54 protein-coding genes (2 of these 54 running past the window's edge) are annotated in these 55924 nt (G+C 66.5%); 22 read left to right on the top strand and 32 right to left on the bottom strand.

All coding sequences use genetic code 11. The features are described 5' to 3' along the window. From KXV01_RS02620 to grxD, 9 genes are all read right to left on the bottom strand, one after another. A protein-coding gene (locus KXV01_RS02620) for a PilC/PilY family type IV pilus protein (RefSeq protein ID WP_111096504.1) crosses the window boundary here: on the bottom strand, window positions 1-2136 show its 5' portion. 1611 nt of this gene lie to the left of the window's left edge; only the first 2136 of its 3747 coding nucleotides appear in the window; the start codon lies at window positions 2134-2136; its stop codon lies beyond the left edge, outside the window. Between the two features lie 11 nt (window positions 2137-2147). Next, the gene (locus tag KXV01_RS02615; protein WP_049416375.1) at window positions 2148-2663 is read right to left on the bottom strand and encodes a PilX N-terminal domain-containing pilus assembly protein; all 516 of its coding nucleotides are present in this window, start codon (window positions 2661-2663) and stop codon (window positions 2148-2150) included. 2 nt (window positions 2664-2665) lie between these two features. Then, the gene (locus KXV01_RS02610; RefSeq protein WP_049416378.1) at window positions 2666-3826 is read right to left on the bottom strand and encodes a PilW family protein; all 1161 of its coding nucleotides are present in this window, start codon (window positions 3824-3826) and stop codon (window positions 2666-2668) included. A gap of 2 nt (window positions 3827-3828) precedes the next feature. After that, entirely contained in the window at window positions 3829-4302 is a 474-nt protein-coding gene (gene pilV / locus KXV01_RS02605; RefSeq protein ID WP_049416379.1) for a type IV pilus modification protein PilV, read from the bottom strand. Then, window positions 4299-4814 carry a GspH/FimT family pseudopilin gene (locus KXV01_RS02600; RefSeq protein WP_100477851.1) on the bottom strand — a complete coding sequence of 172 codons (516 nt, stop codon included), beginning with the start codon at window positions 4812-4814 and terminating at the stop codon, window positions 4299-4301. Before KXV01_RS02600 ends, pilV begins: the two co-directional genes overlap by 4 nt. A 161-nt stretch (window positions 4815-4975) precedes the next feature. Then, complete coding sequence (ppnN, locus tag KXV01_RS02595) at window positions 4976-6364, bottom strand: nucleotide 5'-monophosphate nucleosidase PpnN (protein WP_049416387.1); 1389 nt, start codon at window positions 6362-6364, stop codon at window positions 4976-4978. 253 nt (window positions 6365-6617) lie between these two features. Beyond that, a complete protein-coding gene (locus tag KXV01_RS02590; RefSeq protein ID WP_263467495.1) occupies window positions 6618-9821 on the bottom strand; it encodes a carboxypeptidase regulatory-like domain-containing protein in 3204 nt (1067 codons plus the stop codon). A gap of 232 nt (window positions 9822-10053) precedes the next feature. Beyond that, on the bottom strand, window positions 10054-10830 hold the full coding sequence (locus KXV01_RS02585; RefSeq protein ID WP_049440423.1) for an SDR family NAD(P)-dependent oxidoreductase: 777 nt from the start codon (window positions 10828-10830) through the stop codon (window positions 10054-10056). Beyond that, the gene (grxD, locus tag KXV01_RS02580; RefSeq protein ID WP_005415957.1) at window positions 10827-11147 is read right to left on the bottom strand and encodes a Grx4 family monothiol glutaredoxin; all 321 of its coding nucleotides are present in this window, start codon (window positions 11145-11147) and stop codon (window positions 10827-10829) included. Before grxD ends, KXV01_RS02585 begins: the two co-directional genes overlap by 4 nt. Window positions 11148-11268: 121 nt before the next feature. Here grxD and KXV01_RS02575 point away from each other — a divergent pair, with 121 nt between their 5' ends. Continuing rightward, entirely contained in the window at window positions 11269-11847 is a 579-nt protein-coding gene (locus tag KXV01_RS02575; protein ID WP_049435954.1) for a superoxide dismutase, read from the top strand. A 114-nt stretch (window positions 11848-11961) separates the two neighbouring features. Here KXV01_RS02575 and KXV01_RS02570 read toward each other — a convergent pair whose 3' ends face one another. The 3 genes from KXV01_RS02570 to purE form a co-directional block, all read right to left on the bottom strand. Further along, window positions 11962-12303, bottom strand: a complete 342-nt coding sequence (locus KXV01_RS02570) for a carboxymuconolactone decarboxylase family protein (RefSeq protein ID WP_019659022.1) — start codon at window positions 12301-12303, stop codon at window positions 11962-11964. Window positions 12304-12428: 125 nt separating this feature from the next. Beyond that, window positions 12429-13577 carry a 5-(carboxyamino)imidazole ribonucleotide synthase gene (locus KXV01_RS02565; RefSeq protein WP_111096502.1) on the bottom strand — a complete coding sequence of 383 codons (1149 nt, stop codon included), beginning with the start codon at window positions 13575-13577 and terminating at the stop codon, window positions 12429-12431. Beyond that, window positions 13574-14077, bottom strand: a complete 504-nt coding sequence (gene purE / locus KXV01_RS02560) for a 5-(carboxyamino)imidazole ribonucleotide mutase (RefSeq protein WP_005412808.1) — start codon at window positions 14075-14077, stop codon at window positions 13574-13576. The genes KXV01_RS02565 and purE overlap by 4 nt, the downstream gene beginning before the upstream one ends. A 58-nt stretch (window positions 14078-14135) precedes the next feature. Between purE and KXV01_RS02555 the strand changes: the two genes are divergently transcribed. The 4 genes from KXV01_RS02555 to KXV01_RS02540 all read left to right on the top strand — a co-directional run bounded on the left by KXV01_RS02555 (window position 14136) and on the right by KXV01_RS02540 (window position 16842). Further along, window positions 14136-14405, top strand: coding sequence for a Trm112 family protein (locus tag KXV01_RS02555; protein WP_005415953.1), 270 nt, complete (start codon window positions 14136-14138; stop codon window positions 14403-14405). Next, window positions 14402-15253, top strand: coding sequence for a carboxylating nicotinate-nucleotide diphosphorylase (gene nadC / locus KXV01_RS02550; RefSeq protein WP_049414903.1), 852 nt, complete (start codon window positions 14402-14404; stop codon window positions 15251-15253). The genes KXV01_RS02555 and nadC overlap by 4 nt, the downstream gene beginning before the upstream one ends. A 181-nt stretch (window positions 15254-15434) precedes the next feature. Continuing rightward, complete coding sequence (locus tag KXV01_RS02545) at window positions 15435-16424, top strand: DUF2272 domain-containing protein (RefSeq protein WP_099495030.1); 990 nt, start codon at window positions 15435-15437, stop codon at window positions 16422-16424. A gap of 67 nt (window positions 16425-16491) precedes the next feature. Continuing rightward, a complete protein-coding gene (locus KXV01_RS02540; protein ID WP_049414899.1) occupies window positions 16492-16842 on the top strand; it encodes a DUF3301 domain-containing protein in 351 nt (116 codons plus the stop codon). An 86-nt stretch (window positions 16843-16928) separates the two neighbouring features. Here the strand turns inward: KXV01_RS02540 and KXV01_RS02535 are convergent, their stop codons facing one another. From KXV01_RS02535 to KXV01_RS02505, 7 genes are all read right to left on the bottom strand, one after another. Next, window positions 16929-17381 (bottom strand): ClpXP protease specificity-enhancing factor, encoded by a 453-nt coding sequence (locus tag KXV01_RS02535; protein ID WP_019659028.1) that lies wholly within the window; start codon window positions 17379-17381, stop codon window positions 16929-16931. A gap of 84 nt (window positions 17382-17465) precedes the next feature. Next, on the bottom strand, window positions 17466-18101 hold the full coding sequence (locus KXV01_RS02530; protein ID WP_005415948.1) for a glutathione S-transferase N-terminal domain-containing protein: 636 nt from the start codon (window positions 18099-18101) through the stop codon (window positions 17466-17468). A 134-nt stretch (window positions 18102-18235) separates the two neighbouring features. Next, window positions 18236-18985: a cytochrome c1 gene (locus KXV01_RS02525; protein ID WP_049414892.1), complete on the bottom strand. Its 750-nt coding sequence runs from the start codon at window positions 18983-18985 to the stop codon at window positions 18236-18238. After that, window positions 18978-20237 (bottom strand): cytochrome bc complex cytochrome b subunit, encoded by a 1260-nt coding sequence (locus KXV01_RS02520; RefSeq protein ID WP_049414887.1) that lies wholly within the window; start codon window positions 20235-20237, stop codon window positions 18978-18980. Before KXV01_RS02520 ends, KXV01_RS02525 begins: the two co-directional genes overlap by 8 nt. After that, window positions 20237-20857 carry a ubiquinol-cytochrome c reductase iron-sulfur subunit gene (gene petA / locus KXV01_RS02515; RefSeq protein ID WP_004151998.1) on the bottom strand — a complete coding sequence of 207 codons (621 nt, stop codon included), beginning with the start codon at window positions 20855-20857 and terminating at the stop codon, window positions 20237-20239. Before petA ends, KXV01_RS02520 begins: the two co-directional genes overlap by 1 nt. A gap of 200 nt (window positions 20858-21057) precedes the next feature. Next, a complete protein-coding gene (locus KXV01_RS02510) occupies window positions 21058-21978 on the bottom strand; it encodes a lytic transglycosylase domain-containing protein (protein ID WP_099495031.1) in 921 nt (306 codons plus the stop codon). Between the two features lie 45 nt (window positions 21979-22023). Then, the gene (locus KXV01_RS02505) at window positions 22024-22992 is read right to left on the bottom strand and encodes a WYL domain-containing protein (RefSeq protein WP_099488541.1); all 969 of its coding nucleotides are present in this window, start codon (window positions 22990-22992) and stop codon (window positions 22024-22026) included. An 80-nt stretch (window positions 22993-23072) separates the two neighbouring features. Here KXV01_RS02505 and KXV01_RS02500 point away from each other — a divergent pair, with 80 nt between their 5' ends. Beyond that, window positions 23073-23693, top strand: coding sequence for a glutathione S-transferase (locus KXV01_RS02500; protein WP_049414878.1), 621 nt, complete (start codon window positions 23073-23075; stop codon window positions 23691-23693). 198 nt (window positions 23694-23891) lie between these two features. After that, window positions 23892-25310, top strand: a complete 1419-nt coding sequence (gene miaB, locus KXV01_RS02495) for a tRNA (N6-isopentenyl adenosine(37)-C2)-methylthiotransferase MiaB (protein ID WP_049435924.1) — start codon at window positions 23892-23894, stop codon at window positions 25308-25310. 79 nt (window positions 25311-25389) lie between these two features. Here miaB and KXV01_RS02490 read toward each other — a convergent pair whose 3' ends face one another. Genes KXV01_RS02490 through KXV01_RS02480 form a run of 3 tightly spaced genes read right to left on the bottom strand, consistent with a single transcriptional unit; the run spans window position 25390 to window position 28399 of the window. Next, complete coding sequence (locus KXV01_RS02490) at window positions 25390-26502, bottom strand: ABC transporter permease (protein WP_099495033.1); 1113 nt, start codon at window positions 26500-26502, stop codon at window positions 25390-25392. After that, window positions 26499-27422 carry an ABC transporter ATP-binding protein gene (locus KXV01_RS02485; protein ID WP_099495034.1) on the bottom strand — a complete coding sequence of 308 codons (924 nt, stop codon included), beginning with the start codon at window positions 27420-27422 and terminating at the stop codon, window positions 26499-26501. The genes KXV01_RS02490 and KXV01_RS02485 overlap by 4 nt, the downstream gene beginning before the upstream one ends. 20 nt (window positions 27423-27442) lie before the next feature. After that, complete coding sequence (locus tag KXV01_RS02480; protein ID WP_099495035.1) at window positions 27443-28399, bottom strand: HlyD family efflux transporter periplasmic adaptor subunit; 957 nt, start codon at window positions 28397-28399, stop codon at window positions 27443-27445. A gap of 441 nt (window positions 28400-28840) precedes the next feature. On the opposite strand from KXV01_RS02480, the gene KXV01_RS02475 reads away from it, so the two are divergent. The 8 genes from KXV01_RS02475 to KXV01_RS02440 all read left to right on the top strand — a co-directional run bounded on the left by KXV01_RS02475 (window position 28841) and on the right by KXV01_RS02440 (window position 35466). Then, window positions 28841-29827, top strand: a complete 987-nt coding sequence (locus KXV01_RS02475) for a PhoH family protein (RefSeq protein ID WP_005415936.1) — start codon at window positions 28841-28843, stop codon at window positions 29825-29827. Continuing rightward, window positions 29824-30309: an rRNA maturation RNase YbeY gene (gene ybeY, locus KXV01_RS02470; protein ID WP_061478510.1), complete on the top strand. Its 486-nt coding sequence runs from the start codon at window positions 29824-29826 to the stop codon at window positions 30307-30309. The genes KXV01_RS02475 and ybeY overlap by 4 nt, the downstream gene beginning before the upstream one ends. 48 nt (window positions 30310-30357) lie before the next feature. Continuing rightward, entirely contained in the window at window positions 30358-30966 is a 609-nt protein-coding gene (locus tag KXV01_RS02465; protein WP_111096501.1) for a hypothetical protein, read from the top strand. Window positions 30967-31041: 75 nt separating this feature from the next. Further along, on the top strand, window positions 31042-31653 hold the full coding sequence (locus tag KXV01_RS02460; protein ID WP_111096500.1) for a hypothetical protein: 612 nt from the start codon (window positions 31042-31044) through the stop codon (window positions 31651-31653). A gap of 54 nt (window positions 31654-31707) precedes the next feature. Further along, window positions 31708-32238, top strand: coding sequence for a hypothetical protein (locus KXV01_RS02455; protein WP_111096499.1), 531 nt, complete (start codon window positions 31708-31710; stop codon window positions 32236-32238). A 64-nt stretch (window positions 32239-32302) separates the two neighbouring features. Continuing rightward, on the top strand, window positions 32303-33184 hold the full coding sequence (locus KXV01_RS02450; RefSeq protein ID WP_005408827.1) for a transporter associated domain-containing protein: 882 nt from the start codon (window positions 32303-32305) through the stop codon (window positions 33182-33184). Further along, window positions 33181-34437 carry a DUF4105 domain-containing protein gene (locus KXV01_RS02445; protein WP_049412058.1) on the top strand — a complete coding sequence of 419 codons (1257 nt, stop codon included), beginning with the start codon at window positions 33181-33183 and terminating at the stop codon, window positions 34435-34437. The genes KXV01_RS02450 and KXV01_RS02445 overlap by 4 nt, the downstream gene beginning before the upstream one ends. 6 nt (window positions 34438-34443) lie before the next feature. Beyond that, entirely contained in the window at window positions 34444-35466 is a 1023-nt protein-coding gene (locus KXV01_RS02440) for a magnesium and cobalt transport protein CorA (RefSeq protein ID WP_049412061.1), read from the top strand. A gap of 75 nt (window positions 35467-35541) precedes the next feature. On the opposite strand, the gene KXV01_RS02435 is transcribed toward KXV01_RS02440, so the two are convergent. From KXV01_RS02435 to potA, 4 genes are all read right to left on the bottom strand, one after another. Then, window positions 35542-36906, bottom strand: coding sequence for an NAD-dependent succinate-semialdehyde dehydrogenase (locus KXV01_RS02435; RefSeq protein WP_049412065.1), 1365 nt, complete (start codon window positions 36904-36906; stop codon window positions 35542-35544). An 83-nt stretch (window positions 36907-36989) separates the two neighbouring features. Next, window positions 36990-37832 (bottom strand): ABC transporter permease subunit, encoded by an 843-nt coding sequence (locus KXV01_RS02430; protein ID WP_019659047.1) that lies wholly within the window; start codon window positions 37830-37832, stop codon window positions 36990-36992. Beyond that, window positions 37829-38761: an ABC transporter permease subunit gene (locus KXV01_RS02425; RefSeq protein WP_049412069.1), complete on the bottom strand. Its 933-nt coding sequence runs from the start codon at window positions 38759-38761 to the stop codon at window positions 37829-37831. Before KXV01_RS02425 ends, KXV01_RS02430 begins: the two co-directional genes overlap by 4 nt. Further along, window positions 38758-39894, bottom strand: a complete 1137-nt coding sequence (gene potA / locus KXV01_RS02420; RefSeq protein ID WP_049412072.1) for a polyamine ABC transporter ATP-binding protein — start codon at window positions 39892-39894, stop codon at window positions 38758-38760. Before potA ends, KXV01_RS02425 begins: the two co-directional genes overlap by 4 nt. Window positions 39895-40185: 291 nt before the next feature. Between potA and KXV01_RS02415 the strand changes: the two genes are divergently transcribed. Beyond that, a complete protein-coding gene (locus KXV01_RS02415) occupies window positions 40186-41568 on the top strand; it encodes an NAD(P)-binding domain-containing protein (RefSeq protein ID WP_263467494.1) in 1383 nt (460 codons plus the stop codon). A 38-nt stretch (window positions 41569-41606) separates the two neighbouring features. Here KXV01_RS02415 and KXV01_RS02410 read toward each other — a convergent pair whose 3' ends face one another. The 3 genes from KXV01_RS02410 to KXV01_RS02400 all read right to left on the bottom strand — a co-directional run bounded on the left by KXV01_RS02410 (window position 41607) and on the right by KXV01_RS02400 (window position 44963). Then, window positions 41607-42716, bottom strand: a complete 1110-nt coding sequence (locus KXV01_RS02410; protein ID WP_019659050.1) for a polyamine ABC transporter substrate-binding protein — start codon at window positions 42714-42716, stop codon at window positions 41607-41609. Between the two features lie 91 nt (window positions 42717-42807). After that, a complete protein-coding gene (locus tag KXV01_RS02405) occupies window positions 42808-44205 on the bottom strand; it encodes a glutamine synthetase family protein (protein ID WP_049416306.1) in 1398 nt (465 codons plus the stop codon). After that, window positions 44202-44963: a gamma-glutamyl-gamma-aminobutyrate hydrolase family protein gene (locus KXV01_RS02400; RefSeq protein ID WP_049416308.1), complete on the bottom strand. Its 762-nt coding sequence runs from the start codon at window positions 44961-44963 to the stop codon at window positions 44202-44204. Before KXV01_RS02400 ends, KXV01_RS02405 begins: the two co-directional genes overlap by 4 nt. 161 nt (window positions 44964-45124) lie before the next feature. Between KXV01_RS02400 and KXV01_RS02395 the strand changes: the two genes are divergently transcribed. The 3 genes from KXV01_RS02395 (at window position 45125) to KXV01_RS02385 (ending at window position 49858) form a co-directional block, all read left to right on the top strand. Then, window positions 45125-46402, top strand: coding sequence for an FAD-binding oxidoreductase (locus tag KXV01_RS02395; RefSeq protein ID WP_049416311.1), 1278 nt, complete (start codon window positions 45125-45127; stop codon window positions 46400-46402). 81 nt (window positions 46403-46483) lie between these two features. Further along, window positions 46484-48088: an MASE1 domain-containing protein gene (locus KXV01_RS02390; RefSeq protein ID WP_049416316.1), complete on the top strand. Its 1605-nt coding sequence runs from the start codon at window positions 46484-46486 to the stop codon at window positions 48086-48088. Between the two features lie 189 nt (window positions 48089-48277). Further along, window positions 48278-49858, top strand: a complete 1581-nt coding sequence (locus KXV01_RS02385; protein WP_053091789.1) for an MASE1 domain-containing protein — start codon at window positions 48278-48280, stop codon at window positions 49856-49858. A gap of 112 nt (window positions 49859-49970) precedes the next feature. Here KXV01_RS02385 and KXV01_RS02380 read toward each other — a convergent pair whose 3' ends face one another. Next, window positions 49971-50396 carry a hypothetical protein gene (locus tag KXV01_RS02380; protein WP_240458977.1) on the bottom strand — a complete coding sequence of 142 codons (426 nt, stop codon included), beginning with the start codon at window positions 50394-50396 and terminating at the stop codon, window positions 49971-49973. 355 nt (window positions 50397-50751) lie between these two features. Here KXV01_RS02380 and KXV01_RS02375 point away from each other — a divergent pair, with 355 nt between their 5' ends. Together KXV01_RS02375 and KXV01_RS02370 are read left to right on the top strand one after the other, a co-directional pair. After that, window positions 50752-52095, top strand: coding sequence for a diguanylate cyclase (locus KXV01_RS02375; protein ID WP_049416322.1), 1344 nt, complete (start codon window positions 50752-50754; stop codon window positions 52093-52095). A gap of 85 nt (window positions 52096-52180) precedes the next feature. After that, entirely contained in the window at window positions 52181-52642 is a 462-nt protein-coding gene (locus tag KXV01_RS02370) for a bacteriohemerythrin (RefSeq protein ID WP_049416324.1), read from the top strand. Here KXV01_RS02370 and KXV01_RS02365 read toward each other — a convergent pair. Next, on the bottom strand, window positions 52623-53924 hold the full coding sequence (locus KXV01_RS02365) for an MFS transporter (RefSeq protein ID WP_049416327.1): 1302 nt from the start codon (window positions 53922-53924) through the stop codon (window positions 52623-52625). The two genes, KXV01_RS02370 and KXV01_RS02365, sit on opposite strands and share 20 nt — an antisense overlap. 200 nt (window positions 53925-54124) lie before the next feature. Beyond that, window positions 54125-55621, bottom strand: a complete 1497-nt coding sequence (locus KXV01_RS02360) for an aldehyde dehydrogenase (RefSeq protein WP_263467493.1) — start codon at window positions 55619-55621, stop codon at window positions 54125-54127. 104 nt (window positions 55622-55725) lie between these two features. On the opposite strand from KXV01_RS02360, the gene KXV01_RS02355 reads away from it, so the two are divergent. Continuing rightward, window positions 55726-55924: the beginning of an aspartate aminotransferase family protein gene (locus tag KXV01_RS02355; protein WP_263467492.1), read on the top strand. 1154 nt of this gene lie beyond the right edge of the window; only the first 199 of its 1353 coding nucleotides appear in the window; its start codon is at window positions 55726-55728; its stop codon lies beyond the right edge, outside the window.

Below are 55924 nucleotides of genomic sequence, written 5' to 3'. Positions count from 1 at the left end.
GATGTCGCCCAGTACCGTGCTGCGATCACGCAGCTTGCCGCCGTTGCGCTTCTCGCCGGAGGTTTCACCACGCAGGTAGGCCACGGCCGTGGTGGAATCCGTTGTCAGGCCGGCCAGCTCGGACGCGCTGCAGATCAGGATGCCCGGATACAGCGTCGACGACTTGGTGCACAGATTGGCCAGGCTGACATTGCTGCCGGTGAAGTCTTCCAGCGCGCCGTTGCGCCAGAACCGGATGCGGCGTGATGCAGGCGCCGGCATCTTCGCAGATGCTTCCCAGGCCTCTTCCGAAACGATCTTGCGGGTGGACGGCTCGACGCTCAGCTTGAAGGCGCGCAACTTGCTGTACCAGTCGGTGCCGTTGTTGGTGGCCTCGTAGAACGGCTCCACCGACAACGAGCCGACGCCGATGCGTGCGCCGGTCAGCGAACGCGAGCCGGACGGCGTGGCGCCCTGGGCGACGTTGCTGATGATGCGGCGCATGGCTGCAGTGATTTCGGCCGGGCGCGTGGCGTTGACCATTTCACCGCGGGTGTCATAGACCGCGTTCCACAGCTCATCAACGGCCTCAGGCTTGAGGTCCTGCGTCGTCGTCGGGAAGTTGGGCTTGACGACGTACGGGTCGGGGCTGAGCACCCACGGGCGCAGCGGATCCGGCAGGTACCGGACGCCGAACTCCTTGCCCTGCGTGCCCAGCGTCACGCCGTAGAAATTCATGTGCAGGTGGGTCTTGCAATCCAGCGACGGATTTGGATTCGGCCCCTTGCACTCGGCCGGCACCGGCACGGAATTGGTCTCCTTGCCCGGCACGAGAGAACTGTTGTAGTACGGCGCTACGAGATCCTTCATCAGCGTCGTGTTGCCGGACTCATTGATATAGCCATCGGTGAACAGCATGCCCGCGTTCTTCTGGCATGACAGGAGTACCGGCGCGTTCTGATCCGTGCGCTGGAATTGTTCGCCAAGGTACTGTGCGGCGGAACGATTGGGCGTACTGCTGCTGGCCCGCATTTCGCCGATGATCTGGCTGAGCAGCTGCTGCTTCTCCGGCTCGTTGGTCATGTTGAACATGGTCACCGCGCGGCGGCCATTGATACGGAACCAGCCCACGCGCAGATTGGTAGTGTCGTACAGCGCATTCGTGGCCGCACCGATCAGCGCTTCGCGTCGCGTCCGGTACAGGCTGAACCAGTTGGCGAAGCTCTGCATGGCAGCGTTGTACTTCGCTTGATTGTTGCCGAAGTTCGCAAGCTTGATTTCGTACTTGTATAACGTACCCGGACGGCCGCCCGGAGGATTTGCAACGGCAACAGGAGCCGCGGTGTACCCATATTCCGCCGGCAGCGTGGACGGATCTGCCAGGAAGAACGTAGCCGGATAGAAGGCGACGGCAGCATCGCAGCTTGAGCTGCTGATGGTAGTCTGGCGCGTCACGTTGTCGAACGAGCCTTCCTGCCGGACAGCCCCCCCGCTCAGGTTGCATCGCCCACGCTCAATACGGGTTCCGACCGGCAGCGTCATGCCGGAACGGAAGCGGAAGCGCCAGTTCGCGCCGGTCCGCCCGCCGGTGTCCATGCTGGTCAACAGCGAGTCCACAGTCAGGTCCAGCGCGCCGGCGATCTTGTTCGGTGCATTGCCCGGACGCGGGTCCAGCGGCGCGCTGGACGCCCTGATGTCCAGATAGTTGGCAAGGGCTGTATCGGACAAGCCGGTCTTCCAGCCAGGATAGATCTCACGCGGGTCGTAGTAGGACGGGTTGACGTCCGGCGATCGGGCGAAACCGAAGCTGTCGAGCGGCGGGATGGCTACCTGGTCGTCGCGTCCATAGCTGGGGAAGACGTACAGGTAGCGCTGCCCAGACCCATCGTAGCCGTTGACGGCACCCTGGTTGTAGAAGCCACTGCCATCCCAGCGGTACACGCCATCGCGCGTGTTGTTCAACGTTTCCCACAGCATCGAGCCGGAATCATCCAGCGCCATCAGGAAGGCCGGCGGCGTCTGCACCTGGATGTTCAGCGGCGCCTGCGCCAGCGTGCCCTGGGCCTGGGCCGCCATCAGGCTGTAGAAGACATAGCCCCCCCCGAGCGCCAGTGCGGCGCCGCCTGCGGCCATGAAACGGAATTTGCGCGAAGCCATGGCCTGCGTCCTCAGAGTTTGAATACGGTATCGATGACAACCGACGACGAGCTCGCATCGGCGTCGTCGGTCGCGAAGCCGGTGATCTGGTAGATCGGCGTGACGTCTTCCAGCGGACGGCCCATGTCGAGCGACGATTCGCCCATCACACAGCTGTCAATCTGGCGGACATTGACCGCAGGACGCATCTGGTTGCGGTGGCTTTCAGCCCAGATGGCCGGATCGAAGCCGTCATCGCAGACCCGCGACAGAGTGCTGGACTGCACCAGGCTGTCGTTCCCCACATCCTGACGGTTGGCGATTTTCTCCACCGAGCGTTCGGCCGCACGCACCACGCCCTCCGAGTTCTGGAAGGCCCGGTTGGCGGCGCGGTAGTTCGCTGCCATTTTCTCCTGCATGCCGGCCACCTGCATGCCCGCAATGCCGAGCAGCGCCAGCAGGATGAGCATGATCAACGCGACATAGAGCACGGCGCCGCGCTGGGCGCGAGCGGAGGCGGGCCTGAACGAACGTGAGAAGGTCGTCATGATCAGTTCCCGAACAGGCGATTGCGCAGTGCAATCGAGACTTCATAGCTAGAGCGGTAGCGGCCGTCAGGCCTGTCACTGCTGGCAAAGCCCACGCCGAGTACCGACAGCGGGTTGGCCGGCGTGCTCGAAGACGACGGCGTCGGGCTGCGTGCCAGCAGCCCCACCTGCACCTGCCCCACCCGCAGCCACTGCGCGGCACCGGCAGCGTTAGCGTTGCTGCTGACGCCAGTCGCGGCGGCCAGGCGGGTGATGTTGCCGGCCGGCGGCGTGCCCAGGCTGATGTTGGCGGTACTGTCCAGGCCATACAGCAGCTGCAGGCTTTCGATGCCTTCCACGAGTTCTTCATTGACCGCATAGGCGCCAGCACTGTTGGCGCGCGCACGGCGCAGGCCCGGCTGACCGGTTTCCGGATTGATGCCGACGTAATAGACCATCGACTCGGCGCGATAGAGCATCGTCTGCCCGGTCGGCTGCGCGGCATAGCGCGACAGGTCCAGCGAGGGCGCGGTCACACGTGCCGCACTCAACGTACCGGCGAAGATGTCCGCATGGGCACAGTCGGCGATGCCGAACAAGGTCGGTGCCGCCACGCCCCCCGAAGTGAGCCTGGCCACCCGGGTGCTGTCCATGTCCAGCAGCGCATTGCCGCCACTGGACGAAATGCCGGTCACCGGCACCCCCTCAGGGGCCAGGTAGCGCAGCACCAGCACATCGCTTCCGCCTGCCGGCGCAGGGCTGAGCCGGGTGATCGCTGCCGGCAGCGCTGACGGTGCGGACCATGTCGCCCCGAGTGCGAGCCTCCCGCCCGGTGCGGTTCCCGGTGCATCGAAGCCCTGGATGGAAACGCTGAAATCAAGCGGGCTGCCATCGCCCGAGGATGCACCCAGATGCGATACCGGATCGCCCTGGTTCTTCACCACGTGGGCCTGGTCGTTCACGCAGCCCATGTGCCCGGCCATGCGGATGTCGCGCTCAAGGAAATCCAGCGCGAAACGGGCGTTCTCCTGCACGCGCGAGGCCCCCTCGGACAGGCGCGAGGCAGCCTGCGAGGCCATGAAGACCTGCACCACCCCCAGCATCAGCACCAGGCTGATTACCAGGGCGATCATCAGTTCCACCAGCGACAGGCCGGCCATGGTGGCACGTCGGTTCAGGCGCATGCTCACAGCTCCGTAGCCAATGCAAAGGTGGTGGCCTTGTCCGGGTCATCCGGATCCCAGCGCTGGTCGCCCCAGGTGATGGCCACATTGACCACGCCGCCATTGAAGGTGACATCGGCGCCTGCATCGTCGCCCAGCGCCTTCACCACCTGGCATTGCCAGCGCGCGATCTTCTTTTCAATGGAGACGTCGCCGGTATCGCTGGTGCACGCGGTGGCGGCGGTCTTGCTGCCTGCCGCGAACGACGCGCCGGTGTACCAGGCCGCCTGGAAGCGGTTGCTGCGCATCTGCTCGGTCAGGTCGTACGCAAGGTTGGTGGCCTGGGTTCGATAATTGGCGCTCTGCACGAAGCGGACATTCATGGTCTGCAAGAGAGCAAAACCCAGCAGGCCGAACGCCAACACGATGATGGCGATCAGTACTTCCAGCAGGGTGAAGCCCCCGGCCTGGCGCGCGCGGAAGGTACGGGTGGTCATGGACAGGCTTCCTTAGTGCTGCGGATCTGCCCGGAGGCGTTCACCGTCAGTGTGCGCTTGTGCAGTGCGCCCTTGCTGCAGACGTCCGGCTCCAGCCGTACATCCTGCTCGGCGCTGGCGCGGCGACGGCCGCGCCCGTCGAAGGCGATCTCCGTGGCCGGCCCAGTGATCTTCAGCTTGGGATTGCCACTGACGAAGCGCAGGACGGTTTCACCTGCCGACAGCGCACCGTCGCCATTGGCATCGGCAAAGGCCAGCATGCCGCCCGACCAGCCACCATCACAGCTGGCACCGTCGCTGCTTCCACAGACGCCGCCACCGCGGTTGCTGCGGATCGCCTCGCTGCGGGCAAGACTGAGCAGGCCCAGGACCTCGTTGTTGGTCGAGCTCACCCGGCTCGAACGGATCGTGCTCTGGAAACTTGGAAAGGCGATCGCAGCCAGGATCGCCACCACGGCGATGGTGACCATCAGTTCAACCAGCGTGAAGCCGTTTTGCCGGCGCAAAGACATTGGACGCTCCCCAGCGTGTTGGTGGCCACGATGGGCCATCGCCCCGCCACCGGCAAGCGGCGGCAGGATGAACGGTCAATCCGGGGCGACGGGCGTCAAAGGCTTGACGACCCGCCCTCCCCTGCCAGTGCCGGCGCGATCCCCATCGCGCCGGCCCGGGTTCAGGCCAGCACCTGGTAGCAGGGCTGGTATTCGCCGGAGATCTTCATCCGGCGCTGCTCGACGAAGGCGCGCAGCAGCGCATCCAGCGCCTGCATCATGTCCGGGTCGCCGTGGATCTGGAACGGCCCGAACTGCTCGATGCGGCGCATGCCGTCTTCCTTCACGTTGCCGGCGACGATGCCCGAGAACGCGCGGCGCAGGTCGGCCGCCAGCGCATGCGGGGCACGCCCGTGGTGCAGGTCCAGCGCTGCCATCGCTTCGTGGGTGGGTACGAAAGGCTGCTGGTACTCCCACGGAATCTCGATCGACCAGTTGAAGAAGAACGAGTCCTTCTGCGCCAGGCGGTGCTCGCGCACGCGCTTGATGCCGCTGGCCATCTTCTTCGCAACCGCGACCGGGTCGCCGATGATGATCTCGTAGCGCTCGGCCGCCGCATCGCCCAGGGTCAGGCGGATGAAGCGATCGATCTGCTCGAAATACGGTGCCGCTACCGTCGGGCCGGTCAGGATCAGCGGGAACGGCAGGTCCCTGTTCTCCTCGCGCAGCAGGATGCCGAGCAGGTACAGGATCTCTTCGGCGGTGCCGACGCCACCGGCGAACACGATGATGCCGTGGCCGATGCGGACGAAGGCCTCAAGGCGCTTCTCGATGTCCGGCATGATCACCAGGTGGTTGACGATCGGGTTCGGCGACTCGGCGGCGATGATGCCCGGCTCGGTCAGGCCGATGTAACGCGTCACGGTACGGCGCTGCTTGGCATGGGCGATGGTGGCACCCTTCATCGGGCCCTTCATCGCACCGGGGCCGCAACCGGTGCAGATGTCCAGGCCGCGCAGACCCAGCTCGTAGCCTACCTGTTTGGTGTACAGGTATTCGTCGCGCGAGATCGAATGGCCACCCCAGCAGACGACCAGATTCGGGTCGCCCGGATTGAGGATGCGCGCGTTGCGCAGCAGGCCGAACACCGCATTGGTGATGCCCTCGGACGACTCCAGCTCGGCCGCATAGGCCGGGCCCATCTCGATGGCCATGTAGGCCAGGTCACGCACCACGGCGAACAGCAGTTCGGCGACGCCGCGGATGATCTCGCCGTCGACGAAGGCCATCGCCGGCGCGTTGACCAGATCGATCCGCACGCCGCGATCCTGCTGCGCCACCTGGATGTCGAAATCAGGGTAGAGATCGCGCGCGGCGCGCGGATCGTCAGAGGCGCTGCCGCTGGTCAGCACGGCCAGCGCGCAGCGGCGCAGCAGCTCGTGCATGCCACCGGCGGAGGCATCGCGCAGACGGGCCACCTCGGCCCGCGACAGCACATCCAGCCCACCGCGCGGGTAGATCCGCGCATCCTGCACCGGCAGTGCACGGGCCGATTTTTCGTTCGTGGTCATATCCAATTTTTCGCTTCCTTCAAGGTTTCCGACTGTACTGCCGCCCCCTTAAAAAGCAAAACGGCCGGGAAGACCGACCGTTGGATGAGTGCTGCCCGCGTCCGCCTTTCCGGGACCGCATCGGCGGCGTTGGCACCGCGCACATTTCTGGATGCTACGCCGTTGCCAGGCGACCTGCAAGGACTTTCGCCTGAACGGAAAACGGCCGGGTTTCCCCGGCCGTTTCCTTTTACAACAGCGTTACATCAGTGCGTCAGAACTGGTAGCGGAAGCCCAGCTGCAGCGACCACTGCGAGACACCGACGTCGAAGCCGTCTGCGTCGTTGTTGGCCACCGTCGGCAGGTCAGCGCCGCGGAAGTTGTACACGTACTTGCCGTCCTTCATGCCCTGCAGGGTAGCCACACGCGCATCGGCGAAGAAGCCGTAGTCGTAGATGTTGCCCCACTTCTTGTTGAGCATGTTGCCGACGTTCTGGATGTCCAGCCACACTTCCGACTTGTGACCCTTCATGAAGCCCGGCAGCTGCTGGCTGATACGGATATCGAAGGTGTTGATCCAGCCGGTACGGAACTGGTTCGCCGGAGCGTAGCCACCTGCGTACTTGGCCAGCTGCGGGTTGGCCGCCAGCCATTCGTAGAACGACTTCTCCATTGCCGCATCCGGGGTGAAGTTGCTGCCCACCAGATTGCCGAACAGAACCTCGCCCGGGTTCGGCACGTAGAACAGGTCGTTCGCGGAGCGGCCGTCGCCGTTGGCATCGTTCACGTACACGTAGCTGTACGGACGGCCGCTGCGGCCCTCATACACCAGACCGACCTTGGTTTCGTAGTCGCCGAAGAACTTGTGCTTCCAGTTCAGCGAGCCCGACAGGCGGTCACGGATCTGGTAGCGCGAGGTGTTCTCGGTTTCGCTGTTGGCGTTGAAGGCGTACTGGTAGTTCCAACCCGAGCTTGCGGTGGAGCTGGTCAGCGAACCCACTTCGGTAGCGTCGGTGTAGGTGTAACCGATGTTCCAGGACCAGTCACTGGCGTCCGACCACGGCTTGCTCAGCGACACGGTGAACTGCGAGGTGCGGCCCTTGTCGGTGTTGGCGATTTCGTAGACGGCGTCGTAGTTGCGGTTCCGCCCGAAGCGGGCATCGTTATTGGTCCACAGGTTGCCGTTGCGCGACGCAGCGTAATAGAGCTCACGACCGTCCGGACCCAACTGCTGCACCGGGCCCAGGTTCAGGTTCCTGTAGTACAGGGCATCCTTGACCTTGGTGACCAGCAGCTCGGCCGAAGCCACGATGCCGTACCACGGCGTTTCATGGTCGAAGGCCAGGTTGGCCTTGTACACCGACGGCATCTTGAAGTCGCTGCCGACGAAGTTGACGTTCTGACGGTTCGAGCCTGGGGTGGTCGGGACCGGCTGGCCGTCCTTGTTCGGGCTGAACCGCAGCGTGGGATCGTAGGCAGTGTAGGCGTACACCGAATTGTTGAAGCCGGTGGCCGAGTAGCTGTTGCTCAGCCACACCTGCGGCGCATCACCCTGGAACAGGCCCACGCCACCGCGCAGCTGGGTCTGACGCTCGCTGTCGAAGGTGTAGTTGAAACCGACGCGCGGCTGGATCAGGAACTTGTTGCTCAGCACCTCGCTGTTGTCGCGACCGAAGAAGGTCGAGGCTGCAGCGTTGTAGGTCGGGGCCGGGCTGGTGTCGGCACGGTCGGCACGCACACCCAGGGTCAGGGTCAGGTTGTTGTTGACATACCAGGTGTCCTGCACGAACAGGGCCAGGTTGCTGTACTTGTAGTCAGCCGGAATCGAGCCCGGGGTGCGCTCCGGGTTGTAGTTGTAGCTGCTCCAGCGGCCAGCGGCGAAGTTGTCCAGGCCGTAGAAGGTGTAGGCACCCCACGAGTTGGCGCCGAAGTAGTTGTAGATGTCGTTGGTGTCGTACGACGCACCGAACTTGACGTCGTGGTCACCCAGGGTCCAGGTGGCGGCGGCGTAGTAGTTCCATGCCTTGGTCTGGAGGATGTTGTCCTGGGAGTTGACTTCGGTACCCAGGTACAGCGAGTCGCCCGTCGGCGCAGCCTCGTTGCCGCCGAAGAAGATGCGGATGCTCGGCGCGTCGGTGGACACGTTGCGGATCGCCGAGTACTCGCGGTACGACGCCTTCAATTCGGTCGAGAAGTTCGGGGTCCAGTCGCTGAACAGCTGGGCGACGTAGCTCTCGTTGGTCTTGTCATGCTGGTACCAGTACGAGCTCAACGAGGCCGAGCTGGTGGCCATGCCGTTGATGCGCAGCTTGCTCTGGTCGATCTTGCTGTAACGGATGTTGGCGCGATGGTTCTCGCTGATGTTCCAGTCCAGCTTCAGCGCGTACTCTTCCATCTCCGTGTCGCCGTTGCTTTCCAGGCCACCGGCGTTGATGCCATAGCTCTGCGCGATCTGCTGCGCGCGGGTCACGTCAGCCAGGGTGAACTGCGGATTGGCTTTGCCCAGCGCGGTGCCGCTCAGGTCGGCGCCCGGGGCGGCCTGCTTGAACTTTTCGTAGTTGGCGAAGAAGAACAGCTTGTCCTTGACGATCGGGCCGCCCAGGGTCATGCCGTAGGTTTCTTCCTTGGTGAAGCCCTTGAACGGCTGGCCTTCCGGGTTGTCGCCGAACCAGTCGCCATCACGGTAGGTGCCGTACACCGAACCGTGGAATTCATTGGTACCCGACTTGGTCACCGCGTTGACGGTGGCACCGGCGGCAGCAGCGATGCTGACGTCGTAGTTGGACAGGTTGATGTCCAGGGCTTCAATGGCTTCCATCGCGACCGGCTGGCGGCGGGTCGGCATGTTGTTGCCTTCCAGGCCAAAGGTGTCGCTGGCCGAGACGCCGTCGATGTTGATCGAGTTGAAGCGCGGGTTCTGGCCGCCGGCCGAGATCGAGCCCGAGGCGCGATCGATGAAGGTGACGCGCGGATCCAGGCGCATCAGATCCTGGATGTTGCCGCCGACGGACGGCGCAACTTCGATCTGCTGCTGGCTGATGTTGGTGCCCGAGCCCATCTTGGTGGCGCTGAACACTTCCGAGCCACCGCCGACAGCGGTGACCTGCACGGTGTCCAGGTTGGTCGCGGCAAGGTCGCCGGCCAGGGTGGCATTGATTGTGCCGGTCTGGTTCACGCCCAGGTAGACGCCATCTTCGGTCTTGGTACCTTCACCCGGCTTGGTGATGGTGATCGAGTACGGACCGCCCACGCGCAGGCCGCGCGCATTGTAGCGGCCGGCCGCATCGGTGGTCGCGCGCGAAACGGTGCCCGACTCGGTGTGGGTGATGGTGACTTCAGCGCCGGCAACGGGCTGGCCGCTGCGGGACACGACCTGGCCGCCGACACCGGCAGAGGTGCTCTGGGCGAAGGCGGGAGCGGCAGCAAGTGCAGCCACGAGACCAAGGGTGAGCTTGGACATCCGGAGTGGGTGGGTCATTTTTCGGTAGCCTCGATGCGAGTTGGCGATGGCGGAAAAAAAGCGCATCCAAGCAGCCCTGCGGGTGGCTGATCGGAGAGTTATCTGGGGTTCCCTACCGCTCGGCTGAAGGCAGCCCTAACGGTTAACACTAGATTAACACGCTACGCCATCAATGTGACGGTTGTGCGACAAACGGCACCGGTTCGCAACGCAATCGTGACGGGTTCTTCACTCCGCCTTTCCACGGGACTCACTTTTCCCGGGGCATCCCACTGGCGTCGAGAATCTGCCCGCGCCAGGTGCTCCCAGCGGCGGACAGCAGGGTCACCGCCGCGGCCGCCGCGGCTTCCGGGCCTTGCGCAGCCGGGTCCTGGTCGATGGAATAGGCACGTGCCCGCAGCGCCGTGCGCAGGGGGCCGGGGTACAGGCCGCTGACCCGGACGGGACTGCGGCCCAGTTCATCGTGCAGGCTGGCGATCAGGCCACGCAGGCCGTGCTGGGCCACGCCGTACCCGCCCCAATAGGCCTGCCCCACCCGGTCGGGGGCATCGACCGCGAACACCAGGGCGGCATCCTCGCGCTGCCGCAGCAGCGGCAGGCAGGCCTGGGCCAGCCAGGCCGGGGCCGTCAGGGTGACATGGACCGCGCGGGCGAAACTGGCCGGGTCAGCCAGTTCAAACGGAGTCAGCCCGGGGAAATGCGCGGCGCAGACCAGTAGTCCATCCAGCCGCCCCAGCTCGCGCTGCAGGGCCTGGGCCAGTTCGGCATAGTCATCGGGGCCGGCGCCTTCCAGGTCCAGCGGGTACAGAAGAGGTTCCGGACCGACCGCCTGGACCTGGGCATAGACCCGGTCCAGCCGGCGCGGCTTGCGTCCCAGCAGTACCACGGTGGCCCCGGCTGCCGCTGCGGCGACCGCCGCGGCACTGCCCAGCCCGCCCCCGGCGCCGGCGACCAGTACGACGCGATCCTGCAACGGACGGCCATCAATCGCCCCGTCAGTCGGTGACGTCGACGGCCAGGCACTCATCCCTGGGTCGCCTCTTCGACGATGCGCTTGAGCTCGCCGGATTCAAACAGTTCCATGACGATGTCGCAGCCGCCGATCAACTCACCGTTGATGAACAGCTGCGGGAAGGTCGGCAGATTGGAAAAGCGCGGCAGGTTGGCGCGGATCTCCGGCTCTTCGAGCACGTTGACTGTGCGCAGGGTGACGGCGCCGGCTGCCATCAACGCCTGCACGGCGCGACTGGAAAAGCCGCACATCGGGTATTGCGGGGTGCCCTTCATGAACAGCACGAGCGGGTAACGATCGACCTCGGCCTGGATTTGCTGCATTACCGCCACAACCACACTCCTTGCTTCGCCGGACAAACCGACCGTGATGGTCGGCTAGACTGCCCACGGTAGCCGCCATTGTAAGCGGATGGAACAGGCTGCCGCCGTCCCCCTGGCCACGAACCTGTCCATGCCCGTCGAATTGCCTGCCCTGCCCTACCTCCCCGGCTCCCTGCAGCCTCACCTGTCCGCGCAGACCGTTGAGTTGCATCACGGCCGCCACCACCGCGCCTACGTCGACGCGGTCAACGCCGGCACTCTCGGCACCGAGTGGGAGGAGGCGTCACTGGAAGAGATCGTGCGCCATGCCCAGGGCACGCTGTTCGATGCGGCCGCCCAGGCCTGGAACCACGGGTTCTACTGGCAGTGCCTGCGCCCGCGCGGCGGCGGCGAGCCGCAGGGCCGGCTGGGCGAGCTGGTCAAGCGCCAGTTCGGTGACGCGCAGCGCCTGCGCGAGGAATTCAACCGCACTGCGCTGGGCCTGTTCGGCTCGGGCTGGGTGTGGCTGGTGCAGCACCCCGGTGGCCAGCTGGGCATCCAGGCCACCCGCAACGCCGGCACGCCACTGACCGGCGAAAGCACCCCGCTGCTGTGCTGCGATGTCTGGGAGCACGCCTACTACACCGACTACCAGAATGATCGCGCGCGTTACCTGGATGCCTTCTGGCAGATGGTCAACTGGGATTTCGCCGAGAGCCAGCTGCGCTGAGGCAGCGGCTCGGCCCCGGGGTAGTGCCGGTCGCTGGCCGGCATCCCACTGGGCATACAAAGATGCAGGAATTGCCGGCCAGCGGCCGGCACTACCGGGAAACAGAGCGTGGCTTCACGCGTTTTCGTGCGCGGCCACCGCGTCCATCACCCGTGCCGAATACACCAGCGCCGCGCCGGCGTTGAGCGACACCGCCACGCCCAGTGCTTCGGCGATTTCCTCGCGGCTGGCGCCATGCTTCAGCGCAGCGTCCACGTGCACGGTGATGCAGCCGTCGCAGCGGGTGGTCACCGCCACCGCCAGTGCGATCAGCTCACGGGTCTTGGCATCCAGGTGGTTGGTCTGGGCACCGGCATTGGCCAGGGTGGCGTAGCCCTTGACCGTGTCCGGCGAGAGCTTGCCGATCTCGCCGATGCGGCCCTTCAGTTCCTTGCGGTAGGCATTCCAGTCCAGCATGGTCGTGACTCCTGTGAAAGGAGCTCCACGCTACCACCGGCAATGGTGCGCCGATGCCTGCACCGGCGCGCCACACCGTTGCAGGCATGCAGGGTTGTGCCGGCCATTGGCCGGCACGCCCGGGCTCAGCGGTTGCGCAGCGCGTGCACTGCCGGCGCCACCTGGGCCTGGCGGTCCAGCTCCAGCCCGACCTGGTCCAGCGCATCGGCCAGCGCATCGGCCTCGTCGTCGCGCAGGGTGGCATGGCCGACCTTGCGGCCCTCACGCGGCAGCTTGCCGTAGTCGTGCCAGTGGCCGCCGGCCTGGGCCAGCACCGGCAACGGATCGGGCATCTCGCCCAGCCAGTTCAGCATGCAGGCGTGGCCGAGCATGCGGGTGCTGCCCAGTGGCAGGCCCAGCACGGCACGCAGATGGTTCTCGAACTGCGAGGTCTCGCTGCCTTCGATGGTCCAGTGGCCGGAGTTGTGCACGCGCGGCGCCATCTCGTTGGCCAGCAGCTCACCATCACGGCAGAACAGTTCCAGCGCGAACACGCCGACGTACTGCAGGTGTTCGGCGACACGGCGCGCATAGCCGATCGCTGCCTGCTGCTCGGCGTCGGACAACACCGCCGGTGCCACGCTGGCCGACAGCACGCCGTCGACATGCCAGTTGCCGGTGACCGGCCACGCTTCGAAGCTGCCATCGCGGCCACGCGCGGCCACCACGCTGACCTCGCGCTGGAAGGCCACGAAGCCTTCCAGGATCAGTCCGGTGCGCTCCACCTGGGCACCCAGCGCATCCCATGCGGCGTCGATGTCGGCTTCGCTGCGCAGGCGGAACTGACCCTTGCCGTCGTAGCCGAGGCGGCGGGTCTTGAGGATGCACGGCAGGCCGAACTCAGCCGCCTTCGCCGCCAGCTCGTCGCGGTTACGGATGTCGGCGAAGGCCGGCAGCGGAATACCCAGCTGCTGGAACAGGGTCTTCTCGCTCAACCGGTCCTGGGCCACCGCCAGCGCGGCCGGCGGCGGATAGACCGGCACGCGGTCGGCCAGGAACCGTGCACTGTCGGCCGGCACATTCTCGAAATCGAAGGTGACCACATCGACCTTGGCAGCGAAGTCCGCCAGGGCCTGGCGGTCATCGAAGGCGCCCACGGTAAGCGGCGCCAGCGGGCCGCTGCACGCGTCGGCCGCCGGGTCATACAGTTCGAAGCGCAGCCCCAGCGGCGCACCGGCCAGGACCATCATGCGGGCGAGCTGGCCGCCGCCCAGGATGCCGACGGTCAGGCTCATTGGCGCGGATCGTCGTGAGCCATCACGTCTTCGGTCTGGCGTGCACGGAAGGCGTCCAGCGCCTGGCCGATCGCCGGCTGGTCGCTGGCCAGCATCGCCGCCGCGAACAGCGCGGCGTTGGAGGCGCCGGCGTTGCCGATGGCGAAGGTGGCGACCGGGATGCCGGCCGGCATCTGCACGATCGACAGCAGTGAATCCATTCCGTTGAGGGCCTTGGACTGCACCGGCACGCCCAGCACCGGCACGGCGGTCTTGGCCGCGATCATGCCCGGCAGGTGCGCGGCCCCGCCGGCACCGGCGATGATCGCGCGCAGGCCACGCGGGCCCGCCTGCTCGGCGTAACTGAACAACACATCCGGCGTCCGATGCGCGGACACCACCTTCACTTCGAACGGAACACCCAGGGCTTCAAGCTTCTGGGCGGCGTGCTGCATGGTTTCCCAGTCGGAACGGGAACCCATGACGATGCCGACAAGCGGCGCGATCGGGTTGGGGGTCATTGGCCGTCACCTGCCTTAAAGACGTATTCTAGCCATCTTCCACGCAAGACGAAGAACCATGGATCGCAAGCTGCTCGACCTGCTGGTGTCGCCGGACACCCGCCAGCCCCTGTCCCTGCTGGATGGCAAGGGCCTGGAAGCCCTCAACAAGGCCATTTCCGCCGGCACGGTGACCAAGGCCGATGGCAACCCGCTGGCGCAGCCGCTGCGCGAGGCGCTGGTCACCCGTGACCGCAAGCAGGTGTTCCGCGTCGACGACGGCATCCCGGTGCTGCTGGCCGAGGAAGCCATTCCGACCGCCCAGATCGCCGACTTCCCGGCCGCATGAGCACGCTGCCGACGCCGGATGCGGCCGTTGTCGCCGCCGATGTCGCGCGCGCGCTGGCCGAGGACCTGGGCAGCGGTGACGTCACCGCCGCCCTGCTCCCCGACCAGGTCGACAGCGCCTACCTGCTGTGCAAGCAGGATGCAGTGATCGCCGGGCGCCCCTGGTTCGACGCCACCCACCGCGCGCTCGACCCTGACGTGCGCATTGAATGGCGCATCGCCGAAGGCGATGCCGTCACCGCCGGCACCGTGCTGGCCCTGCTGCACGGGCGCAGCCGCAGCCTGGTCAGTGCCGAGCGCACTTCGCTGAACTTCCTGCAGACGCTGTCCGGCACCGCCACCACCACTGCCCGCTACGTGGCCGCGGTGGCCGGTACCGGTACCCGTATCCTCGACACCCGCAAGACCCTGCCCGGCCTGCGCCTGGCGCAGAAGTACGCGGTGCGCTGCGGCGGCGGCGAGAACCACCGCTTCGGCCTGTACGACACGGTGATGCTGAAGGAGAACCACATCCGTGCCGCCGGTTCGCTGGCCGCGGCGGTAGCCGCCGCACGCCGGCAGTGGCCTGCGCTGCCACTGGTGGTCGAGGTCGAAGACCTGGCACAGCTGCGCCAGGCGCTCGAAGCCGGTTGCGAGCGCATCCTGCTGGATGACTTCAGTCCCGACCTGCGCCGCGAGGCGGTGCGCATCACGGCCGGGCGCATTCCGCTGGAAGTCTCCGGCAGCGTCGGCCTGGGCGGCCTGCGCTCAATCGCCGAGGATGGCGTCGACTGCATCTCCATCGGCGGACTGACCAAGCATGTGCAGGCCATCGATCTGTCGTTGAAGCTGGGCCCGCCACCGGCTTGAGGCCTACGGGACCTTGTGGAGCCAAGCCCACGCTTGGCGGCTTCTCGATCTGCGGCGCGCCTTGCACCCGCCTTGCGCGATGAGCCGAGCGCAGGCTCGGCTCTACACGACCTGGGGCGCCTTCACGGCTCGGCTACGCCAGCCTCTGCGACGCTGCGGGCATCCCCCACAGGAGCCGCGCATGCGCCGGATGCTCTTGCCTGCCTGCCTGCTGCTCGCGACAGCCCCCTTGTCCGCCGCAGCCGCTGAAGCCTGCGATGTCCCTCCCCGCTTCGGCCTGAGCCCCTTGGCGGTGGCCATCCGCAATACCGCCTGCAACGAGCACCGGTTGTGGTTTCGTCCCTTCATCGATCGCGATGGCCGCGCCGCCAGCCTCAGCGTCACCGAAGCCGAAAGCGATCACCTGGCCGACAACGGCCTGATCGCCTGGCAGCGCGTGGCCGGCTACTGGCGCAACAGCGGCACGCTCAACGCAATGGGCAGCATCGCCGGTGCCAGCAGCTGCGTGGCACCGCTGGGTACGCGCTACACCGACAGCGACTGCCGCGCGTTCCTGATCGACAACCCGTGGTCGGCCGCTTTCATTTCCTGGGTGATGGTGCAGGCCGGCGTTCCCGGCTTCAACACGTCGCCACGCCACATCGACTACATCCGTGCCGCGTACCAGGGCGGTCCCTCGGGCGTGCCCTACCGGCTGGTCGACCCGGCCACGGCCAAGCCCGCGCCGGGCGATCTGCTGTGCTTCCTGCGCGACCGCAGCAGCACGCTCAGCTACAGCGGACTGGTACAGGCGCTGGGCAACGGTTCGGTGGGCCACTGGAAATCGCATTGCGAAGTGGTGGTGGCCGCCAATCTCGGCGGCGACCAGACCCTGTATCTGGTGGGCGGCAACGTGATGAACACCGTGGCGATGCGCCTGCTGCCGCTGGACCGTACCGGATTGATCAAGCTGCCACCGGCGCGCGAACGCAACAGCACCGGCATCGACCCCAGCTGCACGCCAGGCCGCGAGGACGAATGCAGTTTCAACCGCCAGGACTGGGCGGCCCTGCTGCAGTTGACGGCGACCGCGCCATTGGTGATGCCATCACCCTCCGCAGCGCCGATGCAGGCAGTACCGGCCAACGCGACCGCATCGCTGATGACGGGCCAGCCGCCGCCGAGGCGGTGATACCCGTGCTTGATCCAGCGCGCGTTCGCCGCCATCTTTGCGGGATCGACCTCTGACGGCTGACGCCATGCCTACCCTGCTGCTGTTGCTGATTGCCGGCGGAATCATCTACTTCTTCTGGAACGCCGCACGCTCGGCCGCCGAGCGCGCGGTCGAGCTGGGACGCAATGCCTGCCGCGCCGCCGACGTGCAGTGGCTGGACCAGGCGGTGCACGCCACCGGCCTGCGGCTGTCGCGTGGCGAGGATGGCCGGCTCGGTTTCGAGCGCACCTTCAAGTTCGAGTATTCCTACGATGGCATCGATCGCCACGTGGGCCGCATGGTGCTGCGTGGCGACCAGCTGATCTCGTTCACCGGCCCCGGTGCCGCGCGGATCAGCCAGATCCGGCCGGATGTGGAGGATGCCGAGGATGCCTAGGGTTTGAAGATGTGCCGACCAACGGTCGGCACCCACCGCCAGACGGGCCAAGAAAAACGCCGCCCATCGGGGCGGCGTCGGAATGGTTACTTGACCACGCGCAGGTTCGGGCGGCCCTTCGGCGGCGGGCTGGCCGGCGGCGTGTCGTCCGGCGGCGTGCCTTCCTCGTGCAGCAGCTCATCGCTGGTCGGTGCGGTTTCGCTGCCCGGAATGTCATCCGGCAATGCCATGCCCTGCCCGGTCTCGCGGGCATAGACCGCCAGCACGGCGCTGATCGGCACCTGCACCGGGTAGCTGGTTCCGGAGAAGCGGGCCGAGAAGCTCACCATTTCGTTGTCGATCATCAGCCGCACCACGGCACGTTCGGCGATGTTGAGCACGACCCGGCCATCCTTGACCGCCGAAGGCGGGACCTGCACGCCGGGGACGCCGGCGTCGACCAGGATGTGCGGGGTCAGCTGGTTGTCGTTGATCCATTCCACCAGCGCCCGCAGCAGGTACGGGCGGTGGCTGGTCATGTGGAAGAAGTCTTCGGTCATGCGTGAAGTGTACGCGCCCGGCGCCCCGCCGGGGCGGATCGTCTGCACGCCGGTCGGCCTGCAGACGGGTAACGCGGGGCCGGATCAGACCGGCAGATCGCGCAGTTTCTTTTCCTGCTCGGTCAGGCTGCGGACAAATCCCGGATGGCGGAAGATGCGGTTGCCGTAGTCCTCGATCGCCTTGCCATCCTTCGGCAGCGGCACATCCAGCGACTGCAGGCGCCAGATGATCGGCGCCATCGCGCAGTCGGCCAGGCTCATTTCCGGATTGAGGAAGAACTTGCTGGCCTTGAACAGCGGCAGCGAGGCGGTCAGCAGTTCCTTCAGGCGCTTGCGCCCGGCCTCGGCCTGGGTCTTGTTGCCCAGCTGGATGGCCTGCACCTGCGGCACCCAGTCGTGCTCGATGCGCAGCATGGCCAGGCGGATGCGCGCACGCGACAGCGGGTCGACCGGCATCAGTGGCGGATGCGGGTAGCGCTCGTCCAGGTACTCGCTGACCACCGACGCGGCGTACAGCACCAGCTCGCGTTCGACCAGGGTCGGCACCGAGTGGTACGGATTGAGGTCGATCAGGTCTTCAGGCGGGTTCTGCGGATCGACCGGAACGAAGTCGAAGGTGACGCCCTTGGCCGCCAGGACCAGGCGTACACGGTGGCACAGTACGTCGTCGTTCGAGGAAAACAGCGTCAGTGTATTGCGCATGCGTACGCTCGCCGCCATCAAAGGCTCTCCCACGACAGGAGACCGCCTGCCGCATCGGCGCCGCCGGCACCGTGCCAGCGGTCGACTCCTCCCCGAGTGTGCAACCGACCATCACAAAAGCCAATAGGCCCACGCGATGGCCGGCGGCAGAATCAGTGAACGTCCTTCCAGTATTCCTTCTTCAGCAGGTACAGCAGGAAGGTCAGCAGGGCCAGGAACAGGATCACCCACACGCCCAGCTGCTGGCGCTTGAGTGCGGCCGGTTCGCCGGCGTATTCGAGGAAGTTGGTGATGTCCCGCACGGCCTGGTCGTACTGCCCGGCATCCACCGATCCCGGCGTTTCAATCTTCAGGCCGGTCACCGGCGGGTCCATGCCGGGCGCTTCCGCCTTGCCGTGCACCGCATGCTGCAGCCCCTGCATCTCCCACAGCGGGTTGGGCATGGAGGCGTTGGCGAACAGCGCGTTGTTCCAGCCCAGCGGGCGGCTGCTGTCCAGATAGAACGACTTGAGATAGGTATAGACCCAGTCGCTGCCACGCACACGCGCGATCAGGCTGAGATCGGGCGGCATCTTGCCGAACCACTTCTCCGCGTTCTCCTTGGGCATCGCCACCGGGATCGGGTCGCCGATCGCCGAGCCGGTGAAGTTGAGGTTGTTCATCACCTCTTCTTCGGTCAGGCCCAGGTCCTGCGCCATCCGCGAGTAGCGCAGGTACTTCAGCGCATGGCAGCCGGAGCAGTAGTTCATGTACAGCTGCGCACCCCGCTGCAGCGAGGCGCGGTCACCGAGGTCGTTGCCGGCCTGCAGCAGTTTGGTGCCACCCTCGGCGGCGGAGGCCAGGAAACTGCCCAGCATCAGGGTGGCCGTCAGGGCCAGCCGGACCATCCAGCGCTCAGTCATGCGTGGTCACCCTCTCCGGTACCGGCTTGGTCTTGTCCAACCTTGTCCATAGCGGCATGGTGATGAAGAACGCGAAGTACAGGAAGGTCAGCACCCGCCCGATGTAGGTCTCGTGCACGTCGGTACCCGGGCCGGAACCAATCACGCCCAGCCACACGAAGCACACGGCCAGCACGCCCAGCATCACCTTCGAGATCCAGCCGCGGTAGCGCACCGATTTCACCTTCGCCTTGTCCAGCCACGGCACCAGGAACAGGATCGCGATGGCCGAGAACATCACCAGCACGCCGCCCAGCTTGTTCGGCACCACGCGCAACATCGCGTAGTACGGCGTGTAGTACCAGACCGGCTTGATGTGTTCCGGGGTCACCAGGCGGTTGGCCTCGGTGAAGTTGTCGTGCTCCAGGAACAGGCCGCCGAAACCCGGGGCGAAGAAGATGATGAAGGCAGCGATGATCAGCAGGAAGCCGGCGCCTACACCATCCTTGAGCGTGTAGTACGGGTGGAACGGAATTCCGTCGGCCGGAGCATTCGGCGACCAGCGGTTGCCCTTGGGCCCCTTCTTGATCTCCACGCCATCGGGGTTGTTCGACCCCACTTCGTGCAGCGCGCCCAGGTGCAGCACCACCAGCAGCAGCAGCACCAGCGGCAATGCGATGACGTGCAGCGCGAAGAAGCGGTTGAGCGTGGCGTCACTGGGCAGGTAGTCGCCCATGATCCATTCGGTCAGGCCGTTGCCGATCACCGGTATCGCGCCGAACAGCGAGATGATCACCTTGGCGCCCCAGAACGACATCTGGCCCCACGGCAGCACGTAGCCCATGAAGGCTTCGGCCATCAGCACCAGGTAGATCAGCATGCCCAGGATCCACACCAGCTCGCGCGGCTTCTGGTAACTGCCGTACAGCAGGCCGCGGAACATGTGCAGGTAGACCACGATGAAGAACAGCGACGCACCGGTGGAATGCATGTAGCGGATCAGCCAGCCCCACTCCACATCACGCATGATGTATTCGATGGAGCCGAACGCCTCCGCGGCGCTGGTCTTGTAGTGCATCGTCAGGAAGATGCCGGTGACGATCTGGTTGACCAGCACCAGCAGTGCCAGCGAGCCGAAGTAGTACCAGATGTTGAAGTTCTTCGGCGCGTAGTACTCGCTGACGTGCTTGCGATAGACCGGCATCAGGCCCGGCGCGCGGGCATTGACCCAGTCGGCGACGCCGCTGGCGGTACGGCTGAGGATATTGGCCATCAGGCAGCCCCCTGCGGATCGACACCGATGATGATGGTGTTGTCGTCCTGGTAGTGGTGCGCGGGCACCTTCAGGTTGATCGGCGCCGGCACATCCTTGAAGACGCGGCCGGACATGTCGAAGCGCGACTTGTGGCAGGGGCAGAAGTAGCCCCCCTTCCACTGCGGGTCATAGGGCTCGGGCCGGATCTCGGCGACCATTTCCGGCGAGCAGCCCAGGTGCGTGCACAGGCCGACCAGCACGGAGATGTCCGGCTTGATCGAGCGCAGCTCGGGATTCTGCTTCAACACGTAGTCCGGCTGCTGGTCCTTCTCGCCGGACTCGGGGTCCTTGAGGCGGCCATCCAGCCCGTGCAGCGCATCCAGGATCGCCTTGGACCGCTTGACGATCCAGATCGGCTGGCCACGCCATTCCACGATCAGTCGCTGGCCTTCCTGCAGGGCGCTGATGTCGGCCACCACCGGTGCGCCGGCAAGCTTGGCGCGGGCACTGGGGTTCCAGGATTTGATGAAAGGAACGGCGGTGAATCCGACGCCGACGGCGCCAACCACAGCAGTGGTGGCAGAAAGAAAACGCCGACGTCCGGTGTTGACTGGATCGTGTACCCCATCGTTGGCCATCCGGCACTCCGATATTGATTAGGTAGCTTTAAGGCTGCCAGCGGATCCGGTGGGGGCCAGAGCCGCATTGAATCATGGGCGAGTGTAGCGGAACCGTCGCGCGCCACACAACGCATTGCAACAACATTGATTACGGGGTTGCCGGCCAGCGGCCGGTTGGTACCCGCCGTTGCCCAGGGGTTGCCGGCCAGCGGCCGGCACTACTGCTGCGTCAATGCGGTGCGGTAACGCTCGGCCAGCTGCCCAACCCGGCGCACGTAGTACTGGGTCTCGCTGTACGGCGGCACGCCACCGTGACGGTCGACCGCGCCTTCGCCGGCGTTGTAGCCGGCCGCGGCCAGGGTCAGGTCGCCATTGAAGCGCTTCAGCAACCACGCAAGATACTGCACGCCACCACGGATGTTCTGCCCCGCATCATAGGAATCGCTGACCCCGAAGCGCGCCGCGGTCGGCGGCATCAGCTGCATCAGCCCCTGCGCGCCGGCGCGGCTGAGCGCGGTCGGGTTGTAGGCCGATTCGGCGTGGATGATGGCACGCACCACGGCCTCCTCGACGCCGAACTCGCGTGCCGCCGAGGTGATCTCGGTCTGGAACGCGGTGGTGTTCAGGCGCACCGAACCGAAGTCCACGCGCGGGTTGACGCCGCACGCGTAGCAGCGCTCCATGAAACTGTAGCGGATGGTGCGCACCGGACCGAGGTTGGCCACCTGGGTCGGCCGCGCACTGGTGTAGTGGCGCACGCCATCCTTCATGAAGGAATAGACCTGGCCGCTGACCATCCGCCCGGCCCGCGAGCCCGTCGGTGCCGCAGCAGGCGCGGGTGCAGCAGGCGTCGACGCGACCGCAGTGGGCGCAGCGGCGCCGGCCGCCACGGCGACCGGATTGCGTTCGATGCTGGCCACGGTGGTCGGCGCAGGCTTCGGCGCGGCCACCACGGAGCGCGGTGCCGGTCGGGCATCGCGGCTGTAGCTGATGCTGCTGCAGCGCGCGCCGGCCACTCGCTTGCTCACGTAGCTGGTGACCCCGTCGGCGCCCTGGCACTTGAACAGGGTGCCGGCGCTGGCCGGCGCAGCGGTCAGCGCAGCGATGATGATCGCCGTTGTCCCCAGTATCCCCTTCATGCCGCGAGTGTCCCAGCTTCGCCGGGGCTTGCCAAGCGACGCGGCTCAGCCTGTGACCGACGGCACAGCCAGCACCTGCCCCAATCCGGCCAGGCGCTGTGCCAGCTCATCGCGCAGGCCCGGCGGTGTGGTCCACAACGCCACCGGCACCCGGTCCAGGCTGAGGATCTGCGCCAGCATCATGCCGCGGCTCTCGGCGCCCATGCGCAACAGGCAGTGGTCGGCACCATCAGCCTCCAGCACACCACACCACGGTGGGATGCGCCCTTCCAGCTCGGTGCGGCTGCCGGCCAGGCGGACGATGGCCTGCAGCGCGAACGGCGCCTGGCTGACCGCCTGCCGCACCATCACATCCGGCGGTGCGGGCGTGCGCCGATGCATGCCCGGCGCGGCGCATTCGCGCACCGCGCCCATCCGGTCCACGCGCAGGGTGCGCCAGTCCTGCCGGCCCAGGTCCCAGGCCAGCAGGTACCAGCGCCGCCCGTAGTTGACCAGGTGCTGCGCCTCGACCTCGCGCTGGGTCACCGCCTCCTGCGCACTGCGGTACTCGAAGGCCAGCCGTGACGCCTGCCGGCAATGCTGGGCCAGCCGTCCCAGCAGGCGTGCGTCGGTGGAGGGAAGGTCGGACAGGGTGGCCGTCGCCGCATGCACCTCGCCGGCCTGCTGGCGGCGGCGGGTCGGTACCAGCGGGTCGAGCTTGGACAACAGGCCCCGCGCGGTGTCGTCGATGCCGGCGACGGACGCGGACGCGGCACGCAGGGCGATGGCCAGGGTGGTCGCCTCCTCCTCGTCCAGCAGCATCGGCAGCACCGGCGCCCCAGCCCCGAGCTGATAGCCGCCGCCGACCCCCGAGGAGGCCCGCACCGGATAGCCCAGTTCGCGCAGGCGTTCGATATCACGGCGGATGCTGCGCCGGTCCACGCCCATGCGCTCGGCCAGCTCAGCCCCGGACCACTGGCGGCGGGCCTGCAGCAGGGCGATCAGGCGCAGCAGTCGATGGGCGGTATGGCGCATGAAGAATCGAGGACAGAAGTCGTCCGCAATAGTGCCCCAGGATGGCTTCCAGTTCACCACCCACCGCAAGGAGCAATGCCATGACCTCACGCCAGATCACCCTGTACCACGCCGCCCGATCCCGCTCGAGCGGCGCCGTGGCCCTGCTCGAAGCGCTGGGTGCCGACTACCGCATGCAGGTGCTGGACCTGAAGGCCGGCGCCAACCTGGCCCCGGCCTACCTGGCCATCAACCCGATGGGCAAGGTGCCGGCCATCGTCCACAACGGCGCGCTGGTGACCGAGCAGGTCGCCATTTATCTGTACCTGGCCGACCTGTATCCGGAGGCCGGGCTGGCCCCGCCGATCGGCGACGCCCTGCGCGGACCCTACCTGCGCTGGATGGCCTTCTACGGTGCCTGTTTCGAGCCGGCGATGATCGACAAGGCGATGCACCGCGAGCCGCCGCCGCGCCTGATGTCGCCGTACAACGATGCCGAGACCGTGCTGCAGGTGGTCGAGGCCCAGCTGGCACAGGGTCCCTACCTGCTCGGCGAGACGATGAGTGCCGCCGATGTGCTGTGGGGCAATGCGCTGGCCTGGACCACGGCCTTCGGCCTGGTGCAGCCTGCGCCGGCCACGGCTGATTACATTGCGCGGATGAGCGCGATGACCGCCTTCGACCGTTCGCGGCAGATCGATGCGGAGCTGGCGGCGGCGTAAGCAGCGTCGGCTGGCTTCCCTTGTAGAGCCGAGCCCACGCTCGGCTGCTCTTCCCGCTTCCCATGGGGCAGCAGCCTGGCATGGCCTGGCTCTACTGAAGCCAGCCGAGCGTGGGCTCGGCTCTACAAGGGCGCGGCGGCTGGCGCGGGATGCGGGTAGAATTGCCCGCTTTCCCGCCACCCGAATGGATTAAGCGCCATGACCGGGACGCCAGACGTCTTTCCGCCCGCCACGCCGGGCGGTACCCCGCTCGTTGCCCTGCCCGCTGGTCCGCGCAAGCCCGACCAGGTCAAGGGCAAGCTGTACATCAAGACCCACGGTTGCCAGATGAACGAGTACGACTCGGCCAAGATGGCCGACGTGCTTGCCGCCAGCGATGGCCTGGAACTGACCGACAGCCCGGACGATGCCGACGTCATCCTGGTCAACACCTGCTCCATCCGCGAGAAGGCGCAGGAGAAGGTGTTCAGCCAACTCGGCGTGTGGAAGGGCCTGAAGAACAAGGGCCGCGAGGTCATCATCGGCGTGGGCGGCTGCGTTGCCTCGCAGGAAGGCGAAGCGATCATCAAGCGCGCCCCGTTCGTGGACCTTGTGTTCGGCCCGCAGACCCTGCATCGCCTGCCGGAACTGATCCGCGCGCGGCGCGAGCAGAAGCGCCCGCAGGTGGACATCAGCTTCCCCGAGATCGAGAAGTTCGACCGCCTGCCCGAGCCACGCGCCGAAGGTGCCTCGGCGTTCGTGTCGATCATGGAAGGCTGTTCCAAGTACTGCTCGTTCTGCGTGGTGCCCTACACCCGTGGCACCGAAGTCAGCCGCCCGTTCGAGGACGTGGTGGTGGAAGTGGCGCAGCTCGCCGCGCAGGGCGTGCGCGAGATCAACCTGCTCGGCCAGAACGTCAACGCCTATCGCGGCCCGTATGGAGACGGTGAGTTTGCCGACCTCGGCCTGCTGATCCGCACCATCGCCGAGATCGATGGGGTCGGCCGCATCCGCTTCACCACCTCGCACCCGCTCGAGTTCAGCGATTCGCTGATCGATGCGTTCCGCGACGTTCCGCAGCTGGCCAACTTCCTGCACCTGCCGGTGCAGGCCGGCAGCGACCGCGTGCTGTCGGCGATGAAGCGTGGCTACACCGCGCTGGAATTCAAGTCGAAGATCCGCAAGCTGCGCGCGGTGCGCCCGGACATTTCAATCAGCTCGGACTTCATCGTCGGCTTCCCCGGCGAGACCGATGCCGACTTCGAGAAGACCATGAAGCTGATCGAGGACATCGGCTTCGACCACAGTTTCTCCTTCATCTATTCGCGTCGACCGGGTACGCCGGCGGCCGATCTGGAGGACACGATCAGCGATGCCGAAAAGCACGCTCGCCTGTCGCGCCTGCAGGAGCGCATCAATGCGCACGCCGCCAGCATCTCGGAGAAGATGGTCGGTACCGTGCAGACCGTGCTGGTGGAAGGGCCGTCGCGCAAGAACCCGAACGAGCTGACCGGCAAGACCGAGAACATGCGGTCGGTGAATTTCCCGGCGCCTGCGCGCCTGATCGGCCAGTTCGTGGATGTGGTGATCACCGAAGCGCTGACCAATTCGCTGCGCGCACGGGTGGTGGCGGAGTAAGGTCCGGGTGTGCCGACCAACGGTCGGCGCCCACCGGAAATGTTGCCGGCCAGCGGCCGGCACTACCGAATGACAGGCCTCAATCCAGGCGCTTGCGGAAGCGCAGGATCGCCAGCGCCATCATCACCACGATGAAGGCCAGCAGCGCCAGTGCGTCGTGCCATAGCTCCCACAGCGAGGCGCCGCGCAGCATGATGCCTCGCACCAGGCGCAGGAAGTGGGTCAGCGGCAGCACTTCGGCCAGCCACTGCACCGGTCTCGGCATGCCGGCGAACGGGAACATGAAACCCGACAGCAGGATCGACGGCAGAAACAGGAACAGCGTCATCTGCATCGCCTGGAACTGCGAACGCGCTCGCGTGGAGATCAGCAGGCCCAGCGCGAGGTTGGCCAGCACCAGCAGCACCGCGGCCAGGTAGATGTCCAGCAGGCTGCCGCGGATCGGCACCTGGAACAGCCAGGTGCCCAGCACCAGCACCAGCGTGGTCTGCAGCAGACCGATCGCTGCATAGGGCAGCACCTTGCCGACCATCAGTTCGCTGCGCGATACCGGCGTGGCGATCAGCAGTTCCATGTTGCCGCGCTCGCGTTCGCGCACCACCGCCACCGCCGTGAACATCACCAGGGTCATGGTCAGGATCACCCCGATCAGGCCGGGCACGATGTTCACCGCCGAGCGCCGCTGCGGGTTGTAGAAGCTGGTCACGCTGATTGGACCACCGGCGATGCTGCCTTCGCGCAGTGGCCGCGTGTTGCTGGTCGGGCGCGTGTCCAACGGCATCTGCGCCAGCTGGATCGCCGCGCTCTGCACCACGGTGTCGCTGCCATCGACCAGCACCTGCACTGCTTCGCGACCGTCGAAGCGGCGACGCTCAAAGTCGGCCGGCACCACGATGCCGACGCTGATCTCGCCGCGGCGCAGCGCCTGCATCAGCTGGTCCGGGCTGTACGCTTCAGTACGCGGCGTGATCACCCCGGTGGCGACCATGTCCTGCACCAGCGCGCGTGAGGCGGCGCTGTTGGCCTGGTCGGCGATACCCGCATCGAGGTGGCGCAGGTTGAGGTTGATCGCATACCCGAACAGCAGCAGCTGCATCACCGGAATGCCGACGATCATCGCCAGCGTGATGCGGTCGCGGCGCAGCTGCCGCAGCTCCTTGAGCATGATCGCCCACAGCCTGCGCAGGTTCATGCCGCCCGCTCCCTGCCACGGCCGCGGGTGGCGGCCACGAACACGTCCTCCAGGTTCGGCGCCACGGTTTCGACGTGCGCCTGCGGGTCGGCGCTGGCCAGCGCGCGCCGCAGCGCCGCGACATCGGCTGCGCCCTCATTGCACAGCACGCGCAGATGGGTGCCGATCTGCGCCACGCTCAGCACGCCGGGCAGCTTTGCCAGCACGCGGCTGGCCTGGCGTGGCTGCGATGACGTGACCTGCAGCGTGCGTCCTTGCAGCCGTGAACAGAGCTCGGCCGGCGTGCCATCGGCCACCAGTGCGCCGCGATCAAGGATCGCCAGGCGATGGCAGCGCTCGGCTTCGTCCATGTAATGGGTCGACACCAGCACCGTGGTTCCCGCGTCGGCCAGTTCGAACAGGGCCTCCCAGAAATCGCGGCGCGACTCGGGATCGACCGCGCTGGTCGGCTCGTCCAGGAACAGCAGTTCGGGCGAATGCACCACGGCGCCGGCCAGGGCCAGGCGCTGCTTCTGCCCGCCGCTGAGCGTACCGGCCAGCTGCGGCTGCCGGTCCTGCAACCGGTACTGCTGCAGCAGCGCATCGACCCGTTGCCGGGCCTGGTTGCGTGGCAGGTCCTGGATGGCGGCGAGGAATTCCAGGTTCTCGCGTACCGACAGGTCTTCGTACAGCGAGAAGCGCTGGGTCATGTAGCCGATGCGCCGGCGCAGTGCTTCGGCCTGCTCGGGAACCGCCAGGCCCAGCACCTCGATCTGCCCCGCACTGGGTTCCAGCAGGCCGCACAGCATGCGGATGGTGGTCGACTTGCCTGACCCGTTCGGGCCCAGGAAGCCGTACACCTGCCCGCGCGGGACGGTCAGGTCGACGTTGTCCACGGCCAGCAGTTCACCGAAGCGGCGGGTCAGGCCCTGCGCATGCACCGCGATGTCCGCACCGGTGTTCAGAAGCGCACCTGCACCGGCAGCCCGGCCGGAAGCTTCTGCATGTCGCTGGCTGCATCCACTTCGATCTCGGCCAGGTAGCTCAGCCGTTCGACGTCGTCGCCGGTGAACGCGTAGTACGGAGTGAACGAGGGCTCGCTGCGGATTGAGCGCACGTGTCCCTTCAGCACGGTGCTGCCGCCTTCCAGCTGTACCTGCGCGGCCTGCCCGACCTTGACCTTCAGGCGCAGCGGCTGCGGAAGATAGACGCGCGCGTAGGGGCGCTCGCCAACCAGCATCACCGCCAGCGGCGCCCCGATCGGTGCCTGGTCACCCTGCCGGTAGGGCAGGGCATCGACCACACCATCACGTGGCGCGCGCAGCTGCAGCTTCTGCAGGTTGACGCCCTGCACCCGCTCCTGTGCCTGCGCGGCATCAGCGGCCGCCTGGCCCTGTGCGATGTCCTGCGCGCGGCTGCCATGCACCCGCTCCAGCCAGGCCTGCTCGGCAGCCCGCACGCTGGCCTCGGCATGGCCGGCCGCCGCCCGTGCACGGTCCAGCTCGGCGGCGGCGATCAGGCGCTGGCGTGCCAATGGTTGCACCCGACGATGGTAGGCAGTGGCTTCAGCAGACTGCGCGCGCAACGCGGCCAGTTGTGCCTGGGCCTGTGCGATCTGTTCCTGGCGCGGGCCGATCTTCAGCTCTTCCAGCTGAGCCTGCGCGCGCGCCGTGTCGGCCTGCGCCGCAGCGAACTGCGCGTCGCCGCGGGCGGGGTCGAGCTGCATCAGCACGGCCCCGGCCTTGACCCGCTGGCCCTCGCGCACCTCCACCGTGGCGATCACCTCGGCCGCCGGCGCCGGCACCGTGATCCGGTCCCACTCCAGCGTGCCCAGCGCCGTTGGCGTTGACTGCCCACAGCCGGCCAGCAGGCCGATGCCCGCCAGTCCGAGTCCACGCATCCCGTTGCCGATGCCCATGCCATCCCCTCCTGCGACGGCGACACGGTGCCACCTGCCCCGTGCACCCCCAATGATTCCGATCAGCCCTGACGGTTTTTTCGCCACGCGCGGGCAAGCCTTTTGCTGCAAGGTTCCTCGCCACCTATCCACAGCTTGATTCAGCATCATTCCACAGCCGGTGTGGAGAACCGGACGGGGGCGGCCGTACTGGGTGCCTGGCAGCGGAAGATGCGCTGCCGTCACAGGAGCCGGCCGACCGTGACGGTTTTTTCACCACCGCCTCATACGCCTTGTGGCACAAGCACTGCGAAGGACTATCCACAGCTTTTCGCGCCCCCCGTCCACACCAGGTGTGGAAAACCGCGTATCGGCCCGCCGCTGGCCGCATGCCCGGTACGCGCGTAACCTTGTCACCCCGAGTCCATCGCGGTGGACGGCGACCCCGCCCCACCCCAAGCAATGAAAAGCATCGATCATCGAGACTTCACCCTGTCGCCGGAAGACAACGAGCGACTGGCCAACCTGTGCGGCCCCTTCGACGGGCACCTGCGCCAGATCGAGCTGAAGCTCGGCGTGGAGATCGCCAATCGTGGCTTCGTGTTCCGCATCAGCGGGCCCAATGAAGCCATCGTGGAGGCGCAGAAGCTGGTTGAAGCGCTGTACGCCGAAGCCGGCGAAACCACCTTCGACAACCACGCCATCCACCTGCGCCTGGCGCAGGCCAACGTCGAGCAGATCGCCGAGCGCTCCTACGAAGCGCAGGACGTGGCGATCAAGGTCAAGCGCGGCACGGTGCGCGGCCGTGGCGCCAACCAGGGCCGCTACCTGCACCAGATCGCCACGCATGACATCAACTTCGGCATCGGCCCGGCGGGAACCGGCAAGACCTTCCTGGCCGTGGCCAGCGCGGTCGAAGCACTGAACGAGTCGCGGGTGCAGCGCCTGATCCTGGTGCGCCCGGCGGTGGAAGCCGGCGAGAAGCTGGGCTTCCTGCCCGGCGACCTGAGCCAGAAGGTCGACCCCTACCTGCGACCGCTGTACGACGCCCTGTACGAGATGATGGGCGTGGAGAAGGTGGTCAAGCTGCTGGAGAAGAACGTCATCGAGATCGCGCCGCTGGCCTACATGCGCGGCCGCACGCTCAACGATGCGTTCGTGATCCTGGACGAGGCGCAGAACACCACCATCGAGCAGATGAAGATGTTCCTGACCCGCCTGGGCTACGGCTCCACCGCGGTGGTCACCGGTGACCTGACCCAGACCGACCTGCCCAAGCACGTGAAGTCCGGCCTGCGCGACGCCATCGATGTGCTGCGCGAGGTCGAGGGCGTCAGCTTCACCTTCTTCGAATCCCGCGACGTGGTCCGGCATCCGCTGGTGGCGCGCATCGTCAGCGCCTACGACCGCCGCGACCTGCATCAGATCCAGCCTGGAGCAACGCCATGACCCGTGGTCCCGTGCGACTGGACGTCGCCGTCAGTTATGCCCTGCCACGTACCGGGCTGCCGGCGGCCGTGAGCTTCCGCAAGTGGGTGGCCGCTGCGTTGAAGGGCCGCATCCGTGAGGCCGACCTGGCCATCCGCGTGGTCGATGCCAAGGAGGGGCAGTCGCTGAACCGTCATTACCGTGGCAAGGACTACGCCACCAACGTGCTCAGCTTCCCGGCCGAAGTGCCCGAAGGCCTGCCCAAGGGCGTCAAGTTCCCGCTGCTCGGCGACCTGGTGATCTGCGCACCGGTGGTGGCACGGGAGGCCGACGAGCAGGGCAAGGCGCTCAACGCCCACTACGCGCACCTGACCGTGCACGGCGTACTGCACCTGCTCGGCTGGGACCACGAGGATGACAAGGAAGCCGAGGCGATGGAGCAGCTCGAGCGCGACATCCTGGCCGAGCTCGGCATCGCCGATCCCTACGCGGGCGAGCGCTGACACCGGGCTCTGTTCCGAACCCACGCACTCACGGAAGAGGAGCGCAGCATGACCCTGGCCGCACTTGTGCTTGCCGCGCTACTGCAGTCCGCGGCAGGCCTGATGCCCGATCCTGACCGTCCCTCACCGTTCCCCACCAGCGACAGCGAGGCCGACATCGCCGCAAAGATCGCCGAACTACGGGCGTTCTTCGGCAGCAGCGAGCGCGACACCCGCAATATCGTCGCCACTGCCCAGCAACGGGCGCTGATCGAGCGCCTGGAAGCGCGGCACGCGGCACGTCTGGCCGGCATCTGGGTGGACAATGCGAGGGGCTGGAACGTTGTGGTGCGACTGACAGGCGCCGCAGCCGAGGCCGATGAGACACATCCAGGGGCGGATGGCCCGCAACGCGTGCGCTACATCACCGGCGCCGCGATGACCGAAGCGGAGATGCAGCGCCGCCTGCACGCACAGCGGGACTGGCTGCTGGCCCAGCTGCCCGACCTGTTCGGCTATAGCCTGGACGTCAAGGCCGGAGAGCTGGAGGTTGAGCTGCGGGATACCCCAGCCAACCGCGCGACGGCGGCGGCCGTACGCGACCACCTGCAGGTGCAGCTGGGCTACCCGGTCAGGCTGCGCTGGTACCCAGCGACCACGCGCTGGAATCCGCCTTGACTGCGCCCGGGCTGGAACGCCAGCCCATGCGCTGCGCTATTGTTCAACACCGGCCAGGACGCGGAAGGAAAAAGGATGAACCCAGGGTACGGTTTCACGACGATCATGATGGCTGCCGGTCTTTTCGCCACTGTCCTGGTGCTGGGCGCGCATGCCGTGCGCCGTGTCAGTGCACGCGACCCCAGCGGGCAGCACTGGCTGCTGCGCACGCTGGCACTGCTGTCACCGGCGTGCGTCATTGCCAGCCTGGCGGTCGGCGTGATCGGGCCTCAGCTGCTGCAACAGCGGCACGAAATGAGCACCACGATGGGCCTGGTGACGAGCGCGCTGCTGCTGATGCTGATGGGCGCGCTCACCGCGCCGGTGGCCTGGCGCGTGGTGGTCCAGCAGCGCCTGCGGCGCTCAGCGGCGACCCTGCCGTTCTTCCATGCGTCAACCGCCTCACTCTGGCTGTTGTACGCGCTCTGCGCGATGTACATGCCACTGGCGAAGGCCGCCGAACCGGCACTGATGCCCTGGTTCGAACAATCGGGCCTGCTGCCGTTGGCGGCCCGCGGATTGGTCACGGTCCTCCACGCTTCGATGCAGGCGGTGCTGCTCACCCTGCCGGTGATGGGGCTACGCGCCCTGCTGACCCGCCGCAGCCGCAGCAGCAAGGCTGAGAGCCCGCCCCCGTCACCGTTATGATGTCCGGCCCGCCTGCGGAACCTGCCCGTGTCCCTGCGTTGCTGCCTGCCCCTGATGTGTGCCTTTGCGGTGCCTTCGGCCCCCGCCTCCAGTCTTGACCTGCCTGCCCTGATCGAATGCCGCCAGGGAGTGGCCGAGCAGGCCGCGCTGGCGCCCCTGCTGGCTGATCCATTGAAAGCCGTCGCCCACGGCCTGCAGCCGCTGCCCCAGAGCAACCAGTTCATGAGCGAGTACCGCCTGGCCCAGCCGATCAGGGTGTTCGGCGTGACCACCGAACGGGTGGCGGTGGCCGGCGCCAGCATCATGGCCATCCTCGACCAGGCCGACCCTCGGCCTCTGGCCAAGCGGCTGGAACTGGAGACCGGCTACGACCAGGACGGCAAGTTCATGGCTGGCCGCGAGCTGGTCAGCCGCGACGTGACCGACCCGAAGACCGGCGAGGCCCAGATCGAGTCGATCATCCTCAGCGTCTCCACCGTAGCCTCCCACCCTGGCAAGACCCTGGCCGGCTGCACCTACAGCCTGGACCTGCCCGAAGAGGAGCCGGCCCCGACCGCCCCTGCCCCGGCCACCGGTAGTCACTGACAGGCCGCCACATCCTGCTAGACTTGAGCCAACGCCCGGCCTGCCGGGTGCCTTTTTTCCAGAGATGTCAGAAGACGACAGTAGTAGCTCCCCTGCGGAGCACAGTGAAAAGAAGCGCGGCTGGCTTGAACGCCTGACCTCGGCCTTCTCCGGCGAACCCCATACCCGCGACGAGCTGGTCGCTGTCCTGCACACCGCGCAGGAAGAGGGGCTGATCGCCGCCGATACCCTGAAGATGATGGAAGGCGCCATTTCGGTGGCCGAGCTGACCGTGGGCGACGTGATGATTTCGCGCTCGCAGATGGTCTCGCTGCCGGTTGAAGCGCCCTTCCTGGAACTGATGAAGCAGGTGGTCGAATCCGGCCATTCACGCTTCCCGGTGCACGGCGAGAACAAGGACGACATCCTTGGCATCCTGCTGGCCAAGGATCTGCTGCGCGGTGTGGTTGCCGACAACGGTCCGGCCAACGTGCGCGAGCTGCTGCGCCCGGCGGTGCTGATTCCGGAGGCGAAGAAGCTCAACGTGCTGCTGAAGGAATTCCGCCTGTCGCGCAACCACATGGCCATCGTGGTGGACGAGTACGGCGGTGTCGCCGGCCTGGTCACCATCGAGGACGTGCTGGAACAGATCGTCGGCGAGATCGACGACGAGCATGACGAGGCCGAGGATCCGTCCGCGCAGATCGCCATCCAGTCCGACGGCCAGTACGTGGTCGACGCGCTGACCCCGATCGGCGACTTCAACGAGCGCTTCGGTGCCACCTTCTCCGATGAGGACTACGACACCATCGGTGGCCTGGTCACCGAGGCCGTGGGCCATCTTCCGGAAGTCGGCGATGAGCTGGCGCTGGACCGCTTCATGTTCCGCGTGGCCCGCGCCGATGCGCGCCGGGTTCAGGCCTTCCACGTGACCGTGCTGCCGCCGGACGCGCAGGACGACGCTTGAAGCGCCGCGGTCTGATCCTGACGGCGTGGCTGGCACTGTGTGTGCTGGCCTTGGCCATGGCCCTGCCACTGGCCGCCTTCGCGCAGCCGGCGGCAGCCGTGCCCGCACCTGCCACCGCCGACGCCGAGGCCCCCGCCCCGCGCATCGGCGTGGTGACCATGCAGCCGGGCACCGTGTTCTTCGAACGCTTCGGGCATGACGCCATCGTCGTGGTCGATCCGGCCAGTGGCGAAGCGACCTCGTACAACTTCGGCTACTTCGATCCGTCCGAGGACGACTTCATCAGCCGCTTCGTGCGCGGCGACATGATGTATTACCTGGTGGCGCTGCCGCTGCAGCAGGACCTGTCGTACTACGACGAGACCGGCCGCGGTGCCAGCGTGCAGTGGCTGGACCTGCGCCCCGACCAGGCGCGTGCCCTGGCCGCTGACCTGGCCGAGCGGGCCAAGCCGGAAAACGCGCGCTACCACTACGACTACTACACCGCCAACTGCGCCACGATGGTACGCGACACGGTGGACAAGGCACTGGGCGGTGGCCTGCAGTCGCAGTTGTCGGGGCGTTCGCGCGGCAACACCTACCGCAGCGAATCAGTGCGCCTGGCCTCACCGGCGCCGTGGATGTGGCTGGGCTTCGATGTCGGCCTGGGGCCGTTCGCCGACCAGCCGCTGTCGCGCTGGCAGGAAGCGTTCGTGCCGATGCGCCTGGCCGATGCGCTGCGCCAGGCTCGCAACAGTGATGGCCGGCCGCTGGTGCAGTCCGAACAGGAACTGCTGCCGCACCGCATTGATCCGGAGCCGAAGGAGTTCGCGCGTCGCTGGTGGCCGTGGCTGCTGCTTGGTCTGGTCGTGGCCGGCGGCGTGCTGGCGCTGCGCAACCGCCCGCGCCTGCTGGCCGGGCTGGCCCTGCCGTTCTGGCTGTTGTGCGCCATCGCCGGCAGCCTGCTGGTGTTCCTGTGGGGCTTCAGCACCCACTACGCCGCCTGGGCCAACCGCAACCTGCTGCTGCTTTCGCCGCTGGCCGTGCTGCTGCTGCCCGGAGCAGTCAGCCTGCTGCGCCGGCGCGCGCCGGGGCGCATGTTCAGGATCGTGGTGTGGCTGCTGGCGGTACAGGCCGTGGCCGCGCTGGTGCTGCACTGGCTGAGCCTGCAGGCCCAGTACAACGTGCAGTGGATCGTGCTGCTGTTGCCCGTGCACGCGGCACTGGCCTGGGTGTTGGGGCGCCGTCCTCACTTGTCCGAAACACGGCGCTGACGCACGATGGCGGGCATGTCATTGCCCGCCTCCGCTTCCGCCCCTGCTTCAGCCAACCCTGCCTGCGTCATCAACTGCGTCCACTACGATGACGAGGGCATACGCCACGACATCAGCCTGGACGCCATCAGCGATGTCATTGCCAGTGGCAATGGCTTCGTGTGGGTCGGCCTGTACGATCCCAACGACGATGTACTGCTGAAGCTGCAGGAAGAATTCTGCCTGCACGACCTGGCCATCGAGGACGCGCGAAACGCGCACCAGCGGCCCAAGGTCGAGACCTACGGCAATTCGATGTTCGTGGTGGTGACCACCGCGCAGATGGTCGACGAGCGCATCCAGTATGGCGAAACCCATGCCTTCCTCGGCCCGCGCTTCCTGGTAACGGTGCGCCACGGCGCCTCGCTGTCCTACGCGCCGGTACGTGCTCGGGTCGAGCGTGAGCCGCAGCTGCTGAAGATGGGCCCGTCGTACTGCCTGTACGCGGTGACCGACTTCGTGGTCGACAATTACCTGCCGATCATGCACCGCTTCCGCGACACCCTGGACCTGCTGGAAAAGGACATCTTCGCCGAGAACTACAAGCGCAGCACCGTGGTGCGCCTGTACGAGCTCAAGCGCGAACTGAACAAGATGCGGATGGCGGTGGCGCCGCTGCAGGATGTGCTGGCCCAGCTGCGCCGTTACCAGGGCGAGCTGGTTCCGGACGAAGTGAAGCTGTACATCCGTGACGTGCACGATCACGCGGTACGCATCAGCGATGTGATCGACACCCTGCGCGAGATGCTGGGCACCGCGCTCAGCGTGAACCTGTCGCTGGTGACGCTGGCGCAGGGCGAGACGGTCAAGCGCCTCGGTGCGTGGGCTGCGCTGCTGGCGGCACCGACGCTGATCACCAGCTGGTACGGGATGAACTTCAGCCACATGCCGGAGCTGAGCGAACCGTGGGCCTACCCACTGATGATCGTTGGTGTGGGCGGCGTCTGCGTGGGCCTGTACCGGTTGTTCAAGCGCGCGAAGTGGTTGTGACCCGCTGCTGGTAGTGCCGGCCGCTGGCCGGCAACCAGGGCAATGCCGGCCAGCGGCCGGCACCACCATTCGGCATCAAGCCACGTAAACGGTCTTGATGTTCATGAACTCATGGATGCCGTGGTCGGCCAGTTCCCGGCCAAAGCCAGACTGCTTGCTGCCGCCGAACGGCAGCCGCGCATCGCTCTTGACGATCGCGTTGACGAACGCGGCGCCGCATTCCATGCGTTGCGCAAAGGCTTCGCCGCGCACCGGATCGCGCGTCCACACGCTGCCGCCCAGGCCGAAGCGGGTGTCGTTGGCCACGCGCAGTGCCTCGCCCTCATCAGCGACCCGGATCACCGCAGCCACCGGACCGAACAGTTCCTCGTCGTAGGCCGGCATGCCCGGGCCGACCTGGTCGAGTACCGTGGCCGGATAGCCGGCATGGGTGCCGGCAATCGGCTCGCCGCCTATCAGCACCCGTGCACCCTTGGCCACGCTGGCCTGTACCTGCTTGTGCAGTTCATCGCGCAGATCGGCACGGGCCATCGGCGCCAGCGTGGTGCCCCGCTCATCGGGGTCGCCGTACTGGCGCTCGGCCGCAGCTTCAACGAAGCGACGGGTGAATTCATCGGCCACCGCCTCGACCACAATGAACCGCTTGGCCGCGATGCAGGTCTGCCCACTGTTGTCGAAGCGCGACTTCACCGCTGCCGCAACCGTCTTGTCGAGGTCGGCATCGTCGAGCACCACGAAGGCATCGCTGCCCCCCAGCTCCATCACCGACTTCTTCAACTGGCTGCCGGCGTTGGAGGCGATCGAGCGCCCTGCCCGCTCGCTGCCGGTCAGCGTCACCGCCTTCACCCGTGCGTCGCGCAACACGTCGGCGGCCTGATCGTTGTCGATGTGCAGCACGTCGAACACGCCGTCCGGCAGGCCGCCATCACGGCACACCGCCAGGATCAGGTCGGCACACTGCGGTACGTTGCTGGCGTGCTTGAGCAGCGCCACGTTGCCGGCCATGAACGCCGGTGCGAGGAAGCGGAACACCTGCCAGACCGGGAAATTCCACGGCATCACCGCGAACACGCAGCCGATCGGCTCGTAGCGCACATAGCTGCGCTGGGCTTCGGTGTCGATCAGCTGCGGCTTGAGATAGTCGGCCGCGTGGTCGGCATAGTACTCGCAGGCCGCCGCGCACTTGTCGACCTCGGCCAGGGCCTCGGCCTTGAGCTTGCCCATCTCGTGGGTCATCGCCTGCTGCAGATCGTCGCGACGCGTACGCAGCTGCGCGGCGATCCCGCGCAGGATGGCGCCGCGGTCCTGTAGCGAGCGATCGGCCCACCCCGGAAATGCATCGGCAGCGGCCTGCAGGCGCTGCTCGATGTCGGCAGCGCCCATCAGTTCATGGCGGTAGGTCACCTGGCCGGTGGCCGGGTCGACGATCTCGACGGTCATAAGGGATCTCCATCAGGAAGACCCCCATTGTGCGCCGCCGGCCGTGAGCCGGGTGTTGCCGGCGCTGTCGACGGACCGTGTACTCAGCCGTTGTCCTGCCGCGCCAGCTGCAGGTCGCGCTGGCGCCGCTTTTCGGCGCGGGCATTGATGTACCAGCCGATCACCGCAGCGATCGATACCGCCGACACCAGCAGCGTGGCCAGTGCATTGATCTTCGGGCTGATGCCCATGCGCACCGACGCGAACACCTTCATCGGCAGCGTGGTCGAGCCCGGCGTGGCGACGAAGCTGGCCACCACCACGTCATCCAGCGACAGGGTGAACGCCAGCAGCCAGCCCGCCACCAGCGCCGGCGCGATGATCGGCAGGGTAATGCGGGTGAACACGGTCAGCCGGCTGGCGCCCAGGTCCATCGCCGCCTCTTCCAGCGACAGGTCCATTTCCTGCAGGCGCGAAGACACCACCACGGTGACGAAGCACAGGGTGAAGGTGACGTGCGCGATCCAGATGGTGGCCAGGCCGCGCGCCGGGAAGCCCGGAATCGCGCCCATCGAGGCCAGCAGCGCCATCAGCGAGAAGCCCAGGATCACATCCGGCATCACCAGCGGCGCGGTGACCAGCGCACCGAACAGCGGCTTGCCACGGAAGCGCTTGAAGCGGGTCATCACCATCGCCGCCAGCGTGCCCAGCACGGTGGCGGTACAGGCGGTCCAGAACGCCACCACCAGGCTGGTCCACATCGCCTCCATCAGCGCGCGGTCGGCGAACAGGTCGCTGTAGGCGCGGGTGGAGAACCCGGCCCAGACCATCGCCAGCCGCGAGCTGTTGAACGAATAGAACATCAACAGCAGGATCGGCAGGTACAGAAAAGCGAAGCCGAGCAGCAGCACGCCCAGCGCCAAGCCTTTGCCGGTGCGCGGACTCATGCCTGCTTCCCTTCCAGCAGGCGCTGCTGGGAACGGTTGAACAGCAGGATCGGCACCAGCAGCAACAGGATCATCGCCACCGCCATCGCCGACGCACCCGGCCAGTTGCGGTTGTTGAAGAACTCGTTCCACAGCTGGCGGCCGACCATCAGCGTCTCCGAGCCCCCCAGCATTTCCGGAATCACGAATTCACCCACCGCTGGAATCATCACCAGCATGCAGCCGGCGATGATGCCGGCCTTCGACAGCGGCAGCGTGATGCGCAGGAAGGCCTGCCATGGCTTGGCACCGAGGTCGTAGGCCGCTTCCAGCAGGCGGTGGTCATGCTTGACCAGGTTGGCGTACAGCGGCAGCACCATGAACGGCAGGTAGCAGTAGACGATGCCGATGTAGGCGGCGGTCGGCGTATCGATCAACTGCAGTTTCGGCAGCCCCATCGACGTCATCAGCGCCTGCAGGCCGGTGAACTGCAGGAACTGGTCGAGCAGGCCGTTGCGGTCCAGGATCGCCTTCCACGCATACACTCGGATCAGGAACGAGGTCCACGATGGCAGTACCACCAGCATCATCGCCACGTTGCGCGCGGCCGGCGACAGGCGGGAAATGGCATAGGCCATCGGGTAGCCGATCAGCAGGGTCAGGAAGGTGGAGATGGCCGCGATCCTGATCGAGCTCAGGAAGGCCTGCGCATAGATCGAATCGCGGAACAGCGCCAGGTAGTTTTCCAGGTTCAGCTTCAGCGAGAAGCCGCCGTCGGCATACTGCAACAGCCAGGTGTACGGCGGCGAGCCGACCCGGCTGAGCGAGAAGCTGATCATCAGCACGATCAGGAACGGCACTGCGAAGAACAGCAGCAGCCACAGGTACGGAATGCCGATCACCGTGGCACGCAGCCCCGGCAGCCAGCGCTTCAGGCCGGCGACGCTCATGAGGTGAGCACCACGCCGTCATTGTCGCGCCAGTGCACCCACACCTCGTCGCCCCAGGTGAGGCCATCACTGGCCCAGCGCTGCGAGTTGGCAAAGTTGGCCAGCACCTTGGCGCCGCTGGGCAGGCGCACGTGATAGACCGAGTGACTGCCGAAGTAGGCGATGTCCTCGATCACGCCCTGCGCCTTGTTGGTGTGCCCTTCCGGCTCGTCCTTGCCGATCATCACCTTCTCCGGGCGCAGCGCGAATGCGACCGGCTGCCCTTCATAGCAGGTGATGCCATGGGCGATGTAGATCGGCGCCGGGAACAGCGGCGAGCGCACGGTGACGTACTCGGGCAGGTCCTCGTCGATCACTCCATCGAACAGGTTGACCGAACCGATGAACTCGGCAACGAAGCGGTTGGCCGGCTGCTCGTAGACCTCGTCCGGCTTGCCGACCTGCTGGATCCAGCCCGCATCCATCACCGCGATGCGGGTGGCCATGGTCATCGCTTCTTCCTGGTCGTGGGTGACCATCACGCAGGTCACGCCCGACGATTCGATGATGCTGACCAGTTCCAGCTGCATCTGCGAGCGCAGCTTCTTGTCCAGCGCGCCCATCGGCTCGTCCAGCAGCAGCAGCTTCGGCCCCTTGGCCAGCGACCGCGCCAGCGCCACGCGCTGCTGCTGGCCGCCGGACAGCTGGTGCGGCTTGCGCTTGCCCAGGTGGCCCATCTGCACCAGGTCCAGCATCTCGCCGACGCGCTTGCTGATCGCGTCCTTGCCCAGGCCATCCTGCTTCAGGCCGAAGGCGATGTTCTGCTCGACCGTCATGTGCGGGAACAGGGCATAGGACTGGAACATCATGTTGACCGGCCGCTGGTACGGCGGCAGCGCGTCCAGGCGCTGGCCATCGACGGTGATGCTGCCCTTGGTGGGCGTCTCGAAGCCGCCCAGGCAGCGCAGCAGGGTCGATTTACCACTGCCGGAGCCACCGAGCAGAGCAAAGATCTCGCCCTTGCGCACGTCCAGGTTGACGTCGTCGACGGCGACGAAACCGTCGAATTCCTTGCGCAAATCACGAATGGAGAGATAGCCGGGCGCACCGGTCGTGTCGACGACGGCGGCTACCGGCTGGGCTTCAACGGGCATGGGGGCTCCGGGAGCGGGCGGTGGACAGCGGCGGTCATTCTAACGGCCGGGGGCCGCAGGGGATATGACGGCAGTGGGTGGAAGCGGCCGCTGGCCCGCCCAGGGACCCCGACGCGTGTCGGTTTTCACCCGCCATGGTGGCCTGTCCGCCGGAAGGCCCGGCCCCTCCTCGACGCCCGGGCGGTCGACCCGGCCAGACACCACGGGCGGCAGCCCGATCTGCAACATTTTTCAGAACGGGATCCATTGAAAGCCCGGGGCATTCCCCGCGCAATGCCCCGGATCTAGGCCTTGCATGGACCGACCCTGGTGATTTCCCCGGACAGCCCCTCCCCTTTCCCGTCCTGCCTGCCGGACTCCCAGCCTGCAAGGCTGCCGCTGGTCATCATCGGCGCCGGCCAGGCCGGGTTGTCGCTCAGCGCGCTCCTGCAGGAGGCCGGCGTCGAGCATCGCGTGCTGGAGGCCGAAACCGTGGGCGCCAGCTGGCGGCGGCGCTGGGATTCGTTCCAGACCAACACCGCCAACGCGACCATGGCCCTGCATGGCCATGCCTATGCCGGGGATGACCCGGAAGGCTTCATGGGGGCCCCGGAAGTGATCCGACGGCTGCGCGACTATGCCGACGAGCGCGCATTGCCGATCAGCGAGGGGTGCGTGGTCCATCGGGTCGGGCCCGAGTCCGGTGGTTATGCCATCGACAGCAGCCGGGGGCTGATCCGTGCCCAGGCGGTGGTGGTCGCCACCGGTGAATACCGCCGGGCGCGGTTGCCCCGGGCCCCCTTCGCGCCCGCACCAGGCCTCACCGTGCTGCACTCCAGCGACTACCGCAGTCCCGGCCAGCTACCCGAGGGCGCGGTGCTGGTCATCGGCGGCGGCCAGTCCGGCGCACAGATCGCCCAGGACCTGTGCGACGTTGGTCGCAGCGTGTACTGGTCATTGGCCGATCGTCATTCGCACACCCGTCGGCTGCGCGGCAAGGACTCGATGACCTGGTGGGACATGGCCGGGCGCATCCATCAACACGTAAGCCAATCGGCGGCCGTACTGGCAGGCGAGCCGGACGCGCTGCGCAAGGCCCGCACCGCGGAGTTCCCGCTGATATCCGGCAAGGGCGGCGCCGGCCTGGGCAGTTCGATCAGCCTGCTCGCCATGCACCGCGCAGGGATCAGGTTGCTGGGCCGGTTGCAGGAATTCAATGGGAACACCGCCCGCTTCGCCGATGTCCGCCCGCAACTTCGCACCGCGATCGAGGCGACGCGCGCCGAGTACGCCTATCTCGATTCGCTGGCCAGCGCGTACTACGCCACGCGGCCCGAGCCGCGCACCGACGATGCCCGCTACATTCCCGAAGAAGTCTACCTGCACTGGGACCCGGAACCGTCCCCGTGCGAGCTGGATCTGCAGGCCGCAGGTATCCGCTCGGTGGTGCTGGCCACCGGTTTCGTCGCCGAATGGCCCTGGCTCGACGTGCAGGGCGTGCTGGATGCACACGGCTATCCGCTTGGCGACTTCGGTGTTTCCCCGCAGCCGGGGCTGTTCTTCATCGGCATGCACAACCTGCAGCGGATGAGTTCGTCGTTCCTGTGCAACGGCGGCCGCGACGCACGCGACCTGCTGCCGGCCATCCTGCAGCACCTTGGCCGAAGCGGGAGTACCGGCTTCGGCGCAGGTTAAGGGAGCCGCCGGGCAAGGCCCGGCGGCGCCAGACCGGCTCAGCGGCCGGTCTTCACCTCGGTCCACAGCCGGGTGTAGAGCTTGTCGGTCTCCGGCGTGTTGATCGAGTAGGTGAACATCTTCTCGGCCACGTCGGCCGGCGGGTAGATGGTCGGGTCGGTGCGGATCGCCTCGTCCACCAGCGGCGTCGCGGTCGGGATCGGGTTGGCGTAGTGGATGAAGTTGGTATTGGCCGCGGCGACCTTCGGTTCCAGCAGGTAGTTGATGAACCTGTACGCCGCTTCCGGGTGCTTGGCGTCCTTCGGGATCGCCAGCATGTCGAACCACTGCGGCGCACCTTCCTTCGGGATCGAATAGGCCACGTGCACGCCATTGCTGGCTTCCTCGGCGCGGTCGCGGGCCTGGATGATGTCACCGGACCAGCCGACCACCAGGCAGGTGCCGCCGTTGGCCAGCGAGCCGACGTACTGCGAGGAGTGGAAATTCTGCACGTACGGGCGGATCGACTTCAGCAGGTCGGCCGCCTTCTGCAGCTCGGCCGGGTCGCCGCTGTGCGGGTCCAGGCCCAGGTAATGCAGCGCGATCGGGATCATGTCGGCCGGCGTGTCCAGGATGGTCACGCCGCAGTCCTTCATCTTGCTGATGTTCTCCGGCTTGAACACCAGGTCCCAGCTGTTGGCGATGTCGGTGCTGCCGCCGAAGCGCTGCTTCAGCATGTCCACGTTGTAGCCGATGCCGGTGGTGCCGATCATGTACGGCACGCCGTACTGGTTGCCCGGGTCCTGGGTGGCGATGCGCTTCATCACCGCCGGATCGAGGTTGGCCAGGTTCGGGATCTTGCTCTTGTCCAGCGGCAGGAACACGCCGGCCTGGATCTGGCGGCCGAAGAAGTTCAGGGTCGGCACCACCACGTCGTAGCCGCTGTTGCCGGCCAGCAGCTTGGTCTCGACCATCTCATCGCTGTCGAATACATCGTAGGTCACCTTGATGCCGCTCTCCTTCTCGAAGGTCGGAATGGTGTCCTCGGCGATGTAATCGCTGTAGTTGTAGACGTTCAGGACCTGGCTGTCCTGCGCGCCGCCGTTGCCACCGCCACAGGCGGCAAGCATGGCGGAGGCCAGGCCGAGCGTGAGGATACGCAGCTTCATCGGGTGCTCCAGAATGCGGGAAGGGGGGCCGGCGGGGCCGGCGACGGGTGCCAGCCTACCCCCCGGCGGCGGATTTTTCTATTCCGGATGCTCAGACGTTCAGCAGCAGGAACTCGCGCTCCCACGAGCTGATGACGCGGAAAAAGGTCTCGTATTCCTTGCGCTTGACCGAGATGTAGGCGCGGCAGAAACGCTCGCCCAGCAGGGCCTGGAGCTCGCTGCACTGCTCCAACCCGTCCAGCGCCTCGCCCAGCGAGCGCGGCAGGTTGTAGCCCAGTTCCTTCGCGCTGCCGGTCACCGGCGCGTCCGGCGCCAGCCGCTCGCGGATGCCGAGCAGGCCGCAGGCCAGGGTGGCCGCCATTGCCAGGTACGGGTTGGCGTCGGAACCGGCGAACCGGCTCTCCACGCGCATGTTTTCCGGTGTATCCAGCGGCACGCGCAGGCCGCAGGTGCGGTTGTCGAAGCCCCAGTGCACGTTGCTCGGCGAGACTTCGCCGAACACCAGCCGGCGGTAGGAATTCACGTTCGGCGCGAAGAACGCCATCGCCTGCGGCGCGTACTTCTGCAGGCCGCCCAGGTAATGGCCGAACACCGGGCTGAACTCGCCCTCGGCATCGGTCTCGCCAGCGAACACATTGCTGCCATCGCTCACCCGCACCAGGCTCTGGTGGATGTGCATGGCACTGCCCGGCTCGTTCTCCATCGGCTTGGCCAGGAACGTGGCGTAGACCCCGTGGCGCATCGCCGCCTCGCGCATGGTGCGCTTGAACAGGAACACCTGGTCGGCCAGGTCCATCGCATCGGCATGGGTGAAATTGACCTCCAGCTGCGCTGCGCCGGATTCGTGGATCAGCGTGTCCACATCCAGCTTCATCGCATCGGCGTAGTCGTACATCAGGTCGAGGATCGGGTCGAACTCGTTGACCGCGTCGATCGAGTACGACTGCCGCGCGGTCTCCGGGCGCCCCGAGCGGCCGGCCGGTGGCAGCAGCGGGAAGTCCGGGTCGGTGTTCTTCTGCACCAGGAAGAACTCCAGCTCCGGCGCCACCACCGGGCGCAGGCCCAGTTCCGCATAAGCCGCCAGTACGCGGCGCAGCACGTTGCGCGGCGCAAGCTCGTGCGGTTCGCCGCTCTTGGTGTAGCAATCGTGGATGACCTGCGCGGTGGCATCGGCCGCCCACGGCACCATGCGCACCGTATCCGGGTCAGGGCGCAGCATCATGTCCGAGTCCGACGGCGAGGTCAGCTCGTAGTAGTCGTCGGGGAACTCGCCGGTGACGGTGGTGGCGAAAATGCCTTCCGGCAGGCGCGTGCCGTAGTCGTGCGAGAACTTGTCGGCAGGAATGATCTTGCCGCGGGCGTTGCCGGTGATGTCCGGCACCAGGCATTCCACCTCGGTGATGCGCCGCTCCTTCAGCCAGCGCAGCAGGCTGCTTTCCTGCGGTGCGGGGGGCGTGGCCGTCTTGCGCGGGCGCGTTCGGGAACTCATCGGGAATCCAGTCGGTTCTGTTGGTGCTGCCGGCAAGCTTGGCCGAACGCACGGAAAATAGCGTGATAGAACGGCGCCTGCGTGACACGCCACTCCGGATGCCACTGTACGCCGAGCACAAATCCATGGTGCAGGCTGCGCGCTGCCTCGACCAGTCCGTCATCGGCCATGGCCTCGACCTGCAGGCCCTGCGCGAGGCGGGCGATGCCCTGTCCGTGCACCGAGTTCACCTGCACGCGGTCGCTCCCCTGCCACCGCGACAGCCAGCCATCGGCGGCCAGGGTGACCGCGTGGGCCGGTCCGTACTGCACCTCCACCGGCGCCTGTGGGTCTTCGCGATGGTCAGCCAGGCCAGGCAACGCGTGTACCTGCGGATGCAGGCTGCCACCCAGCGCGACGTTCAACTCCTGGAAGCCGCGGCAGATCGCCAGCACTGGCAGGTCCAGCGCCAGCGCCTCGTGCAGCAGCGCGAAGGCATTGGCATCGCGGGCAGGGTCATGCGGATTGCCTGGCCAGCTGCGGCCGCCATCGTAGTGCTGCGGTTCGATATTGCTGACCGCGCCGGTCAACAGCAGGCCATCGAGCCCAACCAGCCAGTCGCTGGCCGGCAACGGTGGCTGCAGGCTCGGCAACACCACCGGCGTCACCTCGGCCGCCTCGGCCAGCGCGCGCACGTACTTCTCGCCGGCCACCGCGAAACGGTGGTGGCCGAGCACGGTGCTGTCGGTGGGCAGGCCCACCCAGGGCAGGCGGCGCATGGGAAGACTCCTTGGCGTGCGGACACGTTACCCGTCGCCTGGCAACGGCGGCAAGTCGCTGCCCTCACACCGCAGCTGCCACGCATCGGCGAAACTACGGGGGTGAACGCTGATCGACCTGCCCTGCTCCGCCCTCCCGCACTGCACCCGCGAGGCCTGCAGTGAGCGCCGCCTTTCCGCCCAGCTGGTATGCCGCCAGCCTGCCCGAACCATCCGCGCTGCCCTCATTGCAGGGGCAGGTGCAGGCCGACGTTGCGGTGCTGGGCGCCGGCTATACCGGCCTGACCGCCGCACTGGAACTGGCCGCGCGTGGCCAGCGCGTGGTGGTGCTGGACGCACAGCGGATCGGCTGGGGCGCGTCCGGCCGCAACGGTGGCCAGGCGCTGGTCGGCTATGGCTGCGAGGTGGACGAACTGGAGCGTCAGCTCGGCCGTAACGATGCGCGCCACCTGTTCGACTGGTCGCGCGGCGCGGTACAGGCGATGCGCAGGCGCATCGATCGCCTTGGTATCAACTGCCACTGGGTGGAGGGCCACGCCAGCGTCGCCATCCGCGAACGCCATGAGCGCGACCTGCGCGCCAACTGCGAGCATCTTCAGCGCCACTATGACTACCCGATGCAGTGGTGGGACCGTGATGCCCTGCGCGCACAGCTGGACAGCCCGCGCTACCGCGCCGCGATGTTCGATCCGCTCAGCGCGCACCTGCAGCCCCTGGCCTATGCCCGCGGACTGGCCGATGCGGCACGCGCGGCCGGCGTGGTGATCCACGAGCATTCGGCGGTCACCCGCGTGCAGCGCGGACCGCAGCCCACCCTGCATACCGCGCAGGGAAGCGTGCGCGCTGCGCATCTGGTGGTTGCCGGCAATGCCTGGCTGCAGGGCCTGCTGCCCGAGCTGGAACGCCGGATCATGCCGGTCGGCACCTATATCGGTGCCAGCGCGCCGCTGGGTGCCGAGCGCGCCCGTGCACTGATCGGCAACAACATGGCGGTGGCCGACACCGCCTGGGCACTGGATTACTTCCGCCTCAGCCACGACCACCGGCTGCTGTTCGGCGGCCGCGCCAGTTACTCGGCGCTGCCCCCACCCGGCCTGCGCGGGGTGATGCAGCGGCGCATGCACCAGGTCTTCCCGCAGCTGGCCGACGTGCCGCTGGAGCAGGTCTGGGGCGGCTACGTGGACATCACCCGCAACCGCGCCCCGCATTGGGGCCGGCTGGACGGCAACCTGTACTTCGCGCAGGGGTTCTCCGGCCATGGGGTGGCCGCCGCCGGGCTGGCCGGCGAGGTGATCGCCGCCGCGATTGCCGGCCAGAGCGAGCGCCTGGACGTGTTCCAGCGCCTGCGGCATGCGCCTTTCCCCGGCGGCCGGCTGCTGCGCATGCCGCTGCTGGTAGCGGCGATGTCCTGGTACAAGCTGCGGGATGCGTTGTGGTAGTGGAGCCATTGCCTGCCACATGACTTGATCCAATGCCGCCCTTTGTTTGCATAATCGGCGCAGGAGCTGGGGAGCACGTGGATGCAGTGGTGGAAGGACGGCCTGCTGGTGAGGATCCGGGTAAGCCCCGAAGGGCTGGCGCTGGCGTTCGTCTATGCGCTCGCCTGCTGGGCGGCGCGCATGCTGTCCCTGGACCAGTTTTTCCTGCCCGCCGGTGTGCGGGTGGCTGCCCTTCTCCTGTGCCCGCCCCGTCTCTGGCCCTATCTGCTGATCGGCGAGTACGCCTACTTCGCGCATCTGCGCATCCCCCTGCTGGGCAAGTACGGCCTGACCTGGGTGATCTGCGCATCGATCTTCCTGATGCCAACCGTGATGCTGATCGTGCGGCTGCACCGGAAACTGCTCGCACGCACCACCGTCGTGGGTGTAATTTCCATCGCAGTCTGCGCGGCTGCTGCGATCAGCCTGCTCAACCTGGGCATCTCCTCCCTGCTTTGGCCACCGTTGCGGGAAACGCCATTTCTCACCCACGTGTTGCGCTACGCGCTGGGCGACTTCACCGGCATCCTTATCCTGGCACCGCTGGCATTGCTGTGGATCCGTCGCGCCGAGGAACAATGGACGGCCCGGTCCGTTGCGGCCGTGACAGGTGCACTCGGAGCCATGCTGGTCATCGGCCTGCAGGCGACGCCAGTACCTGCATCGATCACCAGCCCGGGCTCGCTGCAGCTGCTGCTTATCCTGCCGATTCCAGCAATCGCCCTGACCTGCCTGCTGGGGTGGCGTGGAGCAGCCATTGGTGTTGCCGCCGTGAACATGATCCTGGGCATGAGCACACCGGCCGATCGCCCAGACGCGTTCGATGCCGCAACCTTCGCCACCCAGCAGGCCATGGCCATCGCCAGCGTCGCCCTGTTGCTGCTGGGTGCGCGCATCACCCACTTCCAGAACCAGCACCGGTTACGCGAGGAAGATGGCCGGGCGGCCCTGCAGCTTGCCCGCAACTCGCACCTGGCCAGCGAGATGGAATTGCGCGAACGGGCGGCGCATCTGCGCCAACTGGGCGATGGCATGGACCTGTCTCTGAACGAGATGGTGAATTGGCTGCACGCCCAGGGTCATCACGCCGTGGCCGACAGCCTGCGGCATACCTCGGAGGTGCATTCGCGCCTGTTCAGGGCCCAGGCCAGCATGATCTATCCCGCCGCCCTGGAACGACTGGGCTTGTATGTGGCACTGCAGGCAGGTGGAGTGCGCGAGGCTTGGGACGCCACCCATCGGATCGGGCGGCCCAGGTTGATGGGTGATCCCTGCCTGCTCGGCGTCGGCCTGCAGCTTGCGGCCTATCGACTCGTGGTTGACGCGGTATCACTGCTTCTGAAAAGCGAATCCGGACAGATTTCTGTCAGTATCCGCTGCGGAAACTTCATCCATAAGCCCGGCGTATTCATCTGCATTGCCCTCGTGGGCCGAAACGAATCATTGGGAACCCGGACCTTGGAACAAGCAAATGAGCATTTGCTGGGCCGAATCCTGGTGCATGGCGGCCACATGGACATCACGGGCAACAGGCTCAGGATCGTGTTGACGGAAGCACGGGGAGATTCCCGCCAGGCGGAGGCCAACCCAGCCCTGGGGGGAAGTATGAGATCCATCGATCCAGGCGCCCCACGGACCGCGACCTGACTCCCCCAAGGAAACGAGATGCAGATCACTACTCAAAAGTGATCTCTATTCGGCGCCCACCGCTTTCCTCTCCAGGACCGCGCGCCACCGAATGATTGCGCCCCCGTGCTTCTATCGATACTGTCACCCGATGGCGAGTTCAAGCAAGCAATGGGGCCGCCACCATGTCACGAGCAATGGAGGCTTGGGTTGAACTGGTGGAAAAGGGGAATTGAGCTGACGTTCCGCGTACGGCCCTTGGGGCTGGCGATTGCCGCGATGTACGCGATTGCCTGTTGGGCCGCCTGGCGGGTCTCTTTGGACCAGTTTTACCTGCCTGCCGGCATTCGTGTAGCGGCTTTGCTTGTGTGCCCACCTCGCCTCTGGCCCTACCTGCTCATTGGCGAATACGCGTTCTTCGCACAACTGCGCTACCCGCTGATAGATGAGTATGGACTTGCGTGGGTAATCCTGGGTTCGGCGTTCCTGCTGCCAGCCGTAGCGCTGGTTGTGTATGCGCATCGAAAATTCATGACTGCAAAGGCAGATGGATGGCTGCTTTCAGTCGCAGTTTCAGCCGCCGTGATTGCCACTGCCTTGAAGCTTGGGCTGTCTCACCTGCTTTCAGAGAGCCCTTCAAGCGTGCCGATTGCGACAAGGGCTGTGCGCTTCGCCCTCGGTGACTACATTGCCATTCTGACCGTCGCACCGCTCGCGGTTCTCTGGAGCAGACGCCACGCAATGTACGAATGGAGGCTCTGGCGCTCCCCTCCCACACTCGCTGCTCTTGCAGTGATGCTGGGGCTCGGCCTGGTTACCGCAATGGCCCCCGGCCTGTCGGATGCGAGCAAAACGAGTCTGCAGTTGACCATGGCACTGCCCGTGATCGTGTTGACATGCATCCATGGCTGGCAGGGAGCGGCCATTGGTGTTCCCCTGTTGAATATTCTCATTGCGGTGGTCACTCCTACATCCGGCCTCCTTGGCTCATACGATGAGAGAACGTTCACAACGCAGCAGCTGATTGCCATTGCAGGAACGGGGTTGCTGGCACTCGGTTCCCGGATCACCCGGCACTATCACCAGCGGGGACGTAGAGACGCAGACGGACACCAGACCGCTCGGCTATCAAGGTCAGCTCATATGGCGAGCGAGATGGATCTGCGGGAGCGCGCCCTGGATCTCAGGAGAATTGCGGATGGCATTGAAGTTTCCTTGAACAAGACGGTCGACTTGTTGAAGACACACGGCCATCACTCGCCGGCGCTGGATCTGCTTCTCACGTCCACCGCGCATTCCCGCCAGTTCCGCGAATTGACCAGCATGGTATATCCGACCGAAGTAGAGCACGTCGGGCTCTACCTGGCCCTGCAGGTCAGCGGCATTCGCGAAAGCTGGGATCAGACACACAGGGTCACATCTCCCATCCTGACCGGGGATCCCTGCAGATTGAGCATTGCTTTGCAACTGGCGGCCTACCGTACGCTCACCGAGGCCGTTTCATTGCTGCTCAAACAGGAACAAGGACAGATCCAGATACATGCTCGTTGCGGGCGACTGAAAGGGCAACAAGGAATTCTGCTCAGGATTGCGCTACTGGACCGTGATCGCGAGCTGCTCGTCGACACCACAAGGCTGGCTATTGAACGCCTGAGTTCGCGTGCACAAGCCTATGGGGGAAAAGTGCACTGCGAACGGAACCGCGTGCGTGTGCTGCTTCTGGAAACAGCGACCAGCAACGCGCAAAGCAGCATGCAAGCTGCCTGGACAAGCCGAGTGGACATCGCCTGACTGTCGCCAGCCACCAGAACGCAAGGCCCGGACGATCAGATCATCGCAGGAGCCGGCTCCCCGGCTCCTGCTTCGTCGATGTGCCCCGTCGTGGCGGCCGCGAAGAGTGTCCTCAGCCTGGAGCATCCACGGATTCGACGGCCCATACAGCGCTCGCGCCTTCTCCATAGACAACCAACGAGAACTGGGCGCTCTGGAACACCACGCGTCGGACGCTCTTTTCGGGCAGACGCAGTCGATGCGAAGGCAAAGATACCTTTGCAGCGCTGTTGCCCGCTGGAAGCGTCCAGAACGTCGCATCGACATTTCCCACGATAAGGACGACCTGTCCCGAGAGATCGTTCACCTGGTAGTAACTGATCCCATCGCGTTCAAATCCATAAACAAGCCAGTTTGGGTTCGAACTCAGATTCGTGGCTGCCGGCAGAGCCTCCCCCAGACCGCTCTGAGCCATATGGATTCCGTTGTCTCCACTCGGGCAACACGCCGATGCGCTGAAAGCGGACATGGAAAGCAGGACAGCGGCAGGCAGCAACACTCGCAATTCAGAAAATCTCACGCTCACCCCCATGGATGGTTGGAAGGACAACTCCAGGCAATTCCGTTTCGCCACCCGGCGACTGGATGGCTCTCGACCTCGCTTGAAGGGATCCTTCGTTCGGCGCAGTCGTGCCCAAGACACCAGTAGGGATGGCGCAACCCAGCATAACCACGCCGCACTGCAAGCGCCATGAAGGGAATTGCTTCCAGACCTGACCGTGTCTCCCAGGGATGCCCGGTACCCCCACCAGGACCGTGCAGGGCAGATCTGTCCGCAACCAAAGGCTCCGCTAAAGTTACACCCGAAACCGCCGCTATCCGTGCCGAGCCCCTCCCTCGTGAGCCACCGCATCATGCCCGTGCTGCCGCAGGCCGCCGTCGATGGCGACCTGGCCGATCCGCTGCCGCAGCGGATCCTGCTGGTCGAAAACTCCCGTGCGTTCACCGGCATGCTGCGCGAAGCCATCGAGCAGCGCCTGGAACTGCCGGTGGTGATCGCCTCCACCCTGGCCGAGGCCGACCGGCTGCTCAGCGAAGGCGGGGGCTGGTTCCTGGTGCTGACCGGACTGGTGCTGGCCGACGGCGACCGCGATGCAGTGGTCGAGTTCTTCCTCAAGCGCGACCTGCCGACGGTGGTGGTCAGCGGCGTTTACGACGAGGACCTGCGCAAGCGCGTACTGCAGCAACAGATCATCGACTACGTGCTGAAGAATACCCCGGGCAGCATCGACTACCTGGTGTGGCTGGTGCAGCGGCTGGAACGCAACCGACGCATCGCCGCGCTGGTGGTGGACGATTCGCCGTCCGCGCGTGGCTATGCCGCCGCCCTGCTGCGCATGTATGGGCATGAGGTGCACGAAGCCGCCGACGGCAACGAGGGCCTGGCTGCCATCGAGGCGCATCCGGCGATCCGCCTGGCGGTGGTCGACCAGGAAATGCCCGGCATGCAGGGTGTGGAATTCACCCGTCGCCTGCGCACCCTGCGCTCGCGCGACAAGGTGGCGGTGATCGGCATCTCCGGCAATACCGACGCCTCATTGATCCCGCGCTTCCTGAAGAACGGCGCCAACGATTTCCTGCGCAAGCCGTTCTCGCGCGAGGAGTTCTTCTGCCGCGTCTCGCAGAACGTGGACCAGCTGGAACTGATCGGCACCCTGCAGGACCTGGCCACCCGCGACTTCCTTACCGGCCTGCCCAACCGCCGCTTCTTCCTGGAGCAGAGCCAGCGTCAGCTGCCGCAGCTGCAGCTGCACGGCCAATGCGTGGCGGTGGCGATGATCGACATCGACCACTTCAAGCACATCAACGACACCCATGGCCATGAAGCAGGCGACGACGCGCTGCGCGCGGTGGCCGGCGCGGTGACCGCGCATGCACGCAGCCACGACCTGATCGCGCGCTTCGGCGGCGAGGAGTTCTGCCTGCTGGTGCCGGACATGGAACAGGACGAGGCGCTGCTGTACTTCGAGGAGCTGCGCCAGCGCATCGCCGCACTGGAGGTGGACATCGGCACCGCTACCCTGCGCATGACGGTCAGCATCGGCCTGTGCTGCCTGCGCCCGCAGCGCGATGCGCTGCACCGGCTGATCTCCGAGGCCGACCGCCAGCTGTACCTGGCCAAGGCCGGTGGCCGCAATCGGGTCAGCTGCACCACGGTGGCCAGCCCGCTGCGTCCACGCGAGCCTGCGCTGACCTGACCGGCTCGCTTTGATCCAGATCAACGCCGTTCCCGCACGGCAGCTCTACAGTCGGCCCCGACATACGCATGAAGGGGAGCCGGGGATGGCACTACTGGTCTGGCAGGACGATCTGAACATCGGCATCGATGTGATCGATCAACAACACCGCCGCATCATCGAGATGCTCAACCACCTGCACGTGGCGCAGACCAGCCTGCAGCGTGCAGCGGTGGGTGAAGTGATCGACGAAGTCGTCGACTACACCATGTCGCACTTCGCGTTCGAGGAAGAGCTGATGGAGGAGGCGGGCTACCCGTTCTGTGCGGCACACAAGCGCGTGCATGAGATCTTCATCAAGCGCGTGGCCGAGTACCGGTTGCGCTTCCAGGCCGGCGAGGACATCAGCGACGAACTGCGCACCATGCTCTCGCGCTGGTTGTTCAACCACATCCGCGGCGATGACCAGGCCTATGCCGAACAGGTCAAGGCGCACCTGAACCAGTTCACCCGCGAGCACCAGGGTGGCGGTTGGCTGGGGCGTACGCTCAAGCGCTTCTTTGGCTGAACCGCAGCGCGCGCCGGTGCAGTGCCACCAGCGCGCACAGCGTCGCCACCGCGGTCAGGCACAGGTAGTAACCGACCGCGACCAGGCCGAAGCGCTCGGCCAGCCAGGTGGCCAGGTAGGGCGCCGGTGCCGCACCCAGAATGCCGGCCAGGTTGAATGACAGCGATGCGCCGGTGTAGCGCACCTCCACCGGGTAGATCTCGGCCAGGAAGGTACCGCAGGGACCATAGGTGAGGCCCATCAGGAACAGGCCCAGGCACAGGAAGGCGGTGACCAGCCACGGGCTGTGCGGCTGGAACAGCGGCGCGAACAGCACGCCGAAACCGATGATCAGCACGCTGGCCACGATCATCGTACGGCGCGTTCCCCAGCGGTCGCCATAGCGCGCCGACAGCGGGATGCCCAGCGCGAAGAACAGCATGCCGGCCATCTGCATCAGCAGGAACTGCTCGCGGCTGTAACCCAGCACCGCGGTGCCATGGCCCAGACTGAACACTGTCATCAGGTAGAACAGCACGAAGGTGGCGAACGCACCCAGGGTACCCAGCAGCATCGGCACCGGGTGGTCACGCAGCACCGTCCACATCGGAAGCCGCACCGGCGCCTTGCGCTCCAGCGCCTGCTTGAAGTCGGGGGTTTCGTGGATGTTCAACCGCACCCACAGGCCGAGGCCGACCAGCAGCGCGCTGGCCACGAACGGAATGCGCCAGCCCCATTGCAGGAAGTCGGCCTGGCTCAGGCAGCGGCCAAGCACCAGGAAGATGCCGGCCGACAGCAGGAAGCCGAGCGGTGCACCCAGCTGCGGGAACATGCCGTACCAGGCACGCTTGCCCGGCGGTGCGTTTTCCGTGGCCAGCAGCACTGCCCCGCCCCACTCGCCGCCCAGCCCCAGGCCCTGCCCGAAGCGGCACAGCGCCAGCAGCGCCGGCGCCCACAGCCCGATCTGTGCGTGCGTCGGCAGCAGGCCGATCAGTACCGTGGACAACCCCATGGTCAGCAGCGCAGCCACCAGGGTGGCTTTGCGGCCGATGCGATCGCCGAAATGACCGAACACTGCCGAGCCAACCGGGCGTGCGATGAAGGCCACCGCAAAGGTTGCCAGCGACTGCAGCAGGGCTGCCTGTTCGCTGCTGTCCGGGAAGAACAGGTGCGGGAACACCAGCACCGCGGCCGTGGCGTAGATGTAGAAGTCGAAGAACTCGATCGTGGTACCGATCAGGCTGGCCAGCAGGACACGACGGGGGGAATTCACGGGCGGCGCGGCAGCGGTGATCGTCGACATCGGCAACACAGGTAACGGCGGATCGCCCGATTCTGCCACGGGCCGGTGGCCGCACGGGACGATGGTTTCAGCCGACACCGATGCCAACGAGGGGGGCAGGCGCCATTGTTCTGCAGGTTCTCGCCCCTGCTCGGCCACATTCCACGAAATGCAGCCGAGCATCGGCTCGGCTCTACAGGTGGGCGCAAGGCCCGGCGCCGTTACAGCTGTATCCAGGTGGCCTTGATCTCGCTGTACTTGTCGAACGCATGCAGCGATTTGTCGCGCCCGTTGCCGGACTGCTTGTAGCCACCGAACGGAGCGGTCATGTCGCCGCCATCCCAGCCGTTCACCCAGATGCTGCCGGCGCGCAGCTGGCGCGCGACGCGGTGGGCTCGCCCCAGGTCCCGCGTCCACAGGCCGGCGGCCAGGCCGTAGCGGCTGTCATTGGCCAGGCGCACCGCTTCGGCTTCGTCTTCGAAGCCGAGCACGGCCAGCACCGGCCCGAATACCTCATCACGTGCCAAGGCCTGCTCCGGGCGCACCTGGTCGAACACGGTGGGTTGCACGTAGCTGCCGCCGGCTTCCACTTCGGCGCGCCGCCCACCCAGCAGCAACCGGGCGCCCTCGCCTTCGGCGCGCGCGATATCGTCCATCACCTTGTCCAGGTGCGCGGCATCCACCAACGCGCCCATCGGCGCATCGGGGTCCAATGGATGGCGGGGGTGCATGTGCTGGCCATAGGCAACCACCTGATGCACGAAATCCTCGCGGATCGAACGCTGTACCAGAAGCCGCGAACCTGCGGTACAGACCTCGCCCTGGTTGAAGAAGATGCCCTGTGCCACCGCCTTCGCAGCGGCGTCCAGATCAGGGGCGTCGGCGAACACCACATGCGGGCTCTTGCCGCCACACTCCAGCCAGACCCGCTTCAGGTTGGATCGCCCTGAACACTGCAGCAGCTTCGCGCCCGTGGCTGTGGAGCCGGTGAAGGCGAGCACGTCCACATCCATGTGCAGGGCCAACGGCTCACCGACGCGCGCACCGTGCCCCGGCAGCACGTTCAGCACGCCCTCTGGCAGGCCCGCTTCGGCGGCCAGCGCCGCCAGCCGCAACGCACTCAAGGGCGAGCGCTCGGACGGCTTGAGCACCACCGAGTTGCCCATGGCCAATGCAGGCGCGATCTTCCAGCAGGCCATCAGCAGCGGAAAGTTCCACGGAACGATCGCGGCCACGACCCCGGCGGCCTCGCGCGTGACCAGTCCCAGTTCGTGCGGGCCGGTCGGCGCGATCTCGCCGTACAGCTTGTCGACGGCCTCGGCGGTCCAGCGCAGGCAGCGCACCGCGCCTGGCAGGTCGATGCGGCGCGCATCACGCACCGGCTTGCCCATGTCCAGGGTTTCCAGCAGGGCCAGCTCGTCGGCATGCGTTTCCACCAGTGCCGCCAGCGCCAACAGTACGCGCTTTCGCTGGGCCGGGCTGGCCTGCGACCAGTGGCCGGCCTCGAAGCTGCGCCGCGCGGCCATTACCGCGCGCTCCACGTCCTGCGCGTCGCAGTCGGCGACCGTGCCCAGTACGCGACCGTCGATCGGGCTGACGCAGTCGAAACGGGCGCCGCTGGCGGCATCGACATAGCGGCCATCGATGAAGGCCTGCCCCGGCATCGACAGCTGGAGGGCCAGCGCCTGCCAATGGCTGCGGTCGGGGAAATCGGCCATGGGAAGCTCCAGCATTCAACGAGCCTTGGTTATACCGGGGTCACTGCGACTCCACCGTGACGTGGCTGCGCTACATTCGTCGCATCGGACCCGACGGAGCTGGCATGAAGCGTCCCGGAAGCGACCTGCACGACCTGGCCACACAGCGCCCCGAGTCACTGGACGCTTACTGGATGCCATTCACCGCCAACCGCCAATACAAGGCGGCACCACGCATGCTGGTCCGCGCCGAAGGCATGCACTACGAAGACATCGATGGCCGCCCGATCCTTGACGGTACCGCGGGCCTGTGGTGCTGCAACG

The sequence above is a fragment of the Stenotrophomonas sp. Ps181 genome (assembly GCF_025697425.1).
GTDB lineage: Bacteria > Pseudomonadota > Gammaproteobacteria > Xanthomonadales > Xanthomonadaceae > Stenotrophomonas > Stenotrophomonas sepilia.
Note: the sequence above shows the minus strand (reverse complement) of the source record. Positions and strands in the feature narration are given on the sequence as shown.

Bases quoted from the DNA above. Each gene is read 5' to 3' on its own strand.
- KXV01_RS02615 (WP_049416375.1), bottom strand. From the start codon at position 2,663: ATGACGACCTTCTCACGTTCGTTCAGGCCCGCCTCCGCTCGCGCCCAG.
- KXV01_RS02610 (WP_049416378.1), bottom strand. From the start codon at position 3,826: ATGCGCCTGAACCGACGTGCCACCATGGCCGGCCTGTCGCTGGTGGAA.
- pilV (WP_049416379.1), bottom strand. From the start codon at position 4,302: ATGACCACCCGTACCTTCCGCGCGCGCCAGGCCGGGGGCTTCACCCTG.
- KXV01_RS02600 (WP_100477851.1), bottom strand. From the start codon at position 4,814: ATGTCTTTGCGCCGGCAAAACGGCTTCACGCTGGTTGAACTGATGGTC.
- ppnN (WP_049416387.1), bottom strand. From the start codon at position 6,364: ATGACCACGAACGAAAAATCGGCCCGTGCACTGCCGGTGCAGGATGCG.
- KXV01_RS02590 (WP_263467495.1), bottom strand. From the start codon at position 9,821: ATGACCCACCCACTCCGGATGTCCAAGCTCACCCTTGGTCTCGTGGCT.
- KXV01_RS02585 (WP_049440423.1), bottom strand. From the start codon at position 10,830: ATGAGTGCCTGGCCGTCGACGTCACCGACTGACGGGGCGATTGATGGC.
- KXV01_RS02575 (WP_049435954.1), top strand. From the start codon at position 11,269: ATGCCCGTCGAATTGCCTGCCCTGCCCTACCTCCCCGGCTCCCTGCAG.
- KXV01_RS02570 (WP_019659022.1), bottom strand. From the start codon at position 12,303: ATGCTGGACTGGAATGCCTACCGCAAGGAACTGAAGGGCCGCATCGGC.
- KXV01_RS02565 (WP_111096502.1), bottom strand. From the start codon at position 13,577: ATGAGCCTGACCGTCGGCATCCTGGGCGGCGGCCAGCTCGCCCGCATG.
- purE (WP_005412808.1), bottom strand. From the start codon at position 14,077: ATGACCCCCAACCCGATCGCGCCGCTTGTCGGCATCGTCATGGGTTCC.
- KXV01_RS02555 (WP_005415953.1), top strand. From the start codon at position 14,136: ATGGATCGCAAGCTGCTCGACCTGCTGGTGTCGCCGGACACCCGCCAG.
- nadC (WP_049414903.1), top strand. From the start codon at position 14,402: ATGAGCACGCTGCCGACGCCGGATGCGGCCGTTGTCGCCGCCGATGTC.
- KXV01_RS02545 (WP_099495030.1), top strand. From the start codon at position 15,435: ATGCGCCGGATGCTCTTGCCTGCCTGCCTGCTGCTCGCGACAGCCCCC.
- KXV01_RS02540 (WP_049414899.1), top strand. From the start codon at position 16,492: ATGCCTACCCTGCTGCTGTTGCTGATTGCCGGCGGAATCATCTACTTC.
- KXV01_RS02535 (WP_019659028.1), bottom strand. From the start codon at position 17,381: ATGACCGAAGACTTCTTCCACATGACCAGCCACCGCCCGTACCTGCTG.
- KXV01_RS02530 (WP_005415948.1), bottom strand. From the start codon at position 18,101: ATGGCGGCGAGCGTACGCATGCGCAATACACTGACGCTGTTTTCCTCG.
- KXV01_RS02525 (WP_049414892.1), bottom strand. From the start codon at position 18,985: ATGACTGAGCGCTGGATGGTCCGGCTGGCCCTGACGGCCACCCTGATG.
- KXV01_RS02520 (WP_049414887.1), bottom strand. From the start codon at position 20,237: ATGGCCAATATCCTCAGCCGTACCGCCAGCGGCGTCGCCGACTGGGTC.
- petA (WP_004151998.1), bottom strand. From the start codon at position 20,857: ATGGCCAACGATGGGGTACACGATCCAGTCAACACCGGACGTCGGCGT.
- KXV01_RS02510 (WP_099495031.1), bottom strand. From the start codon at position 21,978: ATGAAGGGGATACTGGGGACAACGGCGATCATCATCGCTGCGCTGACC.
- KXV01_RS02505 (WP_099488541.1), bottom strand. From the start codon at position 22,992: ATGCGCCATACCGCCCATCGACTGCTGCGCCTGATCGCCCTGCTGCAG.
- KXV01_RS02500 (WP_049414878.1), top strand. From the start codon at position 23,073: ATGACCTCACGCCAGATCACCCTGTACCACGCCGCCCGATCCCGCTCG.
- miaB (WP_049435924.1), top strand. From the start codon at position 23,892: ATGACCGGGACGCCAGACGTCTTTCCGCCCGCCACGCCGGGCGGTACC.
- KXV01_RS02490 (WP_099495033.1), bottom strand. From the start codon at position 26,502: ATGAACCTGCGCAGGCTGTGGGCGATCATGCTCAAGGAGCTGCGGCAG.
- KXV01_RS02480 (WP_099495035.1), bottom strand. From the start codon at position 28,399: ATGGGCATCGGCAACGGGATGCGTGGACTCGGACTGGCGGGCATCGGC.
- KXV01_RS02475 (WP_005415936.1), top strand. From the start codon at position 28,841: ATGAAAAGCATCGATCATCGAGACTTCACCCTGTCGCCGGAAGACAAC.
- ybeY (WP_061478510.1), top strand. From the start codon at position 29,824: ATGACCCGTGGTCCCGTGCGACTGGACGTCGCCGTCAGTTATGCCCTG.
- KXV01_RS02465 (WP_111096501.1), top strand. From the start codon at position 30,358: ATGACCCTGGCCGCACTTGTGCTTGCCGCGCTACTGCAGTCCGCGGCA.
- KXV01_RS02460 (WP_111096500.1), top strand. From the start codon at position 31,042: ATGAACCCAGGGTACGGTTTCACGACGATCATGATGGCTGCCGGTCTT.
- KXV01_RS02455 (WP_111096499.1), top strand. From the start codon at position 31,708: ATGTGTGCCTTTGCGGTGCCTTCGGCCCCCGCCTCCAGTCTTGACCTG.
- KXV01_RS02450 (WP_005408827.1), top strand. From the start codon at position 32,303: ATGTCAGAAGACGACAGTAGTAGCTCCCCTGCGGAGCACAGTGAAAAG.
- KXV01_RS02440 (WP_049412061.1), top strand. From the start codon at position 34,444: ATGGCGGGCATGTCATTGCCCGCCTCCGCTTCCGCCCCTGCTTCAGCC.
- KXV01_RS02435 (WP_049412065.1), bottom strand. From the start codon at position 36,906: ATGACCGTCGAGATCGTCGACCCGGCCACCGGCCAGGTGACCTACCGC.
- KXV01_RS02430 (WP_019659047.1), bottom strand. From the start codon at position 37,832: ATGAGTCCGCGCACCGGCAAAGGCTTGGCGCTGGGCGTGCTGCTGCTC.
- KXV01_RS02425 (WP_049412069.1), bottom strand. From the start codon at position 38,761: ATGAGCGTCGCCGGCCTGAAGCGCTGGCTGCCGGGGCTGCGTGCCACG.
- potA (WP_049412072.1), bottom strand. From the start codon at position 39,894: ATGCCCGTTGAAGCCCAGCCGGTAGCCGCCGTCGTCGACACGACCGGT.
- KXV01_RS02410 (WP_019659050.1), bottom strand. From the start codon at position 42,716: ATGAAGCTGCGTATCCTCACGCTCGGCCTGGCCTCCGCCATGCTTGCC.
- KXV01_RS02405 (WP_049416306.1), bottom strand. From the start codon at position 44,205: ATGAGTTCCCGAACGCGCCCGCGCAAGACGGCCACGCCCCCCGCACCG.
- KXV01_RS02400 (WP_049416308.1), bottom strand. From the start codon at position 44,963: ATGCGCCGCCTGCCCTGGGTGGGCCTGCCCACCGACAGCACCGTGCTC.
- KXV01_RS02390 (WP_049416316.1), top strand. From the start codon at position 46,484: ATGCAGTGGTGGAAGGACGGCCTGCTGGTGAGGATCCGGGTAAGCCCC.
- KXV01_RS02375 (WP_049416322.1), top strand. From the start codon at position 50,752: ATGCCCGTGCTGCCGCAGGCCGCCGTCGATGGCGACCTGGCCGATCCG.
- KXV01_RS02370 (WP_049416324.1), top strand. From the start codon at position 52,181: ATGGCACTACTGGTCTGGCAGGACGATCTGAACATCGGCATCGATGTG.
- KXV01_RS02365 (WP_049416327.1), bottom strand. From the start codon at position 53,924: ATGTCGACGATCACCGCTGCCGCGCCGCCCGTGAATTCCCCCCGTCGT.
- KXV01_RS02360 (WP_263467493.1), bottom strand. From the start codon at position 55,621: ATGGCCGATTTCCCCGACCGCAGCCATTGGCAGGCGCTGGCCCTCCAG.